The organism is Rhizobium johnstonii 3841 (assembly GCF_000009265.1).
Lineage (GTDB): Bacteria > Pseudomonadota > Alphaproteobacteria > Rhizobiales > Rhizobiaceae > Rhizobium > Rhizobium acaciae.
In genome coordinates this window covers 2,622,227-2,678,117 of the sequence record NC_008380.1, presented here as the reverse complement: position 1 = coordinate 2,678,117, position 55,891 = coordinate 2,622,227, and the positions used below count along the sequence as shown (strand labels likewise).

Below are 55,891 nucleotides of genomic sequence, written 5' to 3'. Positions count from 1 at the left end.
TAGATCGGCTCCAGCCGCCCGGACATGTCGCGCGACATGGTGCTCTGGGTGATCTGCAGAAAGATCAGCCCGGAGGATTGGGCGATATCGTCGAATCGAAGGTGGTTTTCCTTGCCGTAACCCCGCATTTCCGGCCAGGCGAGGTAGAGATCGACGCGCTCGGCGGCGCCTTCATGCCTTTGGCTCGGGAAGCGGATGGCATTCTCGGGGAATTTCACGGTGTCGCGGCCGATGGCGAGCTGGATTTCAACCGTGCTGTCGGTGTTGCCGGCAAGCGAGATATGCCGGCCGAACCAGCGGCCGCCGATGCTGATGGCAACGGTCAGCACCGCCAGGACTGAGATCACCGCCATCGTGCGGAGGAGAAACCCCATGGAAAGAAGCGGCTGCTCGTCGGGTGCGCTCTGCGCGGCATGGCTCATGGCGGTTCTTCGCGTTTCGGTCCGCCGCAGGAAGAACATGAGCCGCCGGTGCCGATGATGAATCTCATCGCCATGATCGGATCGACATGGTTAATAATCCGCTAATGCGCTGATGGGTAAGGCTTGAAAAGGGGTGAGCCGTTCCCGGGACAGCGGGAACGGCTCTTGGGCACCGGTCGGGGACGGGATGCGGGGACTGACCGGGCCGCAGGCAGCAACCGGCAACGGCCGGCAGGCTGTTCTTACTTGACGCTACCGACCGCGACAGCGCGGCCGTCCTGAAGCTTCGACCAGCGGGCCGGATCGTCGGCGGACTGGCGCTTCAGATAGGTGTATTCGGTGTCCGACCACAGCAGCACCTTGTTGCGCATGTTGTCGAGGATGAAGTCGCCATGATCGGTACGAACAGTCAGCACGGCATGGCCTTCGCCATTCGGCTGCAGCACGACGGTGATCAGCGTGTCGGACGGCGAGAAACCGTCGTCGATCAGCATCTTGCGCTTCAGCAGGGCGTAGTCCTCGCAGTCGCCGACGGTGCGTGGATAGGCCCAGCGCTCCTCGACCCCGTAGATCTGCTCGTCCGTCATCGGCTGGATCGTCGAATTGACGGTGTAGTTGACCTTGAGAATTTCCTTCCAGCGATCTTCGGTGAGGATGGCCGGTCCGGCATCGCCGCCGACTTCGACACATTCCGTCGGATTCGCCTTGCAGAATTCGTAGTGTCCGATCGGCGGGCTGGCATTGCCTGCCAGGGCCATGCTGGCGGGCATCGCCTGTCCCGAACCCGCCATTGCCATCATGATCGCACCGGCCAGAAGGCCGCCTTTCAGGATATTCGCAGTTGTCATTGCCGTCTCCCCGTAAGTTGAGGTGACAATGGCACAGACGTTTTTATCTCACGCAAAATTACGCAATAGAATTAGAGGCTTAGTTGATTCAAATGCCGATAAAACTTGGCTAAAAACAGATTCGAATGCGCATAAAATTCGATGCGGATTTGTCGCGAATTCGTTTAAAATTTTAATTCACGCAACAAGGCTTTCGCCCGCGAAAAGGTTGCGTTGCCGTCCTGATGTTAAGGATTTTCGTTGAGCCGGGTAAATTCCGCCGGCCGATAAGCGATCTGCGGCGACGTGCCCCCGGCCGACGATGCCGCGGGAAACGACCGATTCGGCCGGTTCGAAAGCAGAATATCGCTCAGATCGCCGATGTGGGCGGGAAAATTATTTTTGAGGAAAATAGCGAAATCGATCGGTGGCAGTCACAATCGCCGCGCTCATATCGGGATTTGCGGTGGAATGGGCAGCATGCGCAAGGATGCTAAGCTCGCTTTGCGGCCAGGCGCGGGCGAGTTCCCAAGCCGTGACGAGCGGCGCCTCGATGTCGAGCCTTCCCTGCAGCAGGATACCGGGACTGCCGATGAGCCGAGCGGCGTTCTTCAAAAGCTGGCCGTCCTCCAGCCAGGCGCCATTGCTGAAGTAATGGGTGATGATGCGGGCGCGCGTCAGCATATAGGCCGGATCGGCCCAGCGGCGCGGCCGGCCTTGGGGATCGGCAAGCAGAATCGATGCCGCCTCCCAATCATGCCAGTCACGCGCCGCCTTGAAGCGCGTTTCCGGATCCGGATCGTTGAGAAGACGATGATAGGCGGCGACGATGTCCTCGTCTCGTCCCTGGCTGCCTGCGGGAATCACCTGGCGGAAACGGTGCCATTCCTCCGGAAAGAGTGGCGCCATGCCGCGACAGAGCCAGTCGATTTCCGAACGCCGGGTGGTGGTCACGCCTGACAGGACAATCGCGGCGACGCGCTCCGGATGGGTTTCGGCATAGGCCAGCGCCAGCGTCGAACCCCAGGAATTGCCGAAAAGGAGCCAACTGTCGATGCCGAGATGGGCCCGCAGCCGCTCGATATCGGCAACCAGATGCCAGGTGGTGTTGAGGGAGAGATCGGTTTCAGGATCGGCTGCACTCGGCAGGCTGCGGCCGCAATTGCGCTGATCGAACAGAATGATTCGATAGGCGTCGGGATCGAAATAGCGCCGCGCCGCGGTCGAACAGCCGGAACCAGGGCCGCCATGCAGCACCAGCGCCGGGCGACCCGCCGGATTGCCGCAGGCTTCCCAATAGATCAGATTGCCGTCGCCCGTATCGAGCTGACCATGATCATAGGGTTCGATTTCGGGATAAAGAGCTGACATGGACGCACCTGAGACCGAAGCGGGCCTTATCCATCATATCGCTGACAAAGGGAAGACGGGCGAGGGCAGGGCATTCCCGGACGCAAATCACTGCACAATTTTGCGCAACCTTATTGCGTGCCGATCGGTGTCGCAGCTTGTTCCACTCATAAAATTATCTACCGACTGGGTGGAACGACTTGCGACAGGATTTCACGCTTGCTTTCCAAAGCCAGATTCGTTGCCGCTTGCAAATCTCCTGCCGTGAAGTGCAGGCTTTTCAACACGACCTGACCGGGCGCGCGCCGGACCTGGCAATTGCGTTGGATGGAAGCCCGCCGAGAATTGCACCCCGCGGACTCCCCGGCAAGGCAGTGCCATTTTCCGCAGCTGTTAAAGGAATTCCCGCAGCGTCTCGCGGGACTGGATCGACAGGAATTCGATCGCCACACCTTCGACGAAGTGGCGTACGACGCGACCGCGCATGTTGCCGAGGCGCACGGCCGTTCCGATCGAAGGGCGCATCTCGACGTCGACGGCAGCGCCCGACAGCGAAAGGTCCATGATGCGGCAGGAATAGCGCGTACCGTCCTCGAGCGTCAGCTCGGTCTTCGTGTCGCGTGGCGTCAAACGGTCGTGGCGGCGATCCTCGGGCAGGCCGAGTTCGTGCTTGTTGGCAAGCCAGGTGAGCTGGGCGGCAAGCTTCTCGCGCTTCCGGTCGGTGGCGTTGATCGACATGGTGAAACCGCGGCCGTCGATCGTCTGGACATAACCTTCGACGCGGCCGAGATGGTCGATATAGGCGACGACGCGTTCGTTGGCGCGCGGCCGGCCGAGGCAGGTGACGTACATATCGCCAGGCGACATGTCGATCACCATGCATTCGAACTCTTCGTAGTTCGCAAGCATCAGCCTGCCCTGCATATTGATGGGCACACGCTGAAAAACGCCCTGTTCAGGGCGCGGCGCAGGTCGTTGCGTCTGAGCTGGCTGGAACGAGTGCATCAAAGGGCTTCTTCATGAAAATCGCAGAGACCGATCTTTACCCACAATCCATTAACAGAAGGTTGTTTTGCCCGGTCCCCATATAGCGGAAAACGAGTATGCCGGATGTGCCGAAATGGGACCGTCAGCGCGCCTCCGCACTCAGCAGCTGCGAGACCATGCGGCGCATGACCTGGCCGAAATGGATGCTTTTGCCAGCGACGATCCTGTTGATGGGGCGCGGTTCAGCCGGTGCTGCCTTGTCGAATTTTCCGGGCAGCAGGCGGCTGCGGTCGAGCGCCAGGAATTCGAGCGGTACGATCTCCAGCCAGCTCGCGGCCGCTGCCGGCGCGATCGCGCCGAGCAGCCGGTCGCAGGCGCCGTCCGGCGAACGCAGCGGCATCATGATAATCTCGAAGGAGGCCTGATGACCGACAGTGCTGTAGCCGGTGGCGTTGAACAGGGCCGGCATGGCATGGTCCATGACACCCATCGCCGTGCGTTCGATGTCCGCGAGCTGACCATTTGCCCAGAGAGACGAAAAACGTTCGCCGCGCAGGTCACGCCCGAAGAGATCACAGATACGGGTGCCGGCGAGCCGGAAGCCGATATCTCCACCCTTGCGCGTCTCCAGAATAAAGAGACTTTGGAGAAGATGGGGGACGGCGGAGGGTTCGACCTGTGATTTCAGCGGCGCATCGGCAGCGCCGCGGATACGGTTCCAGTAGTCAAAAATTTCGATGGTCGTTTGTAGCCGCATTTCACACCAACCTGTTCCATTCCGGAGCATTTTTGGGCAGTCATTGCCCGTACAAGCTCTACCTTGCGGATTTCATGCCAAATCACGGCGGTTAAGGTTAAGAGATGGTTTCGGTTGAGATGCGATGCCCGTCGTGAGACTGTCCTGCCATCGCTTCGACTTTCGAAGTTCAGCACAACCTGCCCGGGCCGAGGTCTTTTCCTGGAGCTCCCGGTATGCCGTCCGACCCTTCGGACGGCTTTTTTTTTGACAATCGCTCCTGTATGGCTGTGGCCTCAACGAGGCGAAACACAGATGAATGAGCAGACGGCCGAGCCGCACAAGGCGCCCGAACCTCCCGAGGTCCAGCCGCCGGCACGGCCACCGCGCGAACCGGTCTTCAACCTCCCACCGGCACTGTTCTTCAGTCTTTGCCTGCTTGGTGTCATTTATGCAGTGCAGGAACTCCTGCTCTCCTACGATGCGCTGAACTGGCTGTTCTTCACCTTCGGCTTCGTTCCCGCCCGCTATGTGATTCCGCTGTCGCAGCAGGGGCCGGAGCTGTTCTGGACACCCGTCACCTATTCGCTGCTGCACGGCAGCGTCCAGCATATCCTCTTTAACGCCTTCTGGCTGATGGCCTTCGGCGCGCCGGTCGTGCGCCGCATCGGGACGCTGCGTTTCGCACTCTTCTGGGTTTTTTCCGCCGTCGCGTCCGCCGCCCTGCACGCGGTCCTGAACTGGGGGGACGTGTCATTGCTGATCGGCGCGTCGGGCGTCATCTCCGGGCTGATGGGCGCCGCCTGCCGATTCGCTTTTCCGGCCGAACGGCGACCGATGGCGCCTGCGCATCTCAATCCCCGGCTTTCCATCGTCGAGGCGCTGAAGAGCCGCACCGTCGTCATCTTCATGCTGCTCTGGCTGGTCGGCAACGCGCTGATCGCTGTCGGCATCCCGCTCGTCGGCGACAGCGACCAGGCGATTGCCTGGGATGCGCATATCGGCGGATTTGTCTTCGGCTTCTTGCTGTTTTCGTTGTTCGACCGGGGGGCGCGCCCGCCGGTGATGGAACCTGACGGAACCGAGAAGGATATGTTGCAATCCTGAGCCGAGCAGTGCACGATCGACCTATATCCGTGCCGGGGGGAGAAACCGCCGCGGATGCCTGTGACAAGTGTTTCACGGACATAGGAGGTTCGAATGACCAGTTCAGTCAAAGCAATCCTCGACCTGAAGGGCAGGGACGTCGTCACTGCCGGGCCGAACACCACCGTCGCCGAGGCGGCCGCCATCCTCAGCAAGAAGAAGATCGGCGCCATCGTTGTCGTCGGCATGGAGAACCGGATTTCGGGAATGTTCACCGAGCGCGATCTCGTGCATGCGATCGCCAAACACGGCAAGGAAGGCCTCGACCACTCGCTGGCCCAGGTCATGACCGCGAAGGTCTATCGCTGCCATGAGGAAACGACCGTCAACGAGCTGATGGAGCTGATGACCAGCCGCCGTTTCCGTCACGTGCCGGTGGAAAGCAATGGCAAGCTTGCCGGCATCATCTCGATCGGCGACGTGGTGAAATCGCGCATCGCCGAAGTCGAGCGTGAGGCCGAGGAAATCAAGGCCTATATCGCCGGCTGAGGTTTTCGCCTGCCTCGCTTGACTAGTCTCGTCGTCCCAAACCGCCACGCGCTTTTGGACGACGTGCATCAGGGGTTGCTTGCGTAGACTTCCTGCATGCGCTTGATCTCGGGGAGCCGGGCTCTGGCTTCCTCGTAACCGCGTTCGATCGCCTCGCCAGCCCGGTGGAACTCGGAAAGGCCGATATAGCTGAGGCGCGGCTGCAGCGAAATATCAGGCGGGTCGCCGGCAAGGCGGGCGCGGGCGATCCTGTCCTGGATGATGTTGAAGGCCTGCACCATGACGCCGGTCATGCCGAGGCGCGCATAGGGCGCCTCTTCCTGCTTGTGCACCTCCTGCGGAGAGAGGCTGGCATTGTGCCGGACGACGGCCGAGCGGCCGTAGAGATCGTAATTGAGATTGACGGCGACGACGAGCGGCTGCTCGTAGGCGCGGCAGACGGAGACGGGGACAGGATTGACCAGCGCGCCGTCGACCAGCGTGCGGTGATTGCTGCGGACCGGCTCGAAAATGCCGGGCAGGGCATAGGAGGCGCGCAGCGCCGTGATCAGCGAACCATTGGCGATCCAGACCTCATGACCGGTATTGACCTCGGCCGCGACCGCGACGAACGGCCGGTCGAGATCCTCGACGTTCAAGCCTTCGAGATGTTCCTGCATGCGCTTGGTCAGCCGCATGCCGCCGAACAGGCCGCTGCCGCCGATGGTGAGATCAAGGAGACTTGCGATGCGGCGCATCGTCAGCGAGCGCGCGAAGCTCTCGAGTTCATCGAGTTTGCCGGCGAGATAGCAGCCGCCGACCAGTGCGCCGATCGAGGTGCCGGCAATCATGCCGATCTCGACCTTTGCCTCGTCGAGGGCGCGCAACACGCCGATATGAGCCCAGCCGCGGGCGGCGCCGCCGCCGAGTGCCAGCGCGATCTTGATTTTCTTTTGAGGCGCAGCAGGCGGGAGCATATCGAGCGTGGTAGACATGCCGGAATCGGAACCCTCGCCTTCAGAGCTTTGACGATGCAGACTCCAGCTCAGCATGGCGCTCTCCCCTCCCAGCAGAACACTTGGTTCCCGATAGTGTGCCCGATCAGTTTCCAAATGGTATAGAGAAGCGGTTTCTGGCGCAATAAGGAGCAAATGCCGGGGAATTTGAGGCTATTTTCCGTAGACATCCTGCGGATCGAAATGAAGCTCGTCGTCAACGATATCAAGCATCGGCTTTCCGTCCTGAAGCGTGATCGTCCGGTAGAAGCAGGAGCGGCGACCGGTGTGACAGGTGGCGTCGTGGCCGGCGACTTCGACCTTGAGCCAGATGGCGTCCTGATCGCAATCGGTGCGGATTTCCTTTACCGTTTGGAGATTGCCCGAGGTCTCGCCCTTCTTCCAGAGCTTGCCGCGCGAACGGCTGAAATAGTGCGCCGTGCCGGTCTGGATGGTCAGCGCCAGCGCCTGAGCATTCATATGCGCCACCATCAGCAGCTCGCCGTCGCCGGCGTCGGTGACGATCGCGGTGATCAGGCCACGGTCGTCGAAGCGCGGCGTGAAATCGCCGGCGTCTTCCAACGCCGACTTGTCCTCGGATGGTTGATTGAAGATCAGTTGACTCATCGCGGCCCTCCTGAGGGAGCCGGTATCAGCGGCTCCGCACCATGGTCATGAAGCGGGCCTGATCGGCCGGCTCAGTCTTGAACGTTCCCGTAAATGTCGTCGTCAACGTGGTCGAGCCCTGCTTCTGAACGCCGCGCATCGCCATGCACATATGTTCGGCCTCGATCAGCACGGCGACACCGCGCGGATTAAGCGTATCGTCGATGGCCCGGGCGATCTGCGCGGTCATCGTTTCCTGCGTCTGCAGGCGGCGGCCATAGATCTCGACGACACGGGCAATCTTCGACAGGCCGAGCACACGGCCATCAGGCATGTAGGCAACGTGGGCCTTGCCGATGATCGGCACCATGTGGTGTTCGCAATGCGAGTAAAATGGAATGTCCTTGACGAGGACCATGTCGTCATAACCGGCGACCTCCTCGAAGGTGCGACCGAGCACGTCTTCCGCCGCCATGTCGTAACCGGAAAAAAGCTCGCGGTACGATTTGACGACGCGGGCCGGCGTTTCGAGCAAGCCTTCGCGTGTCGGGTCGTCACCGGCCCAGCGCAGCAGGACGCGAACGGCTTCCTCCGCCTCCTGCTGGGAGGGGCGATCCGAGTCGCGGGTCGTCTGCGGAAAATTCTTTACGATGGCGTCCATGAACAATGGTCTCCTGGTCCGCACCGCGGACCCATCTGTCGGAATCGCCACTGGTCAATCCCAAGCGGGAATTCATGCACCTTTGGCGGGCTCCGGGGCTTTCAGGGCAGTTTCAACGCCCGTCCGGCACGGTTTCCCAATCAAACTTACACCAGGCCATTGCATTTTCATGGCCTTCGAACGACATACATATAGGAAGACGGCCATCGTATGTAAGTATCCTCACACGACACGGTGTGTTTTTTGTTTTGACGACAATAACGCCCTCACAGAGGCCGATCCGCAGCGATTTTGGAGCGGAAATCCAGCATGGACGATATCTACAACAGCAAAATCCTCGAATTCGCCGGCAATATTCCACTGACCGGGACGCTTGATGATGCCGATGCGAGCGCTCAGGCCCATTCGAAGCTCTGCGGCTCGAAGGTGCGGATCTGGCTGAAGATGGATGGCGACACCGTGACCGGTTTTGCTCATGACGTGAAGGCCTGTGCGCTCGGCCAGGCCTCGTCCTCGATTATGGCCCGCCATGTCGTTGGCGCCACATCGGACGAATTGCGGCTGGCCCGCCAGGACATGCTCGCCATGTTGAAGGCGGATGGGGCGGGGCCCCAGGGACGCTTTGAAGACATGCGCTATCTGCTGCCGGTGCGGGACTACAAGGCTCGCCATGCTTCGACGATGCTGACCTTCGATGCGGTCGTCGATGCGATCGGGCAGATCGAGGCGAAACGGGCGGAAGTTGTCGAGGCATAACTGACATGTGCGAGTTCTGCGCCCCGCAGGCTGACGATGAGGACGACGGTGGCGCCGCCGGACCGGACAAGCCGCGTGAAAAGGCCGCACGCACTTCCCGCAACTATACCGGTCCGTTCCGCAAGACTCCCGACCGCCTGCTCGGCATGGGGCTGATCCGCCTCTACCAGCTGACGCTGTCCGGCTTTGTCGGCAATTCCTGCCGCCATATCCCGACCTGCTCCGAATATGGCTACGAGTCGATCGCGCGCCATGGCTTGTGGGCCGGCGGCTGGATGACGCTGTTTCGCGTCGGCCGCTGCGGCCCGGGCGGCACCAGCGGCCTCGACCACGTGCCGGAGATGCTTGGCGACAGCTTCCGCTGGTGGACCCCGTGGCGTTATTTCGCCCTCGGGCGGAAGAAAGGGTGAGCGCCATGAGCACCTTCATCGCCCTTCTGCACAGCATTGTCCTGACGCCCGACCGCCGCGTCATCATGCAGGATTTGCGCGCACTTGCCGAAGAACTCGGTTATCGCGAGCCGCGCACGCTGGTTTCCACCGGCAATCTTGTCTTCGAGGCCGACGAGATGCGGCCGCACGAACTCGAGACCCAGCTGGAAGAGGCCTTTGAAGAAAAGTTCGGCAGACATGTCGATATCATCGTGCGCAGCGACTGCACCTGGATGGCGCTTTGCAGCACCAATCCCTTCAAGGACGGCAATGGCGACCAGGTCATCGTCCGGGTGATGCGTCTGCCGGTCGACCCGACAAAGGTGGAGGCGCTGAAGCAGCTGATGACGGAGGGACAGCGCATCGCCGTCGTCGGCGGCGATCTCTGGATCGATTTCGCCGGCAAGCCGAGCCAATCCAAGCTGCTTTCGGCGCTGACGACCAAGCGGCTCGGCGTCGGCACGATGCGCAACTGGAACACCGTGCGCGGGCTGACTGAAATGATTATGTAACCCCCGCTTTTTCTTTACTCAGACAGGAAATCTGGCTATCAGGCGGCTGCGCATTCAGCTCCGCGGAGGCGCGTTCGTGGTCAACCACCCGCATTCGTTGGCGGGACTGGACAAGGAGAATTTCGATGTCCCAAGCTATTTCCCTGACATTTCCCGATGGTTCCGTGCGCGGCTATGATGCCGGCGCAACCGGCCGGGATGTCGCCGAATCCATTTCCAAGTCGCTCGCCAAGAAGGCGGTCGCCGTTGCGATCGACGGCACCGTGCGCGACCTCTCCGATCCCGTGACGACCGGCAGGATCGAGATCATCACCCGCAATGACGACCGCGCGCTGGAACTCATCCGCCATGACGCGGCGCATGTCATGGCCGAAGCGGTGCAGGAACTCTGGCCCGGTACCCAGGTGACGATCGGCCCGGTCATCGAAAACGGCTTCTATTACGACTTCGCCAAGAACGAGCCCTTCACGCTCGACGATCTGCCGAAGATCGAAAAGAAGATGAAGGAGATCATCGCCCGCAACGCCGCCTTCACCAAGCAGGTCTGGTCGCGCGACAGGGCGAAACAGGTCTTCGCCGACAAGGGCGAGCAGTACAAGGTCGAACTCGTCGATGCGATCCCGGAAGGGCAGGATCTCAAGATCTATTACCAGGGCGACTGGTTCGACCTCTGCCGCGGTCCGCACATGGCTTCGACCGGCCAGATCGGCAGCGCCTTCAAGCTCTTGAAGGTGGCCGGCGCCTATTGGCGCGGCGACAGCAACAATCCGATGCTGAGCCGCATCTACGGCACGGCCTTCGCCGAGCAGTCGGAACTCGACAACTACCTGCATATGCTTGCCGAAGCCGAAAAGCGCGATCATCGCCGCCTCGGTCGCGAGATGGATCTCTTCCATTTCCAGGAAGAGGGTCCCGGCGTCGTCTTCTGGCACGGCAAGGGCTGGCGCGTATTCCAGACACTGGTCGCCTATATGCGCCGCCGGCTTGCCGGCGACTATCAGGAAGTCAACGCGCCGCAGGTGCTCGACAAGTCGCTTTGGGAAACCTCCGGTCACTGGGGCTGGTACCGCGATAGCATGTTCAAGGTGACGGTTGCCGGCGACGACACGGACGACGACCGCGTCTTCGCGCTGAAGCCGATGAACTGCCCCGGCCATATCCAAATCTTCAAGCACGGGCTGAAATCCTACCGTGAGCTGCCGATCCGCCTCGCCGAATTCGGCAATGTCCACCGCTACGAGCCGTCGGGCGCGCTGCACGGGCTGATGCGCGTGCGCGGCTTCACGCAGGATGATGCGCACATCTTCTGCACCGACGAGCAGATGGCCGCTGAATGCCTGAAGATCAACGACCTGATCCTTTCGGTCTATAAGGACTTCGGCTTCGACGAGGTCACGATCAAGCTCTCCACCCGGCCGGACAAACGTGTCGGTTCGGACGAGCTCTGGGACCGCGCCGAAAGCGTGATGATGGGCGTGCTGGAGACGATCCAGCAGCAGTCCAACAATATCAAGACCGGCATCCTGCCGGGCGAGGGCGCCTTTTACGGTCCGAAGTTCGAATATACGCTGAAGGATGCGATCGGCCGCGAATGGCAGTGCGGGACGACGCAGGTCGACTTCAACCTGCCGGAACGGTTCGGCGCCTTCTACATCGACAGCAACTCGGAAAAGACGCAGCCGGTGATGATCCATCGCGCCATCTGCGGCTCTATGGAGCGTTTCCTCGGCATCCTGATCGAGAACTTCGCCGGCCATATGCCGCTCTGGGTATCGCCGCTGCAGGTGGTGGTCGCAACGATCACCTCGGAAGCCGACGCCTACGGGCTTGAGGTGGCCGAGGCGCTGCGCGAGGCCGGCCTCAACGTCGAGACCGACTTCCGCAATGAGAAGATCAACTACAAGATCCGCGAGCATTCGGTCACCAAGGTTCCTGTCATCATCGTCTGCGGCAGAAAGGAGGCCGAGGAGCGCACGGTCAACATCCGCCGCCTCGGCAGCCAGGACCAAGTTTCGATGGGGCTAGACGCCGCCGTCGAGAGCCTTGCCCTCGAAGCGACGCCGCCCGACATCCGTCGCAAGGCCGAAGCAAGGAAAGCCAAGGCGGCCTGAAAACAGCCGGGAACCGACAGCGCCGGGCTTCGGCGCTGTCGGAAGCTGATCTATCGCCATAATGTTATCGGAACGTGTCATCCCGAGACCGGGGTACGGTTCAGAAAAATACTCTATGCCAATGATGGAATCCGCGCCTGAGCACTGTTGAGCTGCACGGTCGGGGGCTTCTGGCCGCGATCCGTCTTCTCAGTGGCGCTGACGTCGTCTCGAGCCGAAACCGCTCACGGAAAAATCAATCGAGGCTGGTGTCGTCGCCGCCCTGCGGCACGAGCTGTTCGTAGGACGGCAGCGGCGCCACTGGGGCCGGCTGGACACCCGGCGGTGTCGGTGTGCCCACAGGCACCTGCTGTACCGTGCGGGCGGCGTCGCCGACCGGCGGCTGCGGCTGCTGGTCCTTCATCAGAACCTCGACATCGGTGTTCCTGCCGGCGACGACAGTGAAATCGCGCTGGTAGATCTTGTCCTTGTTGCGGGCGACGGCCGAATATCCGCCTTCGGCGAGAACCATGGTGGGGAAGGCGCTGACACTTTCGCCGACGCTGTCGCCGGCCGCCGTCAGGATCGACCATGCCGTATCGGCGATCGCCTCGCCGCCGGTATCGGAGACCAGCTTGAAGGTGATCTGCGCGGCACGATGCTGGATCGTCGCCTCGGTCAGTTTGCCGGCCTCGACCTGGATGTCGGCGCGGATCACGGCATTGACGCTGCCATATTCGGAAACGATGTGATAGGTGCCGGCATTGAGACGGACGACGGTATTCGGCGAGACATCGGCCACGACGAGGCCGCGCTCGCCATCGTCGCGCACTTCCGAGGAATAGATCGAGAAGCTCAACTGGTCAGGGCGAATGCGGGCATCGGCGCCGGAGACGGCATTGAGCAGCAGACCGCCGGCATCGAGCACCATCACCTGCTTGTCGACCTCGCCTTCAGCGGGCACGGTCAGTTTCTTGGTGACCCCGGCGCGGCCGAAGGAGACGTTGACGAAATAATCGCCGGGGGCGAGCTGGAAGGCGGCGGGCCCGCCCTTGGCGCTGGCGATCAGCGGCAGCTTGCCATCGGTCCCGGCGATCGGGCTGAAGACGTACCAGGAAAGGCCCTCCTCAACCGGCGTGCCGTCGGCCGTCAGCTTGGCTTCCATCGGGACGTCGCGCAGCTTGACACCTGCGGGCACCGTGCCGGGTGCGATGAAGGCATCGAGCTTCGGCATCTTCGGCGTCGATTCAAGCTGTTTGAATTCCTTGAAGGCATCCTGAGCGCCGGCGCCGAGGGGCATCAATACCATCAGGGCAATGGCAAGGCCGATGCGTGCAAAAGGCAAAATGCCAAACATCTGTTTCGTGAACCGATTGACTTCTGAAATCGCAAAGGTCACTTCAAGACCAACGCGATGGCAAATTCAAGACCCACCCTTTGCAGCAGCATAAAAATGAGAGCTTCTCCCGTATGAAATCCGATATCAAGCTGATCGACTACCTCGCCGTGCGCCGCTCCATCCCCGCTTTCCAGATGTGCGAACCAGGCCCCGAGAAGGCCGAGATCGAGGAGATCCTGCGCCTTGCCTCGCGTGTTCCCGATCACGGCAAGATCGCGCCCTGGCGCTTCATCGTCTATCGCGGAGAGCGGCGCGTGCGTCTCGGCGAGGAACTTCTGACGCTGGCGCTTCAGACAAAGCCCGACCTTTCCGAAGAGATGATTCAGGTCGAGCGCAGCCGTTTCACCCGTGCGCCGGTGGTCGTCGCCATCGTCAGCAAGGCGGGGCCGCATATCAAGATCCCGGAATGGGAGCAGCTGATGTCGGCCGGCGCGCTTTGCTTCAACGTCATCCTCGCCGCCAACGCCAATGGTTATGTCGCCAACTGGCTGACGGAGTGGTTCGCCTATGACGAGCGCGCCTATCCGCTGCTCGGCGTCGGACCTGATGAAAAGGTGGCGGGCTTCATCCATATCGGCTCGACGACATTTCCGGCGATCGAGCGGCCGCGGCCGGAGCTTGCCGATACCGTGACCTGGGTCGGCGGAGACGACTGATGTTCTACACCACTGACAGCAACCGGCACGGGCTCGCGCATGATCCGTTCAAGGCGATCGTATCGCCGCGCCCGATCGGCTGGATCGGCAGCAAGGGCAGGGACGGATCGATCAATCTGGCGCCCTATTCCTTCTTCAATGCCGTTGCCGACCGGCCGAAGCTGGTGATGTTTTCTTCGGCCGGGCGCAAGCACAGCCAGCGCAACGCGGCCGAGACCGGCGTCTTCACCTGCAATTTCGTCAGCCGCGATCTCGCCGAGAAGATGAACCTCTCCTCGGCGGCACTGCCCTACGGCGACAGCGAATTCGACTTCGCCGGCCTGACGGCGAAGCCGGCCCAACTGATCGACGCGCCCTATGTCGGCGAGGCTTTCGCGGTGCTCGAATGCAGGGTGACCGAGATCATCGAGCCGAAGACACTGTCGGGCGAACCATCCGAAAACATCCTCGTCTTCGGCGAAGTGGTCGGCATCCGTATCGATGAAGCGATCGTCAGGGACGGCCGCCTCGACATGTCGATCGCCCGACCTTTGGCCCGCATGGGCTACATGGATTACAGCGAAGGCAGCGATGTTTTCGAGATGATCCGGCCGAAGACGCAGCAAGGCTGAGCCGAACCGGCAAGGCGTCCAAAGGCTTAAGAAACATGGTGAACCAATCTTAAACCTTTTGCCACTACGGTCGCAGCATTGAATGGAGCGCGAGGGAATCGCGTTCAAATGCTGGGGCGTCGCGTGATCGTAGAAGCTTTCCTTCGTTGGATCGAAACGGCCAAGACCGGTGACCGGGCCCGGGCTGCAAACGCCCTCGGGCGCGCCTATCTGCAGTCCGAAATGTCCGCGGATGAGCGGGCGGCGGCCGAAATGGCGATGACTTTTCTTCTCGACGATCCGTCGCCGCGCGTGCGGCTTGCGCTTGCCGAGGCGATCGCTTGGTCGCCCGATGCGCCGCGCAACCTTATCCTTTCGCTTGCCGAAGACCAGCCCGAGGTTGCCTGCCACGCGGTGACCTGCTCGCCAATTTTGAGCGACGCCGATCTCGTCGACCTTGCCGCGCGCGGCAACGGCGCCACCCGCATGCTGATCGCCGCCAGAGCGCATGTGACACGCCCGGTCTCCGCCGCCCTCGCGGAGGTCGGCGACGAGGAAGAACTGCTCTGCCTGCTGGAGAATGACGGCGCGGTGATCTCCAGCCTATCTTTGAAACGCATCGCCGAACGGCTCGGCGACTGCTGCGATATTCGCAACCTGCTTCTCGACCGCAGCGATCTTCCCGCCGATGCCCGCCAGTTACTGACCCAGCATGTCAGCAATGCGCTGGTCGGCCTGCCGCTGGCACAGGCGGCGATCGGCCTGCAGCGGCTTCAGCGCATCAGCCGCGAGGCGACCGAGACCGCCATCGTTTCGATCGCCGGCGACATCGCGCCGCGCGAGATACCCGATCTCGTCCAGCATCTGCGCCTCAACGGCCGGCTGACGCCGTCCTTCCTGATGCATGCGCTCTGTGCCGGCAAGGTGGATTTTTTCGCCGGCGCGATCGTCGATCTGACCGCGTGCAGCGAGCGCCGCGTGCGCTCGATCCTGGCAACCGGGCGCATGCATGCCGTGCGCGCGCTCTATGAGTCCGCTGGCCTGCCGAGGGATATCAGCGTGATCTTCGTAGAGGCGACGATGCTGTGGCGCGACGCCGCCAGAAAAGCGCCGGGCAGCGTGCTCGGCAATGTCTGCGGCCGTCTTCTCGAAAAATTCCGCCATCACCACGCGCATGGCGCGATCGGCGAGTTGCTCGACATGGTGGAAAAGCTGCACGTTAACGAGCGGCGACAATCGGCCCGCGTCTACGCGGCGCTTGCGGCCGCTTAGCGCGAAATTTGTTATCGACCGATTCGTGAATCTCATCCCGCAGATCGGTGGCGAGAATTTACGCGTGTTGTAGCCGATCGCGCTGGAAGTCGTCATTCAATTGCATTACATTGCATCTTGTTCAAGGAGGCCGACATGGCGTCAAACGCACTCGTTCAAACTCGCATAGATGCTGCGGTCAAGGATCGCGCCACGGCTGTTCTGGAAAACATGGGCCTGACCGTCTCGGATGTCGTCCGTATTCTGTTGACCCGCACAGCGAATGAGGGAGCTCTTCCGCTGGAGCTTATCAGCAACAGTGACGCTTACGATGCGTGGTTTCGCGGGAAAGTCCTGGAAGCTCTCCATGACACGCGACCGGATGTTGACGATACCGAGGTCGAGACCGGTTTTGAGAAGAGGCGCGAGGCGGCACTTCGGAAGAGCCAGGTGGATCGATCGTGAGGCTTGTCTGGGCGAGGTACGCGTTGTCCGACCGAGAGAATATTTTCACATATATTGAGATCGAGAATCCAAGGGCGGCAGTTCATGTTGACCAGAAAATCGTTCTTGCTGTTCGCCGCCTCGTCGAATTCCCGGAAAGCGGAAGGCCGGGAAGAATCGCGGGCACACGGGAGCTGGTAATCCCAAGCACGCCTTACATCGCCGCGTATGTGGTGCATGAAGACCGAATCCGTATTCTTCGCGTCCTCCACGGCGCCCAGATTTGGCCTGACGCCATATCAACCGACTGATTTGTCATCACATTAAAACAAGCAGGGCGCTCTTTATGCGTCGGATGCGCGGCCGCCTAATCAGCCAGCCGCGTCACTACCCAGGAATAGCTGGCGGAGACGAAGTGCACGGGTTTGGTCAGTGTGTCCTTGACGCTTCTGCCCGAGGGCAGATGGGCGCGGACCTGCCCGGCGATGCCTTCAGCAAAACCGGCAATACTTCCTGCGGGTTGGGGCGCTGCGACAGCAACCTCGGGCGCGGTGGCAGGCACGGGCGCCGGTTTCGGCGGCTCGGCGGCGGCGACGGCTTTCGGCGCCTCGCACACCGCGATCACTGAGGGATAGTTGACATTCACATAGGTCTTCAGCCGTCGTTCGGCTTCGGCATCGCAGGCGGCAACGGTTTCCCAGCGTTTATCGACCGTCGCGACATAATTGCACTGGCTGATGGAATCGTCGCAGCCGAGAATGGTCATCGCGATCAGCACCGCTTGCATATTCTGCTTCCTTGATTATTGAGCACCTCATCGCCTTAGAGGGCGCAATTCCAACCGAATGAAGGCAAGGACATTAACTCTTCGTCATATCGGGGAAAATTTTGTCCCGCGCCGGCAGAGGGAGCCAGCATGTCCGTCACCATCGCTCTTGAACCGCCACGCCAGGAGGGCGTCATCCGGCTTCTCGATCTCTCGGATGCCTATGCGCAATCGCTCTATCCGGCTGAAAGCAACCATCTGGTCGACCTTTCGGCGCTGGAAAAGCCTTCGGTGAGCTTTCTGGTCGCGCGCAATGGCGATGCGATCGTCGGCTGCTGCGCGCTGGTCGAGGCCGGCGACGGCACGGCGGAGATCAAGCGCATGTTCGTCGATCCCGAGGCGAGGGGCCTGAGGATCGCCAGCGGCCTGATGAATGCGCTCGAAGCGATCGCCGGGGAAAAGGGGCTGACGGCGATCCGGCTCGAAACCGGCATCTACCAGCCCGAGGCGATCGCTCTCTACCGCAAATACGGATATCGGGAAATCGAGCCCTTTGGCAGCTATCTGCCGGACCCGCTCAGCCTGTTCATGGAAAAGCAGCTGGGCTAGCCGGTCTGCGAAACCATGTTTAGCCTTCGGCGACGCGCGGCATGGTTTTCGGCGAACCGGGGACCGGCGGCGGGGCCTGTTCGTCGATGATGATCTGGGGGCCGGTCTCGCTCTTGTCGGCGTTGCGGGCCTCGTGGATCCATTCGCGCCAGATGGCGACGATCAGCGCCATCAGCACCGGGCCGATGAAGAGGCCGAGGAAACCCATCGTCTTGACGCCGCCGACGAGGCCGAAGAAGGTCGGCAGGAAGGGCAGCTTGATCGGACCACCGACGAGCTTAGGCCGCAGCGTCTTGTCGACGATGAAGAGCTCGACCGTCCCCCAGACGAAGAGACTGATGCCGGCGACATGCGAGCCGCTCGCCAGCAGATAGATGGAGACCAGCGTGAAGGAGAGCGGCGCACCGCCCGGTATCAGCGCCATCACGCCCGTCAGCACGCCGAGCGTCACCGGCGAGGGCACGCCGGCAATCCAGTAGGCAAGACCGAGTACGATGCCTTCGCCGATCGCGATCAGCGTCATGCCCATGACGGTGGAGCTGATCGTCGCCGGCACGACGCGGGAAATGCGCTCCCAGCGGTTGGGCAGGATGCGCTCGCCCAGCATGTCGATCTGCTTGGAGAAGGAGAAGCCGTCGCGATAGACGAAGAACAGCGCGATCAGCATGAAGAGCAGCGTCAGCAGCAGGTGGAAAGCGCCGCCGCCGGCCGCCAGCACGGCACGGTATATGTTACCGATATTGGCGCCGCTGACCGCCTGGATGACCTCGCCGAGCGCGCCGGGACTGCCGATATATTTTGTCCAGACTTCATCGAGATAGGCGCCGGCCCACGGCAATGCGACGATCCAGTCGGGTGTCGGCGCGCCGGCGCGGTTGGCGTGGATGGCCCAGGCGACCCAGGTGCGCACTTCGCCCGTCGTATAGGTCACCGCAAGCCCGATCGGGATGACCAGGAAGGTGATGATCAGGATGATGGCGATGGTCGCGGCGATCGTCGTATTGCCGCCGACGCGGGCAAGAAGCTTGCGGTAGAGCGGCCAGCTGGCAAAGCCGATGACGAGGGCTGCGAGCACCGGCACGAGGAAGCCGTAGAAGAAATAAACGCCGGCAGCGACGACCAGGACCAGCAGCCAGCGCGCCGCCGAAATGGAGGGAATCAGCGGCGTGCGCGTCTGCGCCGACGATCCGAGCCATCGCGGTTCATGATTGCTTTTCTGACGGTCGAACACACCCACGCGCGCCTCTTCTTTTTCTTGTACTCTGGTTATGGGCCATCACCCCGGCGGTTTCAAGGTCCGCACCATGAAAGCGTATACAAAGCGTCGCTAGTCGACCTTCAGACCCGGGCGTCTTACTGCTGCGGACGGCTGAGAACCTTGAAGGCATAGAATTGCGTCTTCTGGCTGGTCGAGAAATTATTGTCGGAGCCGAGAATGAGAACATCGGTGCCGTCCTTGGCCTTGCCGAGCGACATCGCCTCGATATTGTCTGGAACGAGGCCGATCGCCCTCAAATCGAGGACCTGGCTCTTGCGGACGGGGACGACGCGCTGGTCGTTTTTGGCGAGCGAAACGATAGCGGATACATCGGTGGCATCAGTCAGATCCATCATCATGATCTTGATGTTGTTGCCGAAGCCCTGGGCATAGCTGCGTTCGACGGCGAGCAGGCGGTGATCGTCGAGGGCAAGAATCTCGGACATGCCGTTGTCATTGCCGCCGTCGGCCTTGGTGGCTGCCTGCGGGATCGGTGAGACGGGGTAGACGTACTCAGCCTTGGGCTCGCCGGTGGCGCCGTCGTAGCGGACGATGCGCGACAGGCTGCCTGACGTCAGCGAGGATTTCGGGCCATCCTGGTAAAGGGCGGCTTCGACACCGACGAAAACATCGCCGGAAGGCGCGATGGCAAGGTCCTCGAAGGCGAGGTTGTCACGGATGCCGGTCGACTTGTCCGCGGTCGGCGCAAAGCCCTCCGGAAGCTTGAATTCGCGGACGAAGGAACCGTCCGGCGAAGCGACGCGGACGAAGGGCGCCAGCAGCGCCTTGCCGTCGCCTTCGCTGCCCCAATAGATGCCGTCCTCGCCGAGGCGGATCGATTCCGGATCGACGCTCCGGGCAGCGAAGGGCTCGCCGTTCTTTTCTTTCAGCGTCACCTGCTTGACGACCGAAACGCCCTTGAGGCCCGACGCGTCGAGATCGACGTCGAGCTCATAGAAACGGGCCGGGCCTCTTTCCGAGCGGTCGTCGCTGATGGCGATATAGTGGCCGGTGGCGGCATCGAAATCGAGGCCGGAAATGCCGCCGAACTCAACGCCGTTTTCCATGTGGCCAGTCGGGATGACGAACTCACCGAGATAAGATAGCGAAATGCCGGCGGCGCAATCGCCGAAGGGGCAGGCGGTCTCAAAAGTGGTGCCGATATCGGTGGCGCTGACGGTGCTGGACAGGAGAACGAAAGCGGCAGTCGCGAGAAAACGCTTGGTCATGACAAATATCCGGCAAGGGTTGAAAACGGTTCGACCGGCGCAAATGCTCCCCCGGGGAAGGCGCGCCGACCGCTTCATGCGCCGGTTGTTTGACGGAGTTGTTACGGTTCTTCGTCAGTTCCGTGAAATCGTCGATGCTAAAATGCGGCGCGTCGAACCCGTCTCTATCGGACCGTCTGGCGCGCTCGATGGCACCCTAGTGAGAAACCTATCGAGGTACTGGCCATCTTGCCTGTAACATATTGATATCAAGCGTCGTAGATTTGAAAACACACTGAGACTTGGCCAACCAAGCACCCAGAAATGGCCAACGAAAACGGCCCACAGAAAAGCCGGGTGCGCGACGATAGAAGGGTATTTCTCCAGCTGTAAACGCTGGCGGCACACTAGCGTCGTCAAGCCTCTTCTTCATCGTCCATAGACGAACTCGATGCATTCCGGCGAGCCGATCCAACGAACAGTATTCATGCATGAATGTTTCGACGACCTCCAGCTTGATTGCCCATTGAGGGAGCTGAACCGCACCGGTTTTGCCGGAGGCTCCAATTTCTGAGAGAGTGGAGCCGATATGAGCAAGACAACGAACAAGTTTTCACATGAGGTCAGTGAGCGAGCCATCCGTGTGGTGCTGGATCACGAAAGTCGAGTACCACCTTGCCGAACAGCCCACCGGTCTCCATCCTTCGCTGTGCCTCCGCCGCCTGCGCTAGGGGGTAGGTAGCGGCAACGATTGGGACGATCTCGCCGCCGAGCCGCGGCAGGACATGTTGTCTGAAACGATCGACCATCGCCCGTTTTACGTCCCGAGACCGCGACTTCATGACCGTCCCCATGATCCGCAGATGTTTGTGCAGCACGATATCGAGCGGGATTATCGCGTCGCCGTCGCCGCCGAGCAGGCCAACCTGTACAAGCCGTCCGCCGGGTGCGAGGCTGCGGATGTTTCGAGCAAGATATGCGCCGCCGACGAAGTCGATCACGAGATCTACGCCGCGCGAAGCAGTGAAGTCGATCACCTCGGCTTCGAAATCGCTTCGGCGGTAATCGAAGACTGCCGCCGCGCCGAGTGACAGGACCCTTTCGACGTTTTCGTCAGACGCGGTCGCCAGCACACTAGCGCCAGCGGATCTTGCGAGTTGAACGGTAGCCGAACCAATGCCGCCCGCCGCCGCGTGGACGAGAACCGTCTCTGCCTTGGCGACCTGCCCGAGATGGGCGAGAGCCTCCCAGCCCGTTACGAAGCTTTCCATGATGGCGGCCGCCTCGATGAACGAAAGACTTTCCGGGATCCGCGCTGCCATGCCGCTGTCGAGACGAGCGTATTGAGCATATGCACCACCCCCCACGATTCCCATGACGCGATTTCCAACTCCGTAGTCGCGGACGCTCTTACCAACAGCCACAACTTCTCCGGCGACTTCCAAACCTAGAATGGAGCTGTCTCCATAGGTTTGGCTGCCGTAGACACCCTCGCGCTGGAGGATGTCGGCTCGATTGACTCCTGCAGCCCTCACCTTGACCAGGAGATCGTCTGGCCGGATGTCGGGCAGAGGAACCTCGGCCAGTCTGAGAACCGCTGGACCGCCGAAGTCATCGAAAACGATCGCTTTCATCGCACGACCTCACTTGGCCAGTGCGCGGCGGGCAATGCTCGCGGCGAACAGCGGGGTCTCGCGTCTGTTGTGGTCGCCGCCAGCGACCTGACGGGCAGCCGCCGCATCCTTGTATTCGACGCCATGTTCCGCGAGGAAGTCCATGAAGGCCTCAGTCGGATGAGCGGTGACGCGGTTGGTGTAGCGGGTGCGGCTATCGTCGACCTTCTCGGCGATCAGCTCCCAAACTACGTTGACCTGGGTGCGGCCGTTTGCGGTGAACACGTCAGAGATGGAGTTCATGCGGCAGTAAGCGGGCTCAGCCACTTCGGCTACATAGTGCTGGACCACCAGGCCTGACCCGATCTGTTCGACGTTGATCGACATCCTGCGACCATCGTCCGTCCAGGTTACTCCTGCTGCGATGTGATCGGGCGGGCAGCAGCGCAGATACTCGGATTCAGGCAGATTGAAGAGCCAGTCCGCGATGTTGACCTTTTCGAGAGGCACCTCGATTTCGGCGGAGTATGCCGACTGCGAAAGAATGTCTTCTAGGACCTTGACCATTGTGTTGTTCCTTCTGTTGATTGGGGGTGTTGCCCGTTGACGAGAAGGAATGTGCGCTTAATGCCTGCAGATGATAACGAACTGAATGCTCGAAACGGTTTTGCGTCGTAGGCAAAGATGAAGGATCCCAGGTTCGCCGAGCATCTTGCTGTCTATGTCGATGTCGTCAGGACAGGCAGCTTCTCCGCCGCGTCGCGACGCCGAGCAGTGACACCCTCAGCCATCGTCCGCCAGATTGACGCTTTGGAGCAGGACCTTGGCGTCAGTCTCCTGGTTCGATCGACGCGTGCATTGGCACTGACTGATGCCGGGAGCCACCTGTTCGACAGGGCGCAGCGTCTTCTCGATGACCTCGCCGATACCCATGCCGAGGTCGCGGCGTTCGATGACGCAGTCACGGGCACGCTGCGGATCGCCTGCTTTCCAACCTTTGGGAAACGGTACGTGATCCCGGTTCTCGCAGCGCTTGCCCAACAGCATCCGGATCTTCACGTAGAACTCGATTTGACCGAGCGGCTTGCCGATCCTGTCGCCGAGAGGCTCGATCTCGTCGTCCGTATGGGCGAACTGCAGGACAGTTCACTGATCGCGACAAAGCTGGCGCCATTGAACAGGATCCTGGTTGCGAGCGAGGGATATCTCGCTGTTCATGAGACACCGAGGGTCATAGGGGACCTCCGAAAACAGCGCCTGCTGGACAAGCTCCACGGAAACGATCTTTTGGGATGGTCGGACTTGTTCGGCACGTCCGCCGGACACGCCAGTAACAAAGTCGCTTTTCGATCCGATGACTTCGAGGCGCTAAACGGAGCGGCTCTTTCCGGTATGGGCATTGCATTCCTTCCCAGCTGGGTGGCGGGACCCAGCGTGAAGACGGGCGGGCTTGTTCGACTGCCTCTTGAAGATGAGCGGTGGAACGAGCGCCCTTCAGGGATCTACCTCCTGCGGGCGCTTCAGATGCCATCAGCAAAAATCAGAGCCTTCTCCGAGGCGCTCAAGGCACATATTGGCACGCCTGCCCACTGGGACTAGGGAAAGACGCCGCAGTGCGGGGGCTTCGACCGATCCCGCGCGCGGCGTAGCCGGACTTGGCGTGGCCAGATTCACCTATATCTGGCCACTTTTAGCTTGGATTGTCACCTAGATATCGAGGTTTTCGGCGAAAGCCGCGCGGTCCTGGATGAAGCGGAAGCGGGCTTCCGGTTTGGTGCCCATCAAATCGTCGACGGCGCTGCGGGTGCCTTCGAAATCCACCTCGTCGATCAGCACCTTGAGCAGGGTGCGCTTGGACGGATCCATCGTGGTTTCCTTGAGCTGGGCGGGCATCATTTCGCCGAGGCCTTTGAAGCGGCTGATCTCGACCTTTGCCTTGCCCTTGAACTCCGTCTGCATCAGCTCGGCGCGATGATTGTCATCGCGGGCATAGGCGGATTTCGAGCCTTGAGTGATCTTGTAAAGCGGCGGCACCGCGAGGAAGAGATGGCCGCCGCGCACCAGCTCCGGCATCTCCTGGTAGAAGAAGGTGATGAGCAGCGAGGCGATGTGGGCGCCGTCGACATCGGCATCGGTCATGACGATGATGCGCTCGTAGCGCAGGTCTTCGTCGCGGTATTTCGAGCGCGTGCCGCAGCCGAGCGCCTGGATGAGATCGGCGAGCTGCTGGTTGGCGCCGAGTTTTTCGCGGCCGGCGCTGGCAACGTTGAGGATCTTGCCGCGCAGCGGCAGAATGGCCTGATTGGCGCGGTTGCGCGCCTGCTTGGCCGAACCACCTGCCGAATCACCCTCGACGATGAAGAGTTCGGCACCCTCGGCGGTGTTCTGCGAGCAGTCGGCGAGCTTGCCGGGCAGGCGCAATTTGCGCACAGCGCTCTTGCGGTTGACTTCCTTTTCCTTGCGGCGGCGCAGGCGCTCCTCGGCGCGCTCGATCACCCAGTCGAGCAGCTTGGCCGACTCGTTCGGATTGTCCGCAAGGTAATGGTCGAAGGGGTCGCGCAGCGCGTTCTCGACGATGCGCTGGGCCTCGACTGTCGCAAGCTTGTCCTTGGTCTGGCCGACGAATTCCGGCTCGCGAATAAAGACCGACAGCATGCCGACGGCCGAGATCATCACGTCGTCAGTGGTGATCTGCGCGGCGCGCTTGTTCTGCGTCAGTTCGGCATAGGCCTTCAGGCCCTTGGTCAATGCGATGCGAAGGCCGGCCTCATGCGTGCCGCCTTCGGGCGTCGGGATGGTGTTGCAATAGGAATGCACCTGCGGATCGCCGCCATACCAGGTGATCGCCCATTCCATCGAGCCGTGGCCGCTGGTCTTCTCGGTCTTACCGGCAAAGATCTCGCGGGTGACGGTGAACTCCTTGCCCATCGTCGCCTGGAGATAGTCCTTCAGGCCGCCGGGGAAGTGGAACACGGCCTTGTCAGGGACCTCGGAACCTTCGGGCAGCACGCCCGCCTCGCAGCTCCAGCGGATCTCGACGCCGCCGAACAGATAGGCCTTGGAGCGCGCCATACGGAAGACGCGAGCGGCGTCGAACTTCATGTGATCCCCAAAGATCTGGGGGTCGGGATGGAAGCGCACGCGGGTGCCGCGGCGATTGTGGACGTCGCCCAACTCTTCGAGGCCGCCCTGCGGCAGGCCGCGGGAGAAACGCTGGCGGTAGAGCTTGCGGTTTCGCGCCACCTCCACCTCGAGGTCGTCGGAGAGCGCGTTGACGACCGAAACGCCGACGCCGTGCAGGCCGCCGGAGGTCTCATAGGCCTTGCCGTCGAATTTGCCGCCGGCATGCAGTTTGGTCATGATGACTTCGAGCGTCGACTTGCCCGGCACCTGCGGATGGTTCTCGACCGGGATGCCGCGGCCGTTATCGGAGACGGTGAGATATCCCTCGAGGTCGAGATAGACCTCGATGAAATTGGCGTGCCCGGCGACCGCCTCGTCCATCGCATTGTCGATGACTTCGGCAAAGAGGTGGTGCAGCGCCTTTTCATCGGTACCGCCGATATACATGCCCGGGCGCATGCGCACCGGCTCGAGGCCTTCGAGGACGCGGATCGACGAGGCGCCGTAATCATCGGAGTTCGAGGCGGCGGGCGCCGGGCGTGCGGAGGCTCCGGCAGCAGGGGGTGCTGCCGCTGCGGCGAGCGCAGCCGTCACCGGCGGCCGTTCGGCGGGCGCCGCAGGCTTCTGCGCCTCCTCGCGTTTTTCAGAGAGGGGCATTCCGGAAAAGAGGTCGTTGCTATCGTCCATGGAGCCGTTCAGATCTTCATCCTGTCTTAGGTCCGGCTTGGGGCATCCGCCGCCGACCCAAAATCACCGCATTTCATGCCACGTTTGCGAATCAGACAGATTTTGCCAGAAAGCACTTCTATACGCGACACCGCCGGACTTGGCGGGATTTTCCCAAATGATTTGCGTTGCCGGGCGCGGAATGGCAAGCGGCGGCAGGCTTCAGGAACCATCCGAATGCGAATGTCCACAAGTCATTGCACCATCATCACCGCAATTGCGGCGTTTTTCTTGTCCGCGGCCATCCTGTCCGCTGTTGGTCCGGCAGAGGCAGCCGATGCTTTGCCGCCTTTCAAGGACGACCTGTTTTCGAAGCAGACCGTGTTGCAGACAGGTGATGACGGCGCCTTCGAGGTCATCGATTATGACGAGATGCGCGATATCAACGGCCGCGACCAGATCCCGCAAAAGCGGGTGCAGCAGAAATATGTGGCGCTCGGAATCCGCAAGGCGCAAGCGGACGAGACGCTGTCTCTCGACGGCATCAAGCTCGATGTCACCAGGGTGGGACCGGCCGGGAATGCCGCTTTTACGGTGATTTTCATCCATGGGCGCGACGGCGACCGGCGGCTCGGCGCCAACGACTACAGCTTCGGCGGCAATTTCAACCGCCTCAAGAACCTCGTCGCCGGCAATGGCGGCGTTTATTATTCGCCGACGGTCAGGAGCTTCGACAGCAGCGGCGTTGCGGCGATCAGCGGCCTCATCCGCTATGCCAGCGCGCAATCGCCCGGCCGGCCGGTCATCCTTTCCTGCGCCTCGATGGGCAGCCAGGTTTGCTGGGGTATTGCGCGTGACAGCGACAGCGTCAAGCGGCTGAACGGCATGCTGATCATGAGCGGGGTCACCGATCCCGATTTCACCAGAAGCGCCTTCTACAAGGCGAAGCTGCCGCTGTGGTTCGCCCATGGCAGCCGCGATCCGGTCTATGCCGCCGCTAACCAGCAGGCGCTGTTCGAAAGCCTGCACAAGGCAAAATATCCGGCGCGTTTCACGCTGTTTCAGACCGGCAATCACGGGACGCCGATCCGGATGATCGACTGGCGTCGGGTGTTGAACTGGATTCTCGCCGGCTAGAGTGAATCGAGCCGATGCGTGTATTCAAAATGCTACCCTGGCGTGTCTGAAAAGACACGCGGCGCTGTAGCTGACGATTTTCGGCAGAAATATGCGCGGGATCGCAGAGATTCCCCTTACGTCAAGGGCATGATGCTTTTCTTTGCTGCAAGCTTTTGATATTGCCCAAGGCATAAGCAGATTGTGGAAGGCCAGCATGACACCTGATGTACGCCCGCTTGTGGCGGGAAACTGGAAAATGAATGGCATGCGTGCCTCGCTGGATCAGATCAAGACGATCGCCGAGGGTGTTCGCCCGCCGCTGGCCGACAAGGTCGAAGCGCTGATCTGCCCGCCGGCGACGCTGCTCTATGTGGCGACGGCGCTGTGCACCGATAGCCCGCTGGCGATCGGCGCTCAGGACTGCCATCAGAACCCATCAGGTGCGCATACCGGCGACATCTCGGCCGAGATGATTGCCGATTGTTTCGGCACCTATGTCATCGTCGGCCATTCCGAGCGGCGCACCGACCATGCCGAAACGGATCATCTGGTACGCGCCAAGGCGGAGGCCGCCTTTGCTGCCGGGCTGACGGCGATCATCTGCATCGGCGAGACCGCGGATGAACGCCGGACAGGCCAGGCGCTCGACGTCATCAAGCGCCAGCTTTCCGCCTCGGTTCCGGACTGCGCCACCGCTGAGAGCACAGTCATCGCCTACGAGCCGATCTGGGCGATCGGCACCGGCGTGACGCCGACATCAGGTGATGTCGAAAAGGCGCATGCCTTCATGCGGGCAGAGCTTGCGGTCCGCTTCGGCGACGAAGGCCGCAAGATGCGTCTTCTCTATGGCGGCTCGGTCAAGCCGGCCAATGCCCATGAGTTGATGGGCATTGCCAATGTCGACGGCGCGCTGATCGGCGGAGCGAGCTTGAAAGCGGCCGACTTCCTCGCCATCTACCGGGCCTATGAGGCGCTGCTCGCCTGAGGCATTTTTTATTCCTGGGTTTATTCCCGAGTTTATTCCGGGCTGAAGGGCTTGGAATAGATGAAAGCCTCATGTAAAGAGCCGCCAGAATTCTTAACTTTGTCCGTCTCCAGGCGGGCAGGACTGGACCCATGCAGACCGTATTGATTGTCATCCATCTCATGATCGTGCTCGCCCTTGTCGGCGTCGTGCTCATTCAGCGCTCGGAAGGCGGCGGCCTCGGCATCGGCGGCGGTTCCGGCTTCATGTCGGCCCGCGGCACGGCCAATGCGCTGACGCGCACGACCGCGATCCTTGCGACCCTGTTCTTCCTGACTTCGCTCGGCCTCGGCATCCTGACGCGTTACGAGGGCCGTCCGAGCGACATTCTCGACCGCATTCCGGCAACAGGCGGCCAGGGCAACGGCATTCTCGATTCGCTCGGCGGAGCGCAGGCTCCGGCAACCCCGCCGGCCGGCAACGGCGTTCCGAGCAGCGGCGCGGCAGCACCCGCACCGCAGGCTCCCGCCGCTCAAGCTCCGGCAACTGGCACTCAGGCCCCGGCGGCCACAGCGCCTTCAACGACTGCTCCGGCAACGACTGCACCGGCAACGCCTGCAGCTCCGGCTACGCCGGCACCGGCTCAGCCCTCCGGCGTCCCGACGGGACAGTAAACCGGTCTTCGACATAAACCGCCGGCAGGCCCTCGGGTCTGCCGGTTTTCTTTTGTTCAGATTTCTGCGCCACGCATCGAAAGTTCTGGAAAAGAATTTTTGGGCTGGTGGAATCGTTTTTGAAAAGGTATCCGGTGAATCCCATGGCGCGATACGTATTCATCACTGGCGGCGTGGTTTCCTCTCTCGGAAAAGGAATTGCGGCCGCGGCTCTCGGAGCGTTACTGCAGGCCCGTGGATATCGGGTTCGGCTTCGCAAGCTCGACCCCTATCTGAACGTGGATCCGGGCACGATGAGCCCAACCCAGCACGGCGAGGTCTTCGTCACCGACGACGGCGCGGAAACCGATCTCGATCTCGGTCACTACGAACGCTTCACGGGGCGTTCGGCGACCAAGACCGACAACATCACCACCGGCCGCATCTACAAGAACATCATCGACAAGGAACGGCGCGGCGACTATCTCGGCGCGACGGTGCAGGTCATTCCGCACGTCACCAATGAGATCAAGGATTTCGTCATCGAGGGCAATGACGACTACGACTTCGTCATCTGCGAGATCGGCGGCACGGTCGGCGACATCGAAGCGATGCCCTTCATGGAGGCGATCCGCCAGCTCGGAAACGACCTGCCGCGGGGCACCGCCGTCTACGTTCACCTGACGCTGATGCCCTATATTCCGGCGGCCGGCGAGCTCAAGACCAAGCCGACGCAGCATTCGGTGAAGGAACTGCAGGCACTCGGCATTCATCCCGATATCCTGCTGGTGCGGGCGGACCGCGAAATTCCGGAAGCCGAACGCCGTAAGCTCTCATTGTTCTGCAACGTTCGCCCGTCTGCCGTCATCCAGGCGCTCGACGTCGCCAACATCTACGATGTCCCGATAGCCTACCACAAGGAAGGCCTCGACGACGAGGTGCTCGCGGCCTTTGGTATCGAGCCGGCGCCGAAGCCGCGGCTCGACCCGTGGGAAGAGGTCTGCAACCGCATCCGCACGCCGGAGGGCGAGGTGACGATCGCGATCGTCGGCAAATATACCGGCCTCAAGGATGCCTATAAGTCGCTGATCGAGGCGCTGCATCACGGCGGCATCGCCAATCGCGTCAAGGTCAATCTTGAATGGATCGAGTCCGAGGTCTTCGAAAAGGAAGATCCGGCGCCCTATCTCGAAAAGGTGCACGGCATCCTCGTGCCCGGCGGCTTCGGTGAACGCGGTTCGGAAGGCAAGATCCACGCTGCCCGCTTTGCCCGCGAGCGCAAGGTGCCGTATTTCGGCATCTGCTTCGGCATGCAGATGGCGGTCATCGAGGCGGCGCGCAATCTCGCCGACGTGTCCGGTGCCTCCTCGACCGAATTCGGTCCGACGAAAGAGCCGGTGGTCGGCCTGATGACCGAATGGGTCAAGGGCAACGAGTTGCAGAAGCGCACGGCAGCCGGCGATCTCGGCGGCACGATGCGCCTCGGTGCCTACAAGGCGGCGCTGAAGAAGGGCACGAAGATCTCGGATATCTACGGTTCCACCGATATTTCCGAGCGTCACCGCCACCGCTACGAGGTCAATGTCGACTACAAGGACCGGCTTGAAAACTGCGGCCTCGTCTTCTCCGGCATGTCGCCTGATGGTGTGCTGCCGGAGACGATCGAATATCCCGATCACCCCTGGTTCATCGGCGTACAGTACCACCCGGAACTGAAAAGCCGGCCGCTCGACCCGCATCCGCTGTTTGCCAGCTTCATAGAAGCGGCGACGGAACAGAGCCGTCTCGTCTGACGACTGACAGCACCAGATCGCGTTGTTTCAGACGCGATCTGGATAACATCCAAGCCTGCGCTAACTTGCCGGCATGACCCCTTCACGCAGCACGACCGTCTCACGCTTCATCGCAGCGCCGCGCGAGCGCATCTACCGCGCCTTCCTCGATGCAGATGCGGTCGCCACCTGGCTTCCGCCTGATACCATGAAGGGCATCGTCCATGCCTTCGAGGGCAGGGAAGGCGGTGCCTTCAGCATGTCGCTCGTCTATCCCGACGACGAGACATCGCAACCGGGCAAGACCTCCGACAAGACAGACAGGTTCGAAGGCCGCTTTGCCAAGCTCGTGCCCGACGAACGGATCGTCTGGGCAACAATCTTCGATTCCGAGGACGAGGGCTTTTCCGGCGAGATGACCGTCAGCACGATGTTGTCGCCTGCGGATGGCGGCACCGATGTGACGATGGTCTGTGGCAATATTCCGTCCGGGATCCGCCTCGAAGACAATGAGGAAGGGTGCCGCTCGACGCTCGGCAATCTGGCCGCTTTCGTCGGCGGTTAGGGATCGGCGGCAGGACATGCTGCCGCCGAATTCAATCTTCACGCAGCCGCCGGTAGCGGCCCGATATAGACCGAGCGCGGCCGGATCAGCCGGCCGTCGAGCGCCTGTTCGCGGGCATGGGCCAGCCATCCGACGGTGCGGCCGATCGCGAAGACGCCGGTGAAGGCCTCGCGGGGAAAGCCGAGCGCTTCGAGCAGCAGCGCGGTATAAAACTCGACATTGACGTCGAGCGGCCGGTTCGGTTTGCGTGCCTTCAGGATCGCCAATGCAGCGACCTCCACGGCTTCCGCCAGAGCGCTGCGGGCGCTGTTCACCTGTCCGGTTGATATCAGCGGCTTCAGCGCGCCCTTCAGCGCATCGGCGCGCGGATCGCGGACGCGATAGATGCGGTGGCCGAAGCCCATCAGCCTTTCGCCGCGGTCGAGCGCTTCGCCGAGCCACGAGTAAGCATTCTCCGCCGTTCCGATCGCATCCAGCATGTCGAGCACGGGACCGGGCGCGCCGCCATGCAGTGGCCCTTTCAGCGCGCTGACCGCCGCGAGTACGGAAGAGGTGAGGCCGGCCTGCGTCGAGGCAATGACGCGCGATGCAAAGGTCGAGGCATTGAGGCCATGGTCCGAAATCGTCACGAGATAGGTGTCGAGTGCTGACGTCTGCTCCCTGGTCGGCAATTTTCCGGTCAGCATGCGCAGGATATCGGCCGCCTGAGACAGCGAGGCGTCGGGCGCGATCGGTCTTTTGCCGCGTTGCTTGCGAAGGATCGCCGGCAGGAAAACTGCGGGCGCAGCCAGAAGGCTGAGAGCGGTATCGAAATCCTCGCCGTCGGGCAGGCGGGCGATCAGCGCCCGCATCGCATCAACAGGAGGCAAAGCGAGCAGGGCGGCATCGGCGGCCTTGATATGGCCGAAAATCCTCGTTCGCGCCTGCGCCAACCAGTCGCCCAATTCCGCTTCGTCGAAGCTTTTTTCCATCAGCCCATCGAGCAACAGGGCGGCGACGCCTTCATAGGTGCCGTCTGCAACCAGGTGATCCAGCGATACACCGCGGATGATCAGTCGTCCCGCTTCGCCATCGACATCCGAAAGCTGCGTTTCGGCAGCAATGACATCTTCCAAGCCGTTTTTCATATCGTTTTCTCCTTTACGACCGGGATGATCGGACCTAGTCTCATTGACGTCAATCTTGATGCAATTGATCAATGTGAGGTTCCGATATCGTGGCTGACTGCCGAAGAGGCGTTGCGGGCGTTGAAGACCAAGCCGCAGACGCTCTATGCCAATGTCAGCCGCGGGCGCATCCGCGCCAAGGCGGATCCCGCCGACCCGCGCCGCAGCCTCTACCAGGCTGCCGACGTACAGCGGCTTGCCGAACGCCATGCCGGCCGCCGCAGGACCGAAACGGTCGCCGCCGAGGCGATCCGCTGGGGCGATCCGGTTTTGTCGTCGGCAATCTCCACCATCATCGGCGGACGGCTTTTCTATCGCGGAAAGGATGCGGCCGGTTTCGCTGACGTCGCGACGCTCGAGCAGACGGCGGCACTGCTCTGGAACGGCGCGGAAAGACTCTCCTCCGGCAGCGGGACCGGACATGCCTCTCCGTCGCTTCAGGCGGCATTCTTGGCGTTGGCGGGGCGGGTGACATCCGATCTGCCGTCGCTCGGCCGCTCGCAGGCAGCACTTCGGCGTGAAGCAAGCGGGGTTCTTTGCACGGTCGCTGATGCGCTGGCGCCGGGGCCTTCCGACCGGCCGCTGCATCTCAGGCTTGCAGCAAGCTGGCAGCGGCCGGATGCAGCCGATTGTCTGCGCCGCGCGCTGGTGCTGCTTGCCGATCACGAACTCAACGCCTCGACCTTTGCGGCGCGGGTCACGGCATCGGCGGGTGCAGCGCTTTCGGCCACCGTGCTGTCCGGTCTGGCGACACTGACAGGGCCGCTGCACGGCGCTGCCTGGCAGGGCGTCGGCGCCTTGATCGAGACCGCTTCCACCCTTGGGGCGGAGCAGGCGATCCGCCGTACGCTTGCCCAGGGCAATCGCCTTTCGGCCTTCGGCCATCCGCTCTATCCCGATGGCGATGTCAGGGCCTTGGCGCTGCTGTCGCACTTCCCCCTGCCGCCGCAATTTGCCGAGGTCCGGGAAGTGGGCGAGGAGATGGTCGGCGAGAAGGTCAACGTCGATTTCGCGCTTGCCGCAATGGCCGCCGCCTTCGATCTCCCAAGGGAGGCGCCGATCATCATTTTCTCGCTTGCCCGTTCAGTCGGTTGGCTTGCCCATGCAATGGAACAGATCGACAGCGGCGAATTGATCCGGCCGCGGGCGCGTTATACCGGACCGGCGCCTGAAACCGATAATAGAGCGTAATAATTCCGCCGGCGATTGCGCCGATTTGCTTTTTTGCCTAGGGAAATATTTGAATTCGGCTATCATGTCTTAGATCGAAGAAGACGGTTGGGAAGAAGACGGTTGGCGGGCGCTTTCGAAAGAGCTGTTCCGCACGGTCAAGGGGACTTTCCATGAATACGACGTTTCGCAGCCTTTTTGCCGCCGCACTCGCTGCCGGCCTCATTCCGCATGGGGCGGCCTTTGCGCAGTCTGCCGGCTGCACGGTATCGCGTGATGCCGGCGCCCGCCAGGTGCTCAGTTGTCCCGGCGGCGTGACGGTGACAGCAGAAGCCGGCGCGGCCTACAGCCTTGTCGACCGCAACCGTGACGGCAGTCCCGATTCGGCATCGCTGCGCCGCAAGGCCATTCTTGTCGATGTCGATAACACCCAGCACGCCGGCGGTTTCCAGGTCGTGACGCCGCAGGCGATCGCGGCCGTGCGCGGCACACAATGGGCTGTCGATGTCGCAGGCGGCCAGACCTCGGTGCTGGTCGTCAGAGGCAGCGTCGCAGTTCGCCGGCCGGCCGGCGAGCCGGTGGTGCTGTCGCCGGGCGAGGGCGTTGACGTTACCGCCGGAACCGAACCCCTCGTCGTGCGTCGCTGGCCGGCGCCGCGCGCCGCTGCCCTTCTTGCCCGTCTCGGCCAATAAGTCCCATGAATCATCGCCTGCTGACAGTGATCGCGCTGCTGCTCGCCGGTCTTTGGGGAGCTGCGCTCGGCTATGTCAATCTCCATGCCGGAAGCGGCCTTCTCGACCGGATGGAGGCCTCGCTTGCCGATATCCGCAGCGCCATCGTCGGGGCGAAGACACCGCCTCCCGTCGTCTCGATCGTCGCGATCGACGACCGCACCGCGGCCGCCCACGGCTATCCGCTCGATCGGGCGACACTTGCGCGCCTCGCCAATGCGATCACCGCGTTGAAGCCGAAGGCCCTGGCGATCGACATTCTGTTGGTCGATCCGGGGCCGGAGGCGGGTGATGCGGCGCTGACATCAGCCCTTCGCCAGGGGCCAAGCGTGATTGCGGCCGCGGCCACTTTCGCGCAAAGCAGCCAGCGGGTCACCGATGCGGCCGAGGATCCGTTTGCCGCCATCCCGGAGGCAAACCAGCTGCTGTTGCCGCTTCCCCGCTTTGCCGAGGCAGCCGCGGTCGGCATCGTCAATGTCGCAACCGACCAGACCGGCACGCCGCGCTTCATTCCGCTGATCTCGCGTGCCGCAGACCGGCTGGATCCGGCTTTTCCGCTGCGTACCGCGTCGGTGGCGCTCGGCGTCGATCCCACGATCGAACGTGACGCCATCATGCTCGGAAAGCTGCGCATTCCCACAGATATCGGCCAGCGTCTGCCGGTGACCTTCTATGGCGGGCACGGCAGCATCGCCACCTTCAGCGCCGCCGATGCGCTGGATGGCAAGCTTTCGGCAGATGCGGTGGCTGGCCGCATCGTCGTCATCGGTTCGACTGTTACCGGCGGCGGCGACGTCTTCCCGACACCGTTCGATCCCGTCATGCCCGGCGTCGAGGTGATGTCGACGGCGATCACCCATCTTGTTACCGGTGACGGCATGGTGCGCGACCGCAGGATGCGGCTGATCGATGCCGCCACCGCCATCGGACTGCCGATCGTGCTCGTGTCGCTGGTCGCCTGGCGGCGGAGTGCGGCAGGCTATGTTATCATCGTGCTGACGCTGTTCGTCTGGGCGATGCTCAATCTGTCGGCCTTTGCACATGGCTACTGGCTGAGTGCAGCGCTGCCGATCGCCGCAGCGCTGCCGCCGGCGTTGGCTTATGGTGCGGCCGAACTCTGGCTCGACCGCGGCCGCGCCCGTCATTTCGCCGAGCAGAGCGCGCTCCTGCAGCGCATCGAGGCGCCCGGGCTCGGCGAGTGGCTGGCGCGCGATCCGAATTTCCTTGCCGCGCCGGTGCGCCAGAACGCCGCCGTCATCTTCATCGATCTCTCGGGCTTCACCGGCCTCAGCGAAAATGTCGGGCCGGTGGCGGTGAGCGAGATGCTGAGCGGCTTCTTCGAACTGGTCGACGAGGAGGCGCGCGCCCATGGCGGCGCCATCACCAGCTTCATGGGCGACGGGGCGATGATCCTGTTTGGCCTGCCGGAGCCGGCCGATGACGACGCCGCCCGCGCCGCTGCCTGTGCGGTCAGCCTCTGCGAGCGCACAAGGGCCTGGCTTCAAGCGCATGCGGGCTTTGCCCAGAAGAAGATCGGCTTCAAGGTTGGCGCCCATTGCGGCCCGATCGTCGCCTCGCGGTTGGGCACCGGCGACCGGCAGCAGATCACGGCGGCGGGCGACACCATCAATGTCGGCAGCCGGCTGATGGAGGTCGCCGCCCGCCACGGCGTCGAGCTGGCGCTGAGCGCCGAAATCGTCCGCGCCGCCGGTCCCGATAGCAGGCTCACGCAGTCCGGCCGGATGGAGGGACCATTGGAAACGGCGCTGCGTGGCCGAGCAAGCCGCATCGACGCCTGGCTGTGGCGCAGCCGCACGCTTTGACAATCGCCGCGGGAGCGGCTAGGAACGGCGCAAATACCCCGCCGGCTGGCTCCGGCCATGGCGCAGCAACGCGCCTGACAGCTCCGAAAGATCGAACTCATGACAGAATTTAACGGCGTCGTTCCGGCGATCGCCAAGGCGTTGCAGAAGCGCGGTTACGCCGAACTCACCCCGGTGCAGAAGGCGATGCTCGATCCGGCGCTTGCCGCTTCCGACGCGCTGGTCTCGGCCCAGACCGGCTCCGGCAAGACCGTCGCCTTCGGCCTGGCGCTGGCGCCGACGCTGCTCGAGGGCAGGGAGCGCTTCGGCAATGCCGGCGCGCCGCTCGCCCTTGTCATCGCCCCGACGCGCGAGCTTGCGCTGCAGGTGAAGCGCGAGCTTGAATGGCTCTTTGAGATGACCGGCGCGGTGATCGTCAGCTGCGTCGGCGGCATGGACATCCGCAGCGAGCGCCGCTCGCTCGAACGCGGCGCCCATATCGTCGTCGGCACCCCCGGCCGGCTTTGCGACCATATTCGCCGCAGGGCGCTCGACATGTCGGAACTGAAGGCTGCCGTGCTCGACGAGGCCGACGAGATGCTCGATCTCGGCTTCCGCGAAGACCTCGAATTCATCCTCGATGCGGCGCCGGACGAACGCCGGACGCTGATGTTTTCGGCAACGGTGCCGGCGGCGATTGCCAAGCTTGCCAAGAGCTACCAGCGCGATGCCGTGCGCATCAGCACCGCGGCCGAGGAAAAGCAGCATATCGACATCGAATATCGCGCACTGATGGTCGCCCCGAGCGACCGCGAGAATGCGATCATCAACGTGCTGCGCTATTACGAGGCGACCAATGCCATCGTGTTCTGCTCGACGCGCGCGGCCGTCAACCATCTGACGGCGCGGTTCAACAACCGCAATTTCGCCGTCGTGGCGCTTTCCGGCGAGCTGACGCAGAACGAGCGCACCCACGCGCTGCAGGCGATGCGCGACGGGCGCGCCCGCGTCTGCATCGCGACCGACGTTGCCGCCCGCGGCATCGACCTGCCGGGGCTCGATCTCGTCATTCATGCCGACCTGCCGACCAATCCGGACACGCTGCTGCACCGCAGCGGCCGAACCGGCCGGGCCGGACGCAAGGGCATCAGCGCCATGATCGTGCCGCTGAATGCACGGCGCAAGGCAGAGCGTCTGCTCGAGAATGCCGGTATTTCGGCTGCCTGGGCGCGGCCGCCCTCGGCCGAGGAAGTGAGCGAGCGCGACGACGAGCGGCTGCTCGCCGATCCGATCTTCAACGAAACGCCGCAGGAGGAAGAGCAGGGGCTGGTACAGCAGCTTCTCGCCAGCCACGGCGCCGAAAAGCTCGCCGCCGCTTTCTTACGTCTTTACCGCACCAATCATTCTGCGCCTGAGGACCTCATTGAGATTACCGTGCAGGACGACCGCAGCCGCAAGCGCCGCGACAATGCCGAGCCGTACGAGCCGGCGCAGAAGGGACCGCGCGAAGATTTCGGCGCCAGTGTCTGGTTCTCCGTCTCGGTCGGGCGCAAGCAGAATGCCGAGCCGCGCTGGCTGATCCCGATGCTCTGCCGCAACGGCAATGTGACGAAGCGCGAGATCGGCGCGATCAAGATGCAGCCTGAGGAAACCTTCGTGGAGATCGCCGCGGCGAGTGCCGAAAGCTTCCTGGCGGCGATCGGTCCGAACAAGGCGCTCGAACGCGGCATCCGCGTGACCAGGCTTTCCGGCACACCGGATTTCAGCCGGGCGCCTGCGCCAAAACCCTATGCCGGCAAGCCATCCCGTGACGAGCGGCCGGATGATTCGTTCCGCGGCGAGCGGCCGAAGAACAAGTTCGGCAAGGGTCCGGGCGGCGGTTATGCCGCGGCCGATAATAGCGGCGGGGAAAGACGGGATAGCAAGCCCTGGAGCAAGAAGCCGGGCAAACCCGGCTTCGAAGGCCCGAAGTCCGACAAGCCGAAATTCGAAGGCCCGAGATCCGAGGCCCCCAAATATGAGGGTAAGGGCGGCGGCGCTCCGAAGAATAAGTTTTCAAAGAAGAAGCCCGGCTGATCTTGCCGGCAGCCCTTCGCTGGTCCGGCGGAGGGCTTTGGGCCGTATCTCTGAGGGAGGCAAGGATGGTGATGGAAACGGCGATCCTCAGCGTCCCGGTTTTCAGTACGCTCTGCAATGAGGCCTTCCGGCTGCGGCGCGCTATTTTCGTGCATGAGCAGAAGGTTCCCGAAGCCGAGGAATTCGATGCCGACGATCTCAACGCTCATCATCTTGTCGCCGTCACGGCGGGCGAAGTCTCCGGCACCCTGCGGGTGATTTATGCCGAGGAACATGTGAAGATCGGCCGGGTTGCGGTTGCTGGCCGATGGCGCGGCCGCGGCATTGCGGCTGATATGATCGGGCGCGCGATGGAACTGCACCGCGACGCGCGTGGCAACCGCTTCTATCTCACAGCACAGGCGGACAAGCTGCCGCTCTACGAGCGTTTCGGCTTCGTTGCCTTTGGCGCTGAATTTCTTGACGGTGGCATGCCGCATCGTGCCATGAAGAATTATTGAGCTTCAGCAAAGCGTAGCCTCAGGCTTGCGTTTTCACGTCGAAGGCAAGCGAACTTGAAAGGTCCCGATAGGCGTCGATCTGCTGCTGCAGCAGCGCGATTTTCTGTTCCACCATGCCAACAGCATCAGCTCCGGCGATGAACCGGCGGGGTAGCTCCGGTTGGTTGACCAGGGTGATCAGCGCTTGCGCGAGTTTTGCGGGATCGCCGCTCTGCTGGCCGTCGGCGGATTTCCAGAATGCCAGGTGTTGGGCGCGTCGTTCGTCGTAGTCGCTGACAGATGACGGAGCATATTGGGTTGATTCGTCAGTCAGCAATTCCGTGCGGAAGAAGCCCGGATTGACGATCATCGTTTCGATACCAAACGGCGCCACTTCGGGCTGCAGCGATTCCATCCAGCCATCGAGGGCAAACTTCGCGGCAGAGTAAGCGCTGCAAAACTCAAAGCCCAGCAGGCTGGCCGTCGATGAGATCGAGATGATCTTGCCGGATCCCTGCCGGCGCATCACCGGCAGGACAGCGCGGGTGACGCTCATAGGCCCGAGGAGACTACTGGCCAGTTGCAGATCGACCTGAGCCGGCGTCAGTTCCTCAAAATAGCCTGAGTAGAAGTTTGCGGCATTGTTGACCAATATGTCGATGCGACCAAAGCGTTCGAGTGCGGCTTTGACGGCAGATGCCGCGTCGGTCGGCTTGGTTACATCCAGCGTGACGACAAGCAGATTTTCCGACTGGCCGATCGCCTTGGCAACGCGCTCCGGATTGCGGCCGGTTGCAACGAGTTTGTCGCCAGCAGCCAGAACCGCCTTTGCGAAATCCAGGCCCATGCCGCGCCCGGCTCCTGTGATCAACCAAACCTTAGTCATCGAATTTTCCTTCATGCGAGATTGTGTGCCGATGCTCTATACGGTGGCCTTCTGCCGCTGCGCATCGTGATCATCGTTGATGTTGAACCAGCCGGTGGCCGCCTCGAGGACGCCCCAGAGTTTGGCCGGAAGGGCAATTTCCGGGATTGTCGTGGTCCTGATCTCGTTCTCGATCAGTTTCTCTTTGCCACTCCGTGAAAGTTCGACCCACTCCGGGTTTATCACCAGCCCTTGGCCTACAGCCACAAGCGAAAGGCCCAGATGAAGGGCACTTTCCGCCTGTTGGGGTGACTTGATCTGGCCAGCGGCGATAACCGGAATGCGCCCCGCTACCCTGGCAGCGATCAGTTCAGCGATAGGCTGATCAGCGATGGCTTCGAGTGGTTGGGCTTCGAGTACGCTCGTCAGCGAAGCATGGATGTAGTCCACGCCGCCGTCGATCAGATGCTCGATGAGTTCGTAGGTGTCTTCAATACGGAGGCCGCCCTCTTCAGGTTCTTCGGGCGAGACCCGGTATCCCAGAAGAAACGGACGCGTCGCGTGTGCGCCTATCACCTGCCTCACGTTGCGGACCACGGCGAGCGGAAACCGCATCCGGTTTTCCGGCGTGCCTCCCCATTCGTCGTCGCGATGATTGTGGAGCGGCGAGTAAAAGTTCTGGATCAGGAAGCCGTGGGCCGCATGCAGTTCGACCCCATCGAAGCCGGCTTCGATAGCGCGGCGGGTTGCTTCGCCGAAAGCAGAAATCACATCAAGGATTTCGTCGTGGCTGAGTGCGCGCGTCGTGCCGCCGCCTGGATTGAAAGGACCGGGTGAGACTTGCAGCGAACTGGCGCTGACAACGTCTCCGTCCGGAACAAGCGCCGGCACGGCCTTGCTGCCGGCGTGAAAAATTTGAAGAATCGCCGGTGCACCGCCGCTTTTGGCCGCCTCGGCCAGACGCCGGAGGCTTGGTGTGAAGCTGTCATCATAAGAAGCGAATTCGCCCGTGAACCCGATGCCGTTGGGCGAGACATGCGTGCAGCCGGTTAGAACGAGGCCAACGCCGTTCACCCTGCGTCGATAGTACGACACTTCCTCATCCGAAACTGTTCCGTCGTCATTGGCTGACCACGTCGTCATCGGAGCCATGACGACCCTGTTTCGAAGCGTGATCCCATTGGCGAAAACGAAGGGTGCAAATAGTGCTGGGGTGGCTTCCATCATCATTGTCTCTCTTGCATGCCGTTCAAGCGGTTTGTGAAATGACAGGTAGCAATGAGGACAAACTTTGATTAGTTGGTATAATCTGCATGAAGTTAGAAATGAGAGAGATAAATGAGGCACGGTGATTTCAGCGAGCTTGCAGCCTTCATCGCCGTCGCCGAGGCCGGAAGTTTCACGCGCGCCTCCGCCAAACTGGGACTTTCCCAGTCTGCCGTCAGTTACTCAGTCAGAATGCTGGAGCAGAGGCTGGGGGTGCGGCTGATCTCACGCACCACACGCAGCCTATCGCTGACCGATGCCGGAGAGCGTATGCTTCGGAACCTCCGCCCTGCCTTCGAACACATCGAAAGCGAGATCGCAGCCGTCACCTCACTTCGTGACAAGCCGGCGGGCACTATCCGCATCACGACGTTTCGATATGCCGCCATGAGCGTGCTTTGGCCTGTCATGACAACATTCTTGACGGAATACCCGGATATTGAAATGGAGGTCATTCTTGACGAGGGCCTGACGGATATAGTGGCCGGCCGGTTCGACGCCGGTATTCGCATTGGAGAACAGGTTCAAAAGGACATGGTTGCCGTCAGGATCGGCCCTGACCTTCGCATGGCGGTCGTGGGATCGCCGTCCTACTTCCAGAACCGCACAATCCCGATGACGCCCCGCGATCTCGGCGACCACCGGGGTATTAGCTACCGGCAAACCACAGGAGGTGGATTGTATGCCTGGGAGTTCGAGCGCGACAGCGAGGAGCTTGTGGTCAGAATGAATGGGCCGCTCATCATCAACGATAGTTTGATGCTGGAAGCCGCTGCTTTGGATGGGCTCGGGCTTGCCTACACTTTCGAAAGTCAGGTTTCACAATACGTTGCAGACGGGCGACTGATCCGAGTCCTCGACGATTGGTGCCAGCCGTTCCCTGGCTATCACCTGTATTACCCAAGCAGACGTCAGCATACGGCCGCGTTTGCGCTCCTCGTCGAGGCGCTTCGTTTCAAAGGCTGACGCTCCTGCCAGGGCTGTACGCAAGATGGTCGCGATGGGTTGGGGGACTGATCTCAGTTGCGCGATTGCCGATAGATGTAAGGTCCTGCCTGTCCTGATTGCTGATGAAGCGCGCGGTCATCGCTGACTGCGAAATCTTAGCGCCGTTATTGTCAAGACGTCACGCGACAGGAACATCGCGGCCCTGTGCTCGCTGCATTCAGCGGCGCACAGGACCGGGGCAGGCTCTCGTCCGAGCCAGGTTCTAAGTGAGGTTGAAAGGCATCTGCCTGACCGGCTTGCCTGTCAGACGCGAGATGGCATTGGCAAATGCCGGCGCCAAAGGCGGCAGGCCGGGTTCGCCCATGCCTGTCGGTGCATCCGCGCTTGGAACGATGTTGACGTCGAACTCCGGCACATCCGTGATCCTTGCCACCGTGAATTCGCTGAAGTTGCCTTGCTCCACAATACCGTCCTTGAGCGTGATTTCCGCGCCGGCAAGGCATGTCGACAAGCCCATGATCGCCGCGCCCTGGACCTGCGCTTCCACGGTCCGAGGGTTGACGGCCAGATTGCAGTGCACCCCCGCCGTAACCCGATGCAGCTTGGGCTGCCCGTCGACGACGGAGGCTTCCACCACGTAGGCCACCACGGATGAAAAGGATTCGTGCACGGCCACCCCCCAAGCCCTGCCTTCTGCCAATGTCCTACTGCCGTAACCGCTCTTGTCTACGGCGAGCTGCAGTGCATCGCGATGACGAGGATGCTCATTGCCAAACATCTTCATGCGATATGCGACCGGATCCTGGTCGGTGGCTCTCGCTATATCGTCGAGCAAGGTCTCCATCACGAAAGCCGTATGAGTGGAGCCAACGCTGCGCCACCACAGAACCGGCACGTTGGCAACAGGATGATGTACTGTCAGGCGCATGGGAAGCGGATAGGGGCTCCGCATCCCCTCGGTCGTGGCGGCATCGATGCCGTCCTTCACCTGGAACTTCTCGAACACGGTTCCCGTCAGTATGGACTGGCCGACGATGGTGTGGTCCCAGGCCAGCACATTGCCCTCTTTGTCGAAGCCGATGCGAGCGCGGTGAAGATGCGTTGGACGGTAGTAGCCGCCCCTCATATCGTCCTCGCGGCTCCAGAGCGTTCGCACCGGTGCGTTCAGCCCCGCCGACCTGGCGGCCTTGGCTATCTGGCAGGCCTCCATTGCCGTGTCGCTGCTGCTGGAAAAGCGCCGGCCGAAGCCACCACCCGATGTCTGCACGTTCACCACCACCTGTTCCGGCTTGAGGCCGAGCACGTTTGCGGCAACGCCGGCATCTAGCCCTGCACTTTGGCTCCCCATCCAGATCTCGGCACGATCGTCGGAAAGCCGAACCGTGCAGTTCAGCGGTTCCATCGCCGCGTGGGCGAGATACGGAAACACGAACTCGGCTTCCAGACTCAAGGGAGCGGTTTCCAATGGCGCCATGTCGGCATCGAACTGGCGCGGGCCGGGGCGATTGGCGATCTCGCGAAACTGCGCAAGTTGCTTTTCACTATCGACCTTTTCGACAGCCGATGTGTCCCATTCCACCTTAAGGGCGTTGCGACCCTGAGATGCCTGCCAATATCCGTCGGCCACCACGGCCACGCCCTCTGCACCGCGATCCAGCAGTACACGCAAAACAGCTTTCACGCCCTTTACTGAACGTGCTGCGCTGTCGTCCAGAGAGGCTATCTTGGCTCCGAAGACCGGAGGGCGAGCCACCACGGCCGTCAATTGTCCCGGCAGCTTGAAGTCGATGCCAAAACTCTGTTGGCCACTGCTCTTGGCTTGTGCGTCCAGACGCTGGGTGGGCTGGCCGATGATGCGGAAATCCTTCGGGTCCTTCAACGCTATTTTCTGAGGCACCGGCAGGGCCATGGCCGCTTCGGAAAGTTCTCCATAACCGAGCTTGCGGCCATCGGGAGCCAGAACCACACCGGCCTCGGTTCGCAGCGCGGAAACATCCACGTTCCAGCGGTCTGCCGCGGCTGCGAGTAGCATGGCGCGGACGCGGGCACCCAGCTCGCGATACTGCGTAAAGCTGTTCTTGATGGTGCTCGAACCGCCGGTAAGGTGCATGCCGAAGAGCGGATCAACATAGGCCATGTCATTGGTGCCGAGCTGGCTGCGTACTAAATTCCAGTCCGCGTCGAGTTCTTCGGCAAGGATCATCGGCAATGCCGTTTGGACGCCTTGACCGAACTCCAGCCGGTTGATTGTGACCATAACCTCGCCATTTGGCGCGATTTGAACAAATGCGGAAGGCTGCTCGGTCGGCTTCAGAGCGATCGGCGCCTCACCCGCGTCGGTGGGCTGGGCGGCGGCCAGATGGGGGAAAATGCCGACAGCCAAACCGAGGGTCCCCGTCAGCTTTAGAAAGCTGCGGCGTGGCAACGCCTGGACCGGTGTTGAACGGCCTCGTTCCAGCATGTGCTGCAGCGCACGCGGTAATTCGCTATAATCCATGTTCGGCAACATATGGCGTCTCCCTCAGACTAGATTGCTGGCAGCATCGGCTACGGCGGCGCGGATACGGACATAGGTTCCGCAACGACAAATATTACCTTCCATTGCCGTATCGATCTCCGAGGCGGTCGGCTGCGATCCGGAGGGCAGGGATGCCAGGAACGCCGTGGCGCTCATGATCTGACCGCTCTGACAATAACCGCACTGCGCTACATCGTGCTTGACCCAAGCTGCGCTTACAGCGGCGCCGACGCGGTCGCTGCCGTCGGTCGCTTTTTCTATGGTGGTGATATTCAGGCCTTCGGCAGCGGAAAGAGGGGTGCTGCAGGAACGGACAGCCTCACCATCCAGATGTATCGTGCACGCGCCGCAAAGCGCGGCGCCGCAGCCGAACTTGGTCCCGGTCATGCCGAGCGTGTCGCGCAGGACCCAAAGGATGGGTGTCTCCGGGTCGGCATCGACCTCATGCTGATTACCGTTGATATTCAGTGTGATCATGACTGGTCGGTTCTCCGATGTTTCATAATGGATGTGCTCTTGACTGAGGTCGTTCAGCTAACGGTTAGAACCGTCGATCTCCAAGGAAAGCGACGGCGACGGGAGTGCCGCCAGCAACCTCCAGGATGATGAGACGCCGTCGACCAAGAGCCTGCTCTCCGCGGCAACGTTAGCTCGTCCGGCGGCGCCCAATTAGTTGGCAAAACCTGCACGACGTTAGAAAGGCGGCTTCTGAATGCGAGGCAAAAGCACGAGCAGACACGTCAACCCAAGACCGGTCAGCGATGATCAGCCGCGTTGGGTGCCCATCGATCGCCGGCTTGCTCAGCCAAGAGGTTCGCCGCTACTCCGACAGGGACTTCAGGTAAGCGATGATGTTTAGCCGATCCTCAGGCTTGGGTACGCCCACGGTCATTGTGGTGGTCGGTACAACCTCGCGAGGCGCTGCTAGAAATCGGTCCAACGTCGCCTCGTCCCATACTAATCCCGACGCCTTCATGGCCGCCGAATAGCGGACGCCTTCTACAGAGCCGGCCGCGCGCCCGACAACGCCACCGAGCCCCGGCCCAGCCTTTTTCTGATCCGTGGTCGAATGACAGGCGGAACAGCGCTGAAACGCTTTTTGTCCCAAGGCGACATCTCCCTCCGCTGCCGCAGGAGCCGTCGCCGACACAAGGATCAAGGTGGAGATCACAACGGAGGCCAAAATTTTTGTCATGCGTGTTCTTCCCGAATACAGGCTGTCGAAGCCCTGAAAGGACGGTGGAGTAGCGCGCGCCAGCACCGTTGCTGGCAGGCCGCGCTAAAGACCTTGGACCCTAGACACGCCTCATCGTCGCCGGACATGGCATCGCACTGGAGACGGCGGTTGGTTGGGGACGTTACCTCGCCTCAGCATGGAGCATTAGGCGGTACTATCTGCATGATGTTAGAAATGAGGTTCATAAATGCCCGACAGCCAACGATCGTCTACGGAGGTTGTCTGCCTTGCTTTGCACCAGCAGGACGCAACCCTCTCGATGCCTGCCGCTAAGATGGTCTCGCTTCAACGGCCTGTGTTGCGTTCTTGAATGGCATATGGCACGCCTCATCACGAATAGCGGTTCAGTTCCTTGCGAAAAGCCTGGCTCGTCTTCATTATTTCACCTAAATCGTGGCGTGCATAAATGGCGGTGAATTCCACAACGGCGGCCTGCTCTTGCTATTAAAAACGATACGCCGTTACAGCGCCGGCAGGAGCAGACGACGATGAAACGCCCGGGCATGTCGCAACCCGATCCGGCCGCCTTCATCAAGGCCAACCTGCCGATATCACCCGTTCCCTCCATCCCCGAGATCCGGCTTCATACGGCGGGACCTGCGAGCGGGCTCTGGCGGCTCGCTGGTCGCAGAGAGGCCGACCCGCCGCCTTACTGGGCCTATCCCTGGGCTGGCGGCGCGGTGCTTGCCCGCCATCTGCTCGATCGACCGGAAATGGTGACCGGGCGCCGTGTCCTCGATCTCGGCGCCGGCTCCGGGCTCGTCGCCATCGCGGCGGCAAAGGCTGGAGCAGCCACAGTGACCGCTATCGACATCGATGCCAATGCCATTGCCGCGATCGGCCTCAACGCAGCGATCAACGGTGTGGACATCGTGGCCCGGGCCGCCGATATCATCGAGGATCAGCCCCCCGCGACTGACCTTCTCGTGGTCGGCGACCTGTTCTACGATCCCTCGCTTGCCTTGCGGGTGATGGCCTTCCTGCGGCGTTGCCAGGCGAGCGGCGTCGAGGTGCTGATCGGCGATCCCGAGCGGGCCTACCTGCCGCAGGACGAACTCAGGCGAATCGCCACCCATGCGGTTGCGGATTTCGGCGGAAGCAGCGGCGGCGGGGCGGTGCCGGCGGGCGTCTTTTCGCTCTTCGGCTAAGGCTGAAAGGCTGAGATTATGCCAAGAGATCCGGCCGCAACAGCATGACCGGGCAGGGCGTTCCGGCCGGCAGCTCCGGTGCATGCGGCGGGCGGATGACAAGGCAATCGGCTGCGGCGAAGACCTTCATCATCGAAGAATCCTGCTTGCCGAAGGGTTCGGCGAGCCAGTGGCCGGCGGATTTCGAAAGTTTCGCACGGATATAGTCCTGCCGGTGGTCGTTGGCGCGCAGTGTGACGGCTGCCTCCACCGTTGCCTCGCGCTGCACCGGCGGCAGGGAGGCGAGCTTGCGGATCAGCGGCTCCAGGAAGAGCAGCGAACAGACGAGGCTGGAGACCGGATTGCCGGGCAGGCCGAGGACATGCGTCTCGCCGAAGCTGCCAACCATTAGCGGTTTGCCGGGGCGCATGGCGATGCGCCAGAAATCGAGCTGCATGCCGGCTTCGATCAGCGTGGCCTGCACCAGATCATGGTCGCCGACCGAAGCGCCGCCGAGCGTGACGATCACATCGACCTTAGCGTCCCGCGCCGTGTCGATCGCCTCGGTGATCTTGGCCTTGTCGTCAGGCACGATGCCGAGATCGAGCACATCGGCGCCGGCTTTGCGGGCAAGGGCTGCAATACCAAACGTATTGGATGCGATGATCTGCGAAGGGCCGGGCGTGCTTCCGGGCGGCAGCAGTTCGTCGCCGGTTGCGAGAATGGCGATCAGCGGGCGCCGCAGCACCTCGACATCCGGCCGGTTCATGCCGGCAGCAACCGTCAGCCGAGAGAAATCGAGCACGGTGCCGGCCGACAGCACGGCTTCGCCTTCGGTGAAATCCTGGCCACGGGGACGCACATGCTGGCCCTGCCGCACAGGGAAATTGGTTCGGATGCCGCCCTCGATCTTCTCCGCATCCTCCTGCAGCAGAACGCTATCGGCGCCTGGCGGAACAGGCGCGCCGGTGAAGATACGGACGGCTTCACCCTGGCTGACGCTTCCCTCGAAGCCGTGGCCGGCGGAAGACGTGCCGATGACCTTCAGCACGGCGCCCGGCTCCGGCGCGTCTTCGCGGCGTAGCGCATAGCCATCCATGGCGGAGGCATTGAAGGGCGGCTGGGTCAGGCCGGCCGTCAGATCGACGGCCAGGACGCGGCCCTCAGCCTCGGCAAGCGGCAGCGTCTCGGACGCAGCAATGGGCTTTGCGCGAGAGAGCAAGCGGTTCAGGGCCTCGGCGACCGGGAGAAGGTTCATCTTGCCTCCGGATGACGGAAATCACCGGATTTTCCGCCGGACTTTTCAAGAAGTCTGATGCCGCCGATTTCCATTGCCTTATCGGCCGCCTTGGCCATGTCGTAGATGGTCAGACAAGCGACCGAGACGGCGGTCAGCGCCTCCATCTCCACACCGGTCTTGCCGGTGAGCTTGGCGGTTGCCGTAACGCGCAGGCCGGGAAGGGCGGTATCTTCGTCGATCTCGACGGTGACCTTTGTCAGCATCAGCGGATGGCAGAGCGGGATGAGATCGGCGGTGCGTTTTGCCGCCATGATGCCGGCAAGGCGCGCCGTGCCGATCACATCGCCCTTTTTGGCATTGCCTTGGCGGATGAGAGCGAGCGTTTCCGGCGCCATCTTCACATGGCCCTCGGCAGTGGCGATGCGCACCGTCTCGGCCTTGTCGGAGACATCGACCATATGCGCCTCGCCGGAGGCACCGATATGCGTGAGGCTTGGCTTTTGGCCGCTCATATCATTCGGCCGCGATGGCGGCTTCGCCAAAGAGCAGCGCGCGGGTGGCGGCGGCGACGTCCTCCTTGCGCATCAGGCTTTCGCCGACAAGGAAGGTATTGATGTCGACGGCCTGCAGGCGCTTGCAATCGGCATGGGTGAAGATGCCGCTTTCGCCGACAAGGAGCCGGTCTGCCGACACCATGGGGGCAAGCGCCTCGCTGACGGTGAGGCTAACCTCGAAGGTACGCAGATTGCGGTTGTTGATGCCGATGAGCGGCGAGGAGAGTTTCAGCGCCCGCTCCATCTCCTCGGCGTCGTGGACCTCGACCAGCACGTCCATGCCGAGGGCGAAGGCCTCGTCCTGCAGGCGTTCGGCCTCGTCGTCGGACAGCGAGGCCATGATCAAGAGGATGCAATCGGCGCCCCAGGCGCGGGCCTCGTGCACCTGATAGGTCTCGAACATGAAATCCTTCCGGAGCGCCGGCAGCGTGCAGGCAGAGCGGGCGGCTGTCAGAAATTCCGGCGCACCCTGAAAGCTCGGCGTGTCGGTCAGCACCGAAAGGCAGGCGGCACCACCGGCCTCATAGGCACTCGCCAGCGACGGCGGATCGAAATCCGGGCGAATGAGGCCCTTCGAGGGGCTTGCCTTTTTGATCTCGGCGATCAGGCCGAAGCGGCCGGCATCACGCTTGGCAATGAGCGCCTTGTGGAAGCCGCGCGGCGCAGACTGGCCGGCCTGCATCGCCTTGAGATCGGCAAGCGACACTGTCGCCTTGGCAGCGGCGATCTCCTCGCGCTTGTAGAGTTCGATCTTCTTCAGGATATCGGTCATCGAACAATCCTAATCGATATCGTTGGAAACGGCGATGAGTTTGTCGAGGGCGAGCGCGGTCGCACCGCTATCCAGTGACTGCGCGGCGAGCGTCATACCGTCGTGGATCGTCTCGACTTTGCCGGCGATGACGAGCGAGGCCGCGGCATTGGCGAGCGAGACATCGCGATAGGCATTCTTGGCGCCGCCGAGCACTTCGCGAAGCGCTGCGGCATTGGCGACACCGTCACCGCCCTTGATGTCGGCGAGCACGCAAGGGCTGACGCCGAAATCGGCGGGCGAGAGCTCGAAGGTGCGGATCTTGCCGTCTTCGAGTGCTGCAACTTTTGTGATGCCGGTGGTGGTGATCTCGTCGAGGCCGTCGCCATGGACCACCCAGACGCATTCGGAGCCGAGATCGCGCATCACTTCGGCAAGCGGCACCAGCCATTGCGGCGAAAAGACGCCGAGCAGTTGCCGCCGGACGCCGGCCGGATTGGAGAGCGGCCCGAGAAGATTGAAGATCGTCCGCGTGCCGAGCTCAACCCTTGAGGGGCCGACATGGCGCATGGCGGAATGATGCATCTGCGCGAACATGAAGCCGACGCCGGCCTCGGCAATACAGCGGGAGATGATCTCGGGACCGACGTCGAGCTTGACGCCGAGTGCCGCCAGATTGTCTGCTGCACCCGATTTCGAACTCAGCGCCCGGTTGCCGTGTTTGGCGACGGGAACACCGGCGCCGGCGACGATCAGCGCTGCCAGCGTCGAGATATTGTAGGTGCCGCTGGCGTCGCCGCCAGTGCCGACGATGTCGATCGCATCGGCCGGAGCCTCGACGGTCAGCATTTTCGAGCGCATTGAGGCGACGGCGCCGACGATCTCATCGACGGTTTCCCCGCGCACGCGCAACGCCATCAGGAAGCCGCCGATCTGCGAGGGAGTCGCCTGGCCCGACATCAGGATGTCGAAGGCGGATCGAGCCTCCTCACGCGTCAGCGGCTCGCGGCTTGCGGCCTTTGCCAGGAACGGCTTCAGATCGGTCATAAAGCCTCCTAGCGGACCGTCGCCTGTTCGGCGAGGGTCTGGTTGATCTGCGCGCCATACTGCGTCTGCAGCAGGTTGACCATCTGATCGAGAATATCATCGCCGGCGGCATTCGCCATGGCGGTGATCTGGGCATCGCGGTTGTTCAGCACATCGCCGGTCGGCTGGGTGTTGACCTCGGTGACCTTCAGCAGGATCTGCGTCGAGGGATCGGCGCCGACAGCACTTGCGACCGTGTCGACCGGACCCGAGAAGGCGGCGGTGACGCCGGCGCGGCCGAGGACTGCGTCATCGGTGGAGCGGGTGACACCGCTCTTGCTTTCGACGGCGATGCCGAGCGGCGTTGCGATATCGGCAAGGGCCGTGCCTTTCTTCGCCTCGGCCTTCAATGCGTCGGCCTTCTTGGCAAGCTCGGCCTTCTGCTGCTCCGCCGTCCAGTCCTCGACGGCCTTTTCGCGCACTTCGGTGACCGGGCGGTCGCGGTCCGGCGTGATTTCGCGGACGTTGAACCAGACATAGCCGTCATTGCCGATCGGCAGCGGCGGCGCATCGACGCCGACCTCGGTCTTGAAGGCTTCGCCGAGCAGCTGCTGCTTGGCTGGGATATCCTTGACCTCTTTGCCATCCTTATCGGCGCCGGTCATATCGACGGCATCGACGGTCATGGCCTTGAGATTCAGCTGGCCGGCAATATCCTCGAGCGTCGAACCGCCAGCACGCAGGTCCTCGATGCGGTCATGAACGTTGATCACTTCCTGAGAGGCGTTGGAAAGCGCCAGCTGCTTGCGGATATCCTCTTTCACCTCGTCGAAATTCTTCGCCGTTTCCGACTTGATGTTGGTGACGCGCAGGATGACGGGGCCGAAGGAGCCATCGACGACAGGCGTCGTGCCGCCATCGCGCGAAACCGCGAAGGCCGCATCGGCAACGGCCTGGTCGGGAACCTTGTCCTCGGTGAACTCACCTAGCAGCACGTCGCTTGCCGTCTTGCCCTGGTCGGAAACCAGCTGATCGAAGCTGGTGCCGCTCTTCAGCGCCGTTTCGGCGGCAGCGGCGAGATCCTTGCTGGCGAAGGTCAGCTGTTCGATGGTGCGGCTTTCCGGCGTGCGATAGGTATCCTTGCTCTTGTCGAAGGCCTCGTGGATCTGGTCGTCGGTGACGGTCGCGGCATCGGCAATATCGCCAGGCTGCAGCTTGAGATAGACGAGCTTGCGGTATTCGGGCGCCCGGTAGCGCTGCTTGACACCTTCGAACCACGTCGCCAGCACGTCGTCGGCCGGCGCCTTAATCGGCTCGATATTGGCATTGGTGAGCAGCAGGTATTCGACGCTGCGGCTTTCGTCACCATAGAGCTTCAGGGCGTCGACCAGCGTCTTCGGTGCGGTGAAGCCGTTGGAGATGGCATCGACCACCTGGCTGCGGACAGCGACCTTGCTGCGCTCCTTGATGTAATCATCCTGACGGATGCCGGCATTCTGCAAGCGCGAAATGAAGAGCTCGCGGTCGAACCGGCCGTTGACGGCCTTGAAAGCCGGATCGTCAGCGATCAGCTGGGCGAGGCGATCTTCGGAAAGGCCGAGGTTCATGTCTTCGGCGAGCTGGTCGAGCGAGGCGCCGGCGACGAGCTGGGCGAGCACCTGTTGCTCGACGCCGAAGGCGCGGGCCTGCTCTGGGGTCAGGCGCGTGCCGAACTGCTGGCTGAGGTTTGCCACCTGGCGCTGATAGGCGAGGTGGAATTCGTTGACGTCCACATGCTGATCGCCGACGGTCACGACCGTGGTGCTGTTGCCGCCTGACAGCAGCTCGTGCGACACACCCCAGACGCCGAAGGACGCAACGAGCAGAAGCAGGAGGAGCTTGGCAACCCAGGTCTGAGCAGCTCTTCTCAGGATATGGAACATAGAAACGCAAACCTCGCAGTATCATTGACCCGCGCGCGGGCGGACATTCGACGTTCCTTAAAACAAACCCGACAGGAAATGAAGGGTTTGTCGCGCGAAAAGCTGCACAAGGCGGCCGCTCGACCGCGGCGGCTTTGCGGCGAACAAAAGATCGGTTGCGGCGGAACCTTTCGGGCCGCCATTTCGTTGAACCGGCATCCCATGAAACAGGAGCAGACCATGGCAGAATTGAAAACCGCTTCCGCCGAATCCACCGCTGCGCGCGTCAAGGCTGATATTGCAGCAGACGATCTGTCGGCGCAGGTCGCAGCCCTTCGCAACGATCTCTCCCGACTGTCGGAAAGCGTGGTCGCGCTGGGGCAGGGGGCGAAGTCGGCAGTGACCGACGAGGCTTCGGTGATGACGGAACGGCTGCGCGACAAGGTGCGCGAAGAACCGCTCGTGGCACTCGCCGTGACGGCAGGCATTGCCTACGTGTTCGGCCTGCTCAGCCGTCGCTGAACGGAATCTAGAATGAAGAAAAGCCGGGCGCTATGAACGCCCGGCTTTTAGTGTTTGCATCCGTCAGCAAAAGGAACCGGCCAGCTAACGCCACCGGGCTCAGCTGGCGCGACCAAGTCAGCGGCGGATGACGCGCCCGATCGCGATCAAGATGCAGGCACCGACGAAACCGGTGATCAAATAGCCCAGCCAACCGGCGAGCGGCTGGATATGCAACAGACCCAGGATCCAGTTGGCGACAATAGCGCCGATGATGCCGAGCAATATGTTCATGAGCAGGCTCATGCTGCTGCGCATTGCCTTTTCCGCCAGCCATCCGGCGACACCGCCGATAATGATGGCTGCAATCCAACCCACGCCTGCGCTTTCCATGGTTATCTCCCTCCTGGCAAAACGAGTCACAGAATGCACGAAACGAAACGAAGTTCCACTCCCAGTTACCGAGATCGCGTGCGCGTTCAGCAACTTATGTGACTCACGGCTGCAGCATGGTGACCGGAGAGTGCAGAGCGTTAGCAGCAATCTGGAACAGCAGTCCGGCAATGGCGAGCAGGGCGAAGCCGACCGGCATAATCAGGCTTTTGCTAAACATCTTTCCTCTCCCCTTTTTGCGTAAAGCATAAGCGGAAGCGGACGGAGCGCAACAATATTGTTAACGGATAGTTAAGCTTGGCAATTAGTTAAAATTAAATACATAGAAGAGCGTAAAAATACTTGCGGATGTTGAAATCTTTGTTTTGCACCTTTCCCGTGTTGTTGACGGATCAACTGCCGATCTCCGCCTTGTCGTCGAGGTGGATAATGGTGCTGCTATCTCTCCGGATCGCAAACAATGAGGCTGCAGAACGCCGTCGGCACTGGAGTCCACTGATCGCGCGCCTTAGGGCCAATCCGTTTGCCGCAGGACAGTCACGTCCGGTGGACGATCAGCATAAAGACGAGGAAGGACGCTGTTGCGACCGTCGCGGCGAAGGCAATCTGATAGTCCATGTCGTTGACCCCAATTGGATGGCTCCCGTAAACGCGTGTGGCGTCACCGAGTTCCATGTCGCGAGTTCGCGCATCGCCTGCGGATTGATTTTGGCGAAGAATGCGTCATCTTCCCCTGATGATTTTTCAATTCGGGGAAACACTTGATGCCAAAAGCTGCAATCGCCATCGCCTGTATCTGCCTGCTGACACTTTCCGGCTGCGGCAATACCGCATACGGGCTGAAGAAGGATGGACAGGAAGCAAGCCACGCCATGGACAATGCGACACATCGGGTGCTTTCGGCCGGCGCCAAGAAGTGATGCAGGCGATGGAATAAAAAAGCCCGCCTGGGGTGAGGCGGGCTTAAGACTAACAGGGAGAATGGACGGATAGACTCCGCCTCAACTAATAAAGCATTTTCTTAAGCGCATGACTTTACGTCATTCGACGTAACGGCGACCGGTAACGACCGATGCGGCCATGATTCGCAATCGAATCGGAGATATCCGGATCGAATCAGAAGTTGCCCCAGTTCTGAGCGCGGGCACGAGCGCGAATAATCCGGTATTCGCGACCGCCATAGAGCGAGCCGATTGTCAGCAGAAGCGTCAGAACGTCCCAGATGATATGCATGTTATCCTCTTAGGTTGGACGGCCCTGCCGTCGATCGGTGAAGATACAATAGCAATCTTTCGAACGTGCTTATATGACAAGAAATCGGGATGAGCGGGAAGGCCGGCAGGGCGCTTCCGCAGAGGAGAGGCGGCGTTGCCGCCTTGGAGCAGCAAAGTGAACAGATTCGACGGCGGCTTATGACGATTTTCTCCGTCCGCCACATCACGTCCTATCGTTACGTCAGGGACGTCGATTTCGGCGAGCATCGTTTGATGTTCCGGCCGCGCGACAGTTTCGACCAGCGGTTGATCGAAGCGTCGTTGACGATCTATCCTGAGGAAAGTCATGTGCGCTGGATCCACGATGTTTTCGGCAATTGCGTGGCGCTCGTCGATTTTTCGAGGCCGGCATCCGAACTTCGTTTCGAAACCTGGATCACGCTCGATCATACGCCCCAGGTCGCCCTGGATCTCAAGGTGGACGACGCGGCCCTGACCTATCCATTCTCCTACGACAAGGACGAGATCGCCGATCTGACACCGGCGATGCAGCGCCATTATCCCGACCCGAACGATGAGGTCGGACGCTGGGCGCGCCAATTCGTGCGCCAGGGGCGTCCGACGGAGACCGGGCATCTGCTGATGACGCTCTGTTACGCCATCCGCGAAAGCTTCGTCTATGCGCGGCGCCAGGAACATGGAACGCAGACGCCGGTGCAGACCTTGCAGCTTCGCTCCGGCACCTGCCGGGATTTTGCGCTTCTGATGATGGAGGCGGCACGCATCCTCGGCCTCGCGGCGCGGTTCGTCACGGGCTACGTCTATGTTCCCGATCGGGACGGCTCCACCGTGCTCGGCGGCGGTTCCACGCACGCATGGTGCCAGATCTATCTTCCAGGCGCCGGCTGGACGGAGTTCGATCCGACCAACGGCATCGTCGGCAACCGCGATCTCATTCGTGTCGCGGTTGCCCGCGATCCGCGCCAGGCAGTCCCGTTGAGCGGTAGCTATGATGGGGATGGGAAGGATTTCGACAGCATGACGGTGCAGGTCAACGTCACCACGAGGTAATCTCGATTACCTCCGAAGTAATCTTGGATGACTCCAAGCCGGCCGCGCAGTGAGAGTCCCGCGGCCACGGAACCGGGTAGCGCGATCAACGTTCCATACTCACCTCCACCTGTGCGGAGACGCGATAAGGAAGCGACCATGAAGATACGCGCCGGGTTTCATCTGGGCTATGAATGCACGCAGCCGACGCCGATGCTGCTCGTCCTCAATATCCATCCCTCCCGTCGCGCCGATCTTCTCAGCGATCAGACCCTGACATTCGACCGGCCGATCGAGGCCTGGAGCTATACCGATGTGTTCGGCAATGCCTGCAGCCGGATCGTCGCCCCGCCGGGACTGACGACCATCTCAACGGAATTCGAGATCTACGACAGCGGCCAACCCGACATCGTTCCCGACGATGCCGTTCAGCACGCGATCAATGACCTGCCGGACGATGTGCTCGTCTTCCTGCTCGGCAGCCGTTACTGCGACACCGACAGGCTTGCGGATTTCGCCTGGGCCAGGTTCTCGTCGACGCCGCTCGGCTGGGCGCGCGTCCAGGCGATCTGCGATTTCGTCCATGATCACATCACCTTCGACTACCTGAAGGCCGACGTGCTGAGGACCGCGCATGGCGGCTTCACCGACAAGGCGGGCGTTTGCCGCGACTTTGCCCATCTCGCCATCGCGCTTTGCCGATGCATGAATATCCCGGCACGATATTGCACCGGCTATCTCGGCGATATCGGCGTTCCGATCGATCCCAATCCGATGGATTTCAGCGCCTGGTTCGAGGTCTTTCTCGGCGGCCACTGGCATACTGTCGACGCCCGCCACAACACGCCGCGCATCGGACGGATCCTGATGGGAACCGGCCGCGACGCCACCGACGTCGCCATGTCGACAGCCTTCGGTCCGGCAACGCTCTCCCGTTTCGAGGTGATCACCGAGGAAGTGCCGCAGGAGGCGGTGAAAGCCGATTGATCGGCGGGCGGCCTTACGATGCGTCAACAACCAGTATCGAGGGCAGCATCGCGGGCGAAGCAGATCCTATGCCTTCTTCAAAAACTCGGTTTTCAGCACGAGGCCTTTGACCTGCTTGGTGCTGCACTCGATCTCTCCAGGATTGTCCGTCAGGCGAATGCCCTTGACCAGCGTTCCACGCTTCAGCGTCTCCGAGGTTCCCTTGACCTTGAGGTCCTTGATGAGCGTCACGGAATCGCCGTCGTG

Annotated in this window: 57 protein-coding genes and 1 pseudogene (2 of these 58 cut by a window edge); 29 read left to right on the top strand and 29 right to left on the bottom strand. The window is 61.8% G+C overall.

All coding sequences use genetic code 11. From position 1 onward, the window contains the following. The 5 genes from RL_RS13090 to RL_RS13070 form a co-directional block, all read right to left on the bottom strand. Positions 1–461, bottom strand: partial view of a hypothetical protein gene (locus tag RL_RS13090; RefSeq protein ID WP_041936331.1) — the 5' portion only. The gene continues 325 nt to the left of window position 1, outside the view; 461 of the gene's 786 nt are visible here — the first part of the coding sequence; its start codon is at positions 459–461; the stop codon falls past the left edge of the window. Positions 462–664: 203 nt separating this feature from the next. Beyond that, the gene (locus RL_RS13085; RefSeq protein WP_011652094.1) at positions 665–1,270 is read right to left on the bottom strand and encodes a transglutaminase-like cysteine peptidase; all 606 of its coding nucleotides are present in this window, start codon (positions 1,268–1,270) and stop codon (positions 665–667) included. A 375-nt stretch (positions 1,271–1,645) separates the two neighbouring features. Further along, positions 1,646–2,620 (bottom strand): prolyl aminopeptidase, encoded by a 975-nt coding sequence (gene pip, locus RL_RS13080; protein ID WP_011652093.1) that lies wholly within the window; start codon positions 2,618–2,620, stop codon positions 1,646–1,648. Positions 2,621–2,992: 372 nt separating this feature from the next. Continuing rightward, entirely contained in the window at positions 2,993–3,604 is a 612-nt protein-coding gene (locus RL_RS13075; protein ID WP_003539887.1) for a PilZ domain-containing protein, read from the bottom strand. 124 nt (positions 3,605–3,728) lie between these two features. Next, positions 3,729–4,373, bottom strand: a complete 645-nt coding sequence (locus RL_RS13070; RefSeq protein WP_011652092.1) for a PAS domain-containing protein — start codon at positions 4,371–4,373, stop codon at positions 3,729–3,731. A gap of 264 nt (positions 4,374–4,637) precedes the next feature. On the opposite strand from RL_RS13070, the gene RL_RS13065 reads away from it, so the two are divergent. Continuing rightward, positions 4,638–5,429 carry a rhomboid family intramembrane serine protease gene (locus RL_RS13065; RefSeq protein ID WP_011652091.1) on the top strand — a complete coding sequence of 264 codons (792 nt, stop codon included), beginning with the start codon at positions 4,638–4,640 and terminating at the stop codon, positions 5,427–5,429. 93 nt (positions 5,430–5,522) lie between these two features. Continuing rightward, a complete protein-coding gene (locus RL_RS13060) occupies positions 5,523–5,957 on the top strand; it encodes a CBS domain-containing protein (protein WP_011652090.1) in 435 nt (144 codons plus the stop codon). 68 nt (positions 5,958–6,025) lie between these two features. Here RL_RS13060 and RL_RS13055 read toward each other — a convergent pair whose 3' ends face one another. The 3 genes from RL_RS13055 to folE form a co-directional block, all read right to left on the bottom strand. Next, positions 6,026–6,988: a patatin-like phospholipase family protein gene (locus RL_RS13055; protein ID WP_011652089.1), complete on the bottom strand. Its 963-nt coding sequence runs from the start codon at positions 6,986–6,988 to the stop codon at positions 6,026–6,028. Positions 6,989–7,105: 117 nt separating this feature from the next. After that, the gene (hisI, locus tag RL_RS13050) at positions 7,106–7,558 is read right to left on the bottom strand and encodes a phosphoribosyl-AMP cyclohydrolase (RefSeq protein WP_011652088.1); all 453 of its coding nucleotides are present in this window, start codon (positions 7,556–7,558) and stop codon (positions 7,106–7,108) included. A 25-nt stretch (positions 7,559–7,583) separates the two neighbouring features. Further along, a complete protein-coding gene (gene folE, locus RL_RS13045; RefSeq protein WP_011652087.1) occupies positions 7,584–8,198 on the bottom strand; it encodes a GTP cyclohydrolase I FolE in 615 nt (204 codons plus the stop codon). A 309-nt stretch (positions 8,199–8,507) separates the two neighbouring features. Between folE and RL_RS13040 the strand changes: the two genes are divergently transcribed. From RL_RS13040 to thrS, 4 genes are all read left to right on the top strand, one after another. After that, positions 8,508–8,954 carry an iron-sulfur cluster assembly scaffold protein gene (locus tag RL_RS13040; RefSeq protein WP_011652086.1) on the top strand — a complete coding sequence of 149 codons (447 nt, stop codon included), beginning with the start codon at positions 8,508–8,510 and terminating at the stop codon, positions 8,952–8,954. A gap of 5 nt (positions 8,955–8,959) precedes the next feature. Further along, positions 8,960–9,364 (top strand): membrane protein insertion efficiency factor YidD, encoded by a 405-nt coding sequence (gene yidD / locus RL_RS13035; protein ID WP_028741302.1) that lies wholly within the window; start codon positions 8,960–8,962, stop codon positions 9,362–9,364. 5 nt (positions 9,365–9,369) lie between these two features. Further along, positions 9,370–9,897 (top strand): DUF1697 domain-containing protein, encoded by a 528-nt coding sequence (locus RL_RS13030; protein WP_028741303.1) that lies wholly within the window; start codon positions 9,370–9,372, stop codon positions 9,895–9,897. A 125-nt stretch (positions 9,898–10,022) separates the two neighbouring features. After that, positions 10,023–12,008, top strand: a complete 1,986-nt coding sequence (thrS, locus tag RL_RS13025; protein WP_011652084.1) for a threonine--tRNA ligase — start codon at positions 10,023–10,025, stop codon at positions 12,006–12,008. Between the two features lie 235 nt (positions 12,009–12,243). On the opposite strand, the gene RL_RS13020 is transcribed toward thrS, so the two are convergent. Continuing rightward, the gene (locus RL_RS13020; protein ID WP_011652083.1) at positions 12,244–13,344 is read right to left on the bottom strand and encodes a hypothetical protein; all 1,101 of its coding nucleotides are present in this window, start codon (positions 13,342–13,344) and stop codon (positions 12,244–12,246) included. A gap of 113 nt (positions 13,345–13,457) precedes the next feature. Here RL_RS13020 and RL_RS13015 point away from each other — a divergent pair, with 113 nt between their 5' ends. From RL_RS13015 to RL_RS12995, 5 genes are all read left to right on the top strand, one after another. Continuing rightward, positions 13,458–14,042, top strand: a complete 585-nt coding sequence (locus RL_RS13015) for a nitroreductase family protein (protein ID WP_011652082.1) — start codon at positions 13,458–13,460, stop codon at positions 14,040–14,042. After that, positions 14,042–14,653 (top strand): flavin reductase family protein, encoded by a 612-nt coding sequence (locus tag RL_RS13010; protein ID WP_011652081.1) that lies wholly within the window; start codon positions 14,042–14,044, stop codon positions 14,651–14,653. The genes RL_RS13015 and RL_RS13010 overlap by 1 nt, the downstream gene beginning before the upstream one ends. Before the next feature lie 108 nt (positions 14,654–14,761). After that, complete coding sequence (locus RL_RS13005) at positions 14,762–15,904, top strand: DUF2336 domain-containing protein (protein ID WP_011652080.1); 1,143 nt, start codon at positions 14,762–14,764, stop codon at positions 15,902–15,904. A gap of 135 nt (positions 15,905–16,039) precedes the next feature. Then, the gene (locus RL_RS13000) at positions 16,040–16,348 is read left to right on the top strand and encodes a type II toxin-antitoxin system RelB/DinJ family antitoxin (RefSeq protein WP_011652079.1); all 309 of its coding nucleotides are present in this window, start codon (positions 16,040–16,042) and stop codon (positions 16,346–16,348) included. Then, positions 16,345–16,638, top strand: coding sequence for a type II toxin-antitoxin system mRNA interferase toxin, RelE/StbE family (locus RL_RS12995; protein WP_027667450.1), 294 nt, complete (start codon positions 16,345–16,347; stop codon positions 16,636–16,638). The genes RL_RS13000 and RL_RS12995 overlap by 4 nt, the downstream gene beginning before the upstream one ends. A 56-nt stretch (positions 16,639–16,694) precedes the next feature. On the opposite strand, the gene RL_RS12990 is transcribed toward RL_RS12995, so the two are convergent. Beyond that, positions 16,695–17,114, bottom strand: a complete 420-nt coding sequence (locus RL_RS12990) for a hypothetical protein (RefSeq protein ID WP_011652078.1) — start codon at positions 17,112–17,114, stop codon at positions 16,695–16,697. A gap of 129 nt (positions 17,115–17,243) precedes the next feature. Here RL_RS12990 and RL_RS12985 point away from each other — a divergent pair, with 129 nt between their 5' ends. After that, positions 17,244–17,702, top strand: a complete 459-nt coding sequence (locus RL_RS12985) for a GNAT family N-acetyltransferase (protein WP_011652077.1) — start codon at positions 17,244–17,246, stop codon at positions 17,700–17,702. A 19-nt stretch (positions 17,703–17,721) separates the two neighbouring features. Here RL_RS12985 and RL_RS12980 read toward each other — a convergent pair whose 3' ends face one another. From RL_RS12980 to RL_RS12965, 4 genes and pseudogenes are all read right to left on the bottom strand, one after another. After that, positions 17,722–18,939, bottom strand: coding sequence for an AI-2E family transporter (locus RL_RS12980; protein ID WP_003539854.1), 1,218 nt, complete (start codon positions 18,937–18,939; stop codon positions 17,722–17,724). A 116-nt stretch (positions 18,940–19,055) separates the two neighbouring features. After that, on the bottom strand, positions 19,056–20,189 hold the full coding sequence (locus tag RL_RS12975) for an esterase-like activity of phytase family protein (RefSeq protein WP_028741306.1): 1,134 nt from the start codon (positions 20,187–20,189) through the stop codon (positions 19,056–19,058). A gap of 701 nt (positions 20,190–20,890) precedes the next feature. After that, a pseudogene (locus RL_RS12970) lies at positions 20,891–21,802 on the bottom strand (NAD(P)H-quinone oxidoreductase); the annotation flags it as partial. A gap of 9 nt (positions 21,803–21,811) precedes the next feature. Beyond that, a complete protein-coding gene (locus RL_RS12965; protein ID WP_011652074.1) occupies positions 21,812–22,348 on the bottom strand; it encodes a hypothetical protein in 537 nt (178 codons plus the stop codon). A 117-nt stretch (positions 22,349–22,465) separates the two neighbouring features. Here RL_RS12965 and RL_RS12960 point away from each other — a divergent pair, with 117 nt between their 5' ends. Next, positions 22,466–23,380, top strand: coding sequence for a LysR family transcriptional regulator (locus tag RL_RS12960; RefSeq protein ID WP_011652073.1), 915 nt, complete (start codon positions 22,466–22,468; stop codon positions 23,378–23,380). 108 nt (positions 23,381–23,488) lie between these two features. On the opposite strand, the gene parE is transcribed toward RL_RS12960, so the two are convergent. Further along, positions 23,489–25,591, bottom strand: coding sequence for a DNA topoisomerase IV subunit B (gene parE, locus RL_RS12955; RefSeq protein WP_011652072.1), 2,103 nt, complete (start codon positions 25,589–25,591; stop codon positions 23,489–23,491). 216 nt (positions 25,592–25,807) lie between these two features. Between parE and RL_RS12950 the strand changes: the two genes are divergently transcribed. The 5 genes from RL_RS12950 (at position 25,808) to RL_RS12930 (ending at position 30,643) form a co-directional block, all read left to right on the top strand. Then, on the top strand, positions 25,808–26,707 hold the full coding sequence (locus tag RL_RS12950) for a phospholipase (protein WP_011652071.1): 900 nt from the start codon (positions 25,808–25,810) through the stop codon (positions 26,705–26,707). Between the two features lie 196 nt (positions 26,708–26,903). Further along, on the top strand, positions 26,904–27,674 hold the full coding sequence (gene tpiA, locus RL_RS12945; RefSeq protein WP_011652070.1) for a triose-phosphate isomerase: 771 nt from the start codon (positions 26,904–26,906) through the stop codon (positions 27,672–27,674). 131 nt (positions 27,675–27,805) lie between these two features. Beyond that, the gene (gene secG / locus RL_RS12940; RefSeq protein ID WP_011652069.1) at positions 27,806–28,327 is read left to right on the top strand and encodes a preprotein translocase subunit SecG; all 522 of its coding nucleotides are present in this window, start codon (positions 27,806–27,808) and stop codon (positions 28,325–28,327) included. A 143-nt stretch (positions 28,328–28,470) separates the two neighbouring features. Continuing rightward, a complete protein-coding gene (locus tag RL_RS12935; RefSeq protein WP_003539844.1) occupies positions 28,471–30,099 on the top strand; it encodes a CTP synthase in 1,629 nt (542 codons plus the stop codon). A gap of 73 nt (positions 30,100–30,172) precedes the next feature. Beyond that, positions 30,173–30,643, top strand: a complete 471-nt coding sequence (locus RL_RS12930) for an SRPBCC family protein (protein WP_011652068.1) — start codon at positions 30,173–30,175, stop codon at positions 30,641–30,643. 38 nt (positions 30,644–30,681) lie between these two features. On the opposite strand, the gene RL_RS12925 is transcribed toward RL_RS12930, so the two are convergent. Then, positions 30,682–31,770, bottom strand: a complete 1,089-nt coding sequence (locus RL_RS12925) for a citrate synthase/methylcitrate synthase (RefSeq protein ID WP_011652067.1) — start codon at positions 31,768–31,770, stop codon at positions 30,682–30,684. Between the two features lie 84 nt (positions 31,771–31,854). On the opposite strand from RL_RS12925, the gene RL_RS12920 reads away from it, so the two are divergent. From RL_RS12920 to RL_RS12900, 5 genes are all read left to right on the top strand, one after another. Next, positions 31,855–33,000, top strand: coding sequence for a citrate synthase (locus RL_RS12920; protein WP_028741311.1), 1,146 nt, complete (start codon positions 31,855–31,857; stop codon positions 32,998–33,000). Positions 33,001–33,152: 152 nt separating this feature from the next. Next, complete coding sequence (locus RL_RS12915; RefSeq protein WP_003539836.1) at positions 33,153–33,671, top strand: FecR domain-containing protein; 519 nt, start codon at positions 33,153–33,155, stop codon at positions 33,669–33,671. A gap of 5 nt (positions 33,672–33,676) precedes the next feature. After that, a complete protein-coding gene (locus RL_RS12910; protein ID WP_041936330.1) occupies positions 33,677–35,533 on the top strand; it encodes a CHASE2 domain-containing protein in 1,857 nt (618 codons plus the stop codon). Positions 35,534–35,632: 99 nt separating this feature from the next. Further along, positions 35,633–37,588 (top strand): DEAD/DEAH box helicase, encoded by a 1,956-nt coding sequence (locus RL_RS12905; protein ID WP_011652064.1) that lies wholly within the window; start codon positions 35,633–35,635, stop codon positions 37,586–37,588. A 65-nt stretch (positions 37,589–37,653) separates the two neighbouring features. Continuing rightward, positions 37,654–38,088 (top strand): GNAT family N-acetyltransferase, encoded by a 435-nt coding sequence (locus RL_RS12900; RefSeq protein WP_018481939.1) that lies wholly within the window; start codon positions 37,654–37,656, stop codon positions 38,086–38,088. 19 nt (positions 38,089–38,107) lie between these two features. Here RL_RS12900 and RL_RS12895 read toward each other — a convergent pair whose 3' ends face one another. Both RL_RS12895 and RL_RS12890 read right to left on the bottom strand, forming a co-directional pair. Next, positions 38,108–38,953: an SDR family oxidoreductase gene (locus tag RL_RS12895; RefSeq protein ID WP_003559558.1), complete on the bottom strand. Its 846-nt coding sequence runs from the start codon at positions 38,951–38,953 to the stop codon at positions 38,108–38,110. A 36-nt stretch (positions 38,954–38,989) separates the two neighbouring features. After that, on the bottom strand, positions 38,990–40,162 hold the full coding sequence (locus RL_RS12890; RefSeq protein ID WP_011652062.1) for an NADH-dependent flavin oxidoreductase: 1,173 nt from the start codon (positions 40,160–40,162) through the stop codon (positions 38,990–38,992). Between the two features lie 108 nt (positions 40,163–40,270). Between RL_RS12890 and RL_RS12885 the strand changes: the two genes are divergently transcribed. Further along, complete coding sequence (locus RL_RS12885; RefSeq protein ID WP_011652061.1) at positions 40,271–41,164, top strand: LysR family transcriptional regulator; 894 nt, start codon at positions 40,271–40,273, stop codon at positions 41,162–41,164. 244 nt (positions 41,165–41,408) lie between these two features. Here RL_RS12885 and RL_RS12880 read toward each other — a convergent pair whose 3' ends face one another. The 3 genes from RL_RS12880 to RL_RS12870 form a co-directional block, all read right to left on the bottom strand. Further along, the gene (locus tag RL_RS12880) at positions 41,409–43,655 is read right to left on the bottom strand and encodes a xanthine dehydrogenase family protein molybdopterin-binding subunit (protein ID WP_011652060.1); all 2,247 of its coding nucleotides are present in this window, start codon (positions 43,653–43,655) and stop codon (positions 41,409–41,411) included. 12 nt (positions 43,656–43,667) lie between these two features. Then, on the bottom strand, positions 43,668–44,141 hold the full coding sequence (locus tag RL_RS12875; RefSeq protein WP_011652059.1) for a (2Fe-2S)-binding protein: 474 nt from the start codon (positions 44,139–44,141) through the stop codon (positions 43,668–43,670). A gap of 343 nt (positions 44,142–44,484) precedes the next feature. Continuing rightward, on the bottom strand, positions 44,485–44,859 hold the full coding sequence (locus tag RL_RS12870; protein ID WP_011652058.1) for a c-type cytochrome: 375 nt from the start codon (positions 44,857–44,859) through the stop codon (positions 44,485–44,487). A 530-nt stretch (positions 44,860–45,389) separates the two neighbouring features. Here RL_RS12870 and RL_RS12865 point away from each other — a divergent pair. Further along, entirely contained in the window at positions 45,390–46,049 is a 660-nt protein-coding gene (locus RL_RS12865; protein ID WP_011652057.1) for a class I SAM-dependent methyltransferase, read from the top strand. 16 nt (positions 46,050–46,065) lie between these two features. Here RL_RS12865 and glp read toward each other — a convergent pair whose 3' ends face one another. From glp to RL_RS12840, 5 genes are read right to left on the bottom strand one after another with little or no spacing between them, the layout of a single operon-like run. After that, the gene (gene glp, locus RL_RS12860) at positions 46,066–47,286 is read right to left on the bottom strand and encodes a molybdopterin molybdotransferase MoeA (protein ID WP_011652056.1); all 1,221 of its coding nucleotides are present in this window, start codon (positions 47,284–47,286) and stop codon (positions 46,066–46,068) included. Then, positions 47,283–47,780, bottom strand: a complete 498-nt coding sequence (gene moaC / locus RL_RS12855) for a cyclic pyranopterin monophosphate synthase MoaC (protein ID WP_011652055.1) — start codon at positions 47,778–47,780, stop codon at positions 47,283–47,285. The genes glp and moaC overlap by 4 nt, the downstream gene beginning before the upstream one ends. Before the next feature lies 1 nt (position 47,781). Further along, complete coding sequence (gene trpC, locus RL_RS12850) at positions 47,782–48,594, bottom strand: indole-3-glycerol phosphate synthase TrpC (protein ID WP_011652054.1); 813 nt, start codon at positions 48,592–48,594, stop codon at positions 47,782–47,784. Between the two features lie 9 nt (positions 48,595–48,603). Further along, positions 48,604–49,620: an anthranilate phosphoribosyltransferase gene (trpD, locus tag RL_RS12845; RefSeq protein WP_011652053.1), complete on the bottom strand. Its 1,017-nt coding sequence runs from the start codon at positions 49,618–49,620 to the stop codon at positions 48,604–48,606. An 8-nt stretch (positions 49,621–49,628) separates the two neighbouring features. Continuing rightward, positions 49,629–51,521 carry a peptidylprolyl isomerase gene (locus RL_RS12840; RefSeq protein WP_011652052.1) on the bottom strand — a complete coding sequence of 631 codons (1,893 nt, stop codon included), beginning with the start codon at positions 51,519–51,521 and terminating at the stop codon, positions 49,629–49,631. A gap of 219 nt (positions 51,522–51,740) precedes the next feature. Here RL_RS12840 and RL_RS12835 point away from each other — a divergent pair, with 219 nt between their 5' ends. Next, positions 51,741–52,022, top strand: coding sequence for a hypothetical protein (locus RL_RS12835; protein ID WP_011652051.1), 282 nt, complete (start codon positions 51,741–51,743; stop codon positions 52,020–52,022). Between the two features lie 117 nt (positions 52,023–52,139). Here RL_RS12835 and RL_RS12830 read toward each other — a convergent pair whose 3' ends face one another. Together RL_RS12830 and RL_RS40150 are read right to left on the bottom strand one after the other, a co-directional pair. Beyond that, the gene (locus RL_RS12830; protein ID WP_003539804.1) at positions 52,140–52,394 is read right to left on the bottom strand and encodes a GlsB/YeaQ/YmgE family stress response membrane protein; all 255 of its coding nucleotides are present in this window, start codon (positions 52,392–52,394) and stop codon (positions 52,140–52,142) included. 537 nt (positions 52,395–52,931) lie between these two features. Next, positions 52,932–53,069: a hypothetical protein gene (locus RL_RS40150; protein ID WP_165422415.1), complete on the bottom strand. Its 138-nt coding sequence runs from the start codon at positions 53,067–53,069 to the stop codon at positions 52,932–52,934. Positions 53,070–53,158: 89 nt separating this feature from the next. Between RL_RS40150 and RL_RS12825 the strand changes: the two genes are divergently transcribed. The 3 genes from RL_RS12825 (at position 53,159) to RL_RS12815 (ending at position 55,645) form a co-directional block, all read left to right on the top strand. Next, positions 53,159–53,314, top strand: a complete 156-nt coding sequence (locus RL_RS12825; RefSeq protein ID WP_018445292.1) for a hypothetical protein — start codon at positions 53,159–53,161, stop codon at positions 53,312–53,314. 492 nt (positions 53,315–53,806) lie between these two features. Continuing rightward, positions 53,807–54,679 (top strand): transglutaminase family protein, encoded by an 873-nt coding sequence (locus RL_RS12820; protein WP_011652050.1) that lies wholly within the window; start codon positions 53,807–53,809, stop codon positions 54,677–54,679. A gap of 138 nt (positions 54,680–54,817) precedes the next feature. Beyond that, the gene (locus RL_RS12815) at positions 54,818–55,645 is read left to right on the top strand and encodes a transglutaminase-like domain-containing protein (RefSeq protein WP_011652049.1); all 828 of its coding nucleotides are present in this window, start codon (positions 54,818–54,820) and stop codon (positions 55,643–55,645) included. Between the two features lie 66 nt (positions 55,646–55,711). Here RL_RS12815 and RL_RS12810 read toward each other — a convergent pair whose 3' ends face one another. Beyond that, positions 55,712–55,891 carry the 3' portion of an alkylphosphonate utilization protein gene (locus RL_RS12810; RefSeq protein ID WP_020050017.1) on the bottom strand. 42 nt of this gene lie beyond the right edge of the window, so the window shows 180 of its 222 coding nt (coding positions 43–222); the start codon falls outside the window, past its right edge; its stop codon occupies positions 55,712–55,714.

Bases quoted from the DNA above. Each gene is read 5' to 3' on its own strand.
- RL_RS13020 (WP_011652083.1), bottom strand. From the start codon at position 13,344: ATGTTTGGCATTTTGCCTTTTGCACGCATCGGCCTTGCCATTGCCCTG.
- RL_RS12840 (WP_011652052.1), bottom strand. From the start codon at position 51,521: ATGTTCCATATCCTGAGAAGAGCTGCTCAGACCTGGGTTGCCAAGCTC.
- RL_RS13040 (WP_011652086.1), top strand. From the start codon at position 8,508: ATGGACGATATCTACAACAGCAAAATCCTCGAATTCGCCGGCAATATT.
- RL_RS12895 (WP_003559558.1), bottom strand. From the start codon at position 38,953: ATGACTAAGGTTTGGTTGATCACAGGAGCCGGGCGCGGCATGGGCCTG.
- trpD (WP_011652053.1), bottom strand. From the start codon at position 49,620: ATGACCGATCTGAAGCCGTTCCTGGCAAAGGCCGCAAGCCGCGAGCCG.
- RL_RS12990 (WP_011652078.1), bottom strand. From the start codon at position 17,114: ATGCAAGCGGTGCTGATCGCGATGACCATTCTCGGCTGCGACGATTCC.
- RL_RS13015 (WP_011652082.1), top strand. From the start codon at position 13,458: ATGAAATCCGATATCAAGCTGATCGACTACCTCGCCGTGCGCCGCTCC.
- RL_RS40150 (WP_165422415.1), bottom strand. From the start codon at position 53,069: ATGGAACTCGGTGACGCCACACGCGTTTACGGGAGCCATCCAATTGGG.
- yidD (WP_028741302.1), top strand. From the start codon at position 8,960: ATGTGCGAGTTCTGCGCCCCGCAGGCTGACGATGAGGACGACGGTGGC.
- RL_RS12910 (WP_041936330.1), top strand. From the start codon at position 33,677: ATGAATCATCGCCTGCTGACAGTGATCGCGCTGCTGCTCGCCGGTCTT.
- RL_RS13000 (WP_011652079.1), top strand. From the start codon at position 16,040: ATGGCGTCAAACGCACTCGTTCAAACTCGCATAGATGCTGCGGTCAAG.
- parE (WP_011652072.1), bottom strand. From the start codon at position 25,591: ATGGACGATAGCAACGACCTCTTTTCCGGAATGCCCCTCTCTGAAAAA.
- RL_RS12915 (WP_003539836.1), top strand. From the start codon at position 33,153: ATGAATACGACGTTTCGCAGCCTTTTTGCCGCCGCACTCGCTGCCGGC.
- RL_RS12885 (WP_011652061.1), top strand. From the start codon at position 40,271: ATGAGGCACGGTGATTTCAGCGAGCTTGCAGCCTTCATCGCCGTCGCC.
- RL_RS12975 (WP_028741306.1), bottom strand. From the start codon at position 20,189: ATGACCAAGCGTTTTCTCGCGACTGCCGCTTTCGTTCTCCTGTCCAGC.
- RL_RS13030 (WP_028741303.1), top strand. From the start codon at position 9,370: ATGAGCACCTTCATCGCCCTTCTGCACAGCATTGTCCTGACGCCCGAC.
- RL_RS12985 (WP_011652077.1), top strand. From the start codon at position 17,244: ATGTCCGTCACCATCGCTCTTGAACCGCCACGCCAGGAGGGCGTCATC.
- secG (WP_011652069.1), top strand. From the start codon at position 27,806: ATGCAGACCGTATTGATTGTCATCCATCTCATGATCGTGCTCGCCCTT.
- RL_RS12905 (WP_011652064.1), top strand. From the start codon at position 35,633: ATGACAGAATTTAACGGCGTCGTTCCGGCGATCGCCAAGGCGTTGCAG.
- RL_RS12880 (WP_011652060.1), bottom strand. From the start codon at position 43,655: ATGTTGCCGAACATGGATTATAGCGAATTACCGCGTGCGCTGCAGCAC.
- RL_RS13085 (WP_011652094.1), bottom strand. From the start codon at position 1,270: ATGACAACTGCGAATATCCTGAAAGGCGGCCTTCTGGCCGGTGCGATC.
- RL_RS13070 (WP_011652092.1), bottom strand. From the start codon at position 4,373: ATGCTCCGGAATGGAACAGGTTGGTGTGAAATGCGGCTACAAACGACC.
- RL_RS13065 (WP_011652091.1), top strand. From the start codon at position 4,638: ATGAATGAGCAGACGGCCGAGCCGCACAAGGCGCCCGAACCTCCCGAG.
- hisI (WP_011652088.1), bottom strand. From the start codon at position 7,558: ATGAGTCAACTGATCTTCAATCAACCATCCGAGGACAAGTCGGCGTTG.
- tpiA (WP_011652070.1), top strand. From the start codon at position 26,904: ATGACACCTGATGTACGCCCGCTTGTGGCGGGAAACTGGAAAATGAAT.
- RL_RS12875 (WP_011652059.1), bottom strand. From the start codon at position 44,141: ATGATCACACTGAATATCAACGGTAATCAGCATGAGGTCGATGCCGAC.
- RL_RS12930 (WP_011652068.1), top strand. From the start codon at position 30,173: ATGACCCCTTCACGCAGCACGACCGTCTCACGCTTCATCGCAGCGCCG.
- RL_RS12865 (WP_011652057.1), top strand. From the start codon at position 45,390: ATGAAACGCCCGGGCATGTCGCAACCCGATCCGGCCGCCTTCATCAAG.
- glp (WP_011652056.1), bottom strand. From the start codon at position 47,286: ATGAACCTTCTCCCGGTCGCCGAGGCCCTGAACCGCTTGCTCTCTCGC.
- folE (WP_011652087.1), bottom strand. From the start codon at position 8,198: ATGGACGCCATCGTAAAGAATTTTCCGCAGACGACCCGCGACTCGGAT.
- RL_RS12825 (WP_018445292.1), top strand. From the start codon at position 53,159: ATGCCAAAAGCTGCAATCGCCATCGCCTGTATCTGCCTGCTGACACTT.
- RL_RS13055 (WP_011652089.1), bottom strand. From the start codon at position 6,988: ATGCTGAGCTGGAGTCTGCATCGTCAAAGCTCTGAAGGCGAGGGTTCC.
- RL_RS12965 (WP_011652074.1), bottom strand. From the start codon at position 22,348: ATGGTCAAGGTCCTAGAAGACATTCTTTCGCAGTCGGCATACTCCGCC.
- RL_RS12835 (WP_011652051.1), top strand. From the start codon at position 51,741: ATGGCAGAATTGAAAACCGCTTCCGCCGAATCCACCGCTGCGCGCGTC.
- RL_RS12830 (WP_003539804.1), bottom strand. From the start codon at position 52,394: ATGGAAAGCGCAGGCGTGGGTTGGATTGCAGCCATCATTATCGGCGGT.
- RL_RS12960 (WP_011652073.1), top strand. From the start codon at position 22,466: ATGAAGGATCCCAGGTTCGCCGAGCATCTTGCTGTCTATGTCGATGTC.
- RL_RS12925 (WP_011652067.1), bottom strand. From the start codon at position 31,770: ATGAAAAACGGCTTGGAAGATGTCATTGCTGCCGAAACGCAGCTTTCG.
- RL_RS13075 (WP_003539887.1), bottom strand. From the start codon at position 3,604: ATGCACTCGTTCCAGCCAGCTCAGACGCAACGACCTGCGCCGCGCCCT.
- RL_RS12820 (WP_011652050.1), top strand. From the start codon at position 53,807: ATGACGATTTTCTCCGTCCGCCACATCACGTCCTATCGTTACGTCAGG.
- RL_RS12900 (WP_018481939.1), top strand. From the start codon at position 37,654: ATGGTGATGGAAACGGCGATCCTCAGCGTCCCGGTTTTCAGTACGCTC.
- trpC (WP_011652054.1), bottom strand. From the start codon at position 48,594: ATGACCGATATCCTGAAGAAGATCGAACTCTACAAGCGCGAGGAGATC.
- RL_RS12935 (WP_003539844.1), top strand. From the start codon at position 28,471: ATGGCGCGATACGTATTCATCACTGGCGGCGTGGTTTCCTCTCTCGGA.
- RL_RS12815 (WP_011652049.1), top strand. From the start codon at position 54,818: ATGAAGATACGCGCCGGGTTTCATCTGGGCTATGAATGCACGCAGCCG.
- RL_RS12870 (WP_011652058.1), bottom strand. From the start codon at position 44,859: ATGACAAAAATTTTGGCCTCCGTTGTGATCTCCACCTTGATCCTTGTG.
- RL_RS13010 (WP_011652081.1), top strand. From the start codon at position 14,042: ATGTTCTACACCACTGACAGCAACCGGCACGGGCTCGCGCATGATCCG.
- RL_RS13060 (WP_011652090.1), top strand. From the start codon at position 5,523: ATGACCAGTTCAGTCAAAGCAATCCTCGACCTGAAGGGCAGGGACGTC.
- RL_RS13005 (WP_011652080.1), top strand. From the start codon at position 14,762: ATGCTGGGGCGTCGCGTGATCGTAGAAGCTTTCCTTCGTTGGATCGAA.
- thrS (WP_011652084.1), top strand. From the start codon at position 10,023: ATGTCCCAAGCTATTTCCCTGACATTTCCCGATGGTTCCGTGCGCGGC.
- pip (WP_011652093.1), bottom strand. From the start codon at position 2,620: ATGTCAGCTCTTTATCCCGAAATCGAACCCTATGATCATGGTCAGCTC.
- moaC (WP_011652055.1), bottom strand. From the start codon at position 47,780: ATGAGCGGCCAAAAGCCAAGCCTCACGCATATCGGTGCCTCCGGCGAG.
- RL_RS12890 (WP_011652062.1), bottom strand. From the start codon at position 40,162: ATGATGATGGAAGCCACCCCAGCACTATTTGCACCCTTCGTTTTCGCC.
- RL_RS12950 (WP_011652071.1), top strand. From the start codon at position 25,808: ATGCGAATGTCCACAAGTCATTGCACCATCATCACCGCAATTGCGGCG.